Genomic DNA, 57,671 nt, shown 5'->3' on the forward strand with positions numbered 1-57,671 from the left:
GTTTCCCACCTACGTAAGGATCCAATGACCTCCTCTTCTTCCTTTTCCCAGGACACCAAGCGCTTCGCGCACAGCCACCCCGAGGGTCTTCGGGCCGATGCCCTGATGGAAGAGGACGTCGCCTGGAGCCACGAGATCGACGGAGAGCGGGACGGCGACCAGTTCGACCGCTCCGAGCGCGCGGCCCTGCGCCGCGTCGTGGGCCTCTCCACCGAGCTCGAGGACGTCACCGAGGTCGAGTACCGCCAGCTCCGCCTGGAGCGGGTCGTCCTCGTCGGCGTCTGGACCTCGGGAACCGTCCAGGACGCCGACAACTCCCTCGCGGAGCTCGCCGCCCTCGCGGAGACGGCCGGCGCGCTCGTGCTCGACGGTGTCGTCCAGCGCCGCGACAAGCCCGACGCGGCCACGTACATCGGCTCCGGCAAGGCCGAGGAGCTGCGCGACATCGTCCTCGAGACGGGCGCGGACACCGTCATCTGCGACGGTGAGCTCAGCCCGGGCCAGCTCATCCACCTCGAGGACGTCGTCAAGGTCAAAGTCATCGACCGTACGGCCCTGATCCTGGACATCTTCGCCCAGCACGCCAAGTCCCGGGAGGGCAAGGCGCAGGTCGCGCTCGCGCAGATGCAGTACATGCTGCCGAGGCTGCGAGGCTGGGGTCAGTCGCTGTCCCGGCAGATGGGCGGCGGCAAGGGCGGCGGCCTCGCCACCCGTGGTCCCGGTGAGACCAAGATCGAGACGGACCGGCGGCGGATCCGCGAGAAGATGGCGAAGATGCGCCGTGAGATCGCGGAGATGAAGACCGGCCGCGAGATCAAGCGCCAGGAGCGCAAGCGCAACAAGGTGCCCTCGGTCGCCATCGCCGGCTACACCAACGCGGGCAAGTCCTCGCTGCTCAACCGCCTCACGGGCGCGGGCGTGCTCGTCGAGAACGCCCTGTTCGCGACCCTCGACCCGACCGTGCGCCGGGCCGAGACCCCGAGCGGACGGCTGTACACGCTGGCCGACACGGTCGGCTTCGTCCGCCACCTGCCCCACCACCTGGTCGAGGCGTTCCGCTCCACGATGGAGGAGGTCGGCGAGTCCGACCTGATCCTCCACGTGGTCGACGGTTCGCACCCGACGCCGGAGGAGCAGCTGGCCGCCGTGCGCGAGGTGATCAGGGACGTCGGCGCCACCGGCGTGCCCGAGATCGTCGTGATCAACAAGGCCGACGCGGCCGACCCGCTGACCCTGCAGCGGCTGCTGCGCGTCGAGAAGCGGTCCATCGCCGTCTCGGCCCGCACCGGCCAGGGCATGGACGAACTGCTCGCACTGATCGACAGCGAGCTGCCGCGTCCGTCGGTCGAGATCGAGGCGCTCGTGCCGTACACGCACGGCAAGCTGGTCGCCCGTGCGCACGACGAGGGCGAGGTCCTCTCCGAGGAGCACACCGCGGAGGGCACCCTGCTCAAGCTGCGGGTGCACGAGGAACTGGCGGCGGAACTCGCGCCGTACGTCCCGGCGCCGCTCGCCTGACCTTCCCGGTCATCGCGCAGGCCCGCCCCCGAGGTCACTCGGGGGCGGGCCTGCGTCGTACGGGACGGGCGTCCGCCCGCCCAGGCCGCGGTCCCGGATCAGCGACCGCCGTACGTCCTGCTCATGTTCTGGTAGAGCGCCTCGGCGTCGCGGCCCAGCTGCGGGCCGGCCAGCCAGGTGTTGTCGGCCGGGCCGATCGAGGTGTTGGAGACCAGCACGGACTTGCCGTTCAGCACGCGGAACCAGCCACCGCCGGATGAGCCGCCCGTCATGGTGCAGCCGATGCGGTACATCGTCGGCAGGGCCGGGGACAGGGAGAACCGGCCCGGGGCGTCGACGCACCGGAACATCTGCAGCCCGTTGTACGGCGGCGCAGCCGGGTAACCCCAGGCGCCGATCTTGGCCGCTTCGGCGGCGGACGGGGCGGAGAAGTCCACGTCCAGCGCGGCGCCGACCGTCTCCTCCAGGGACTTCGTGCCGCGCTCGGGCTTCACGTGCAGCACGGCGTAGTCGTGGGCGGCACCGTCACCGCCGGTCTCCGAACCGCCCTGGATCCACTGGTTCGAGGTCGAGGCCCAGTCCGCCCACCAGTTGCCGTAGGGCGCGATCTCCGCCGGATCCGCGTCGCGCAGCTCCGCCTCGGACTTGTCGAGGTCGTTGTAGGCGGGGACGAACACGAGGTTGCGGTACCAGCCGCCGTTGCCACCGGCGTGCACGCAGTGCCCCGCCGTCCACACCAGGTTCGACTTGCCCGGGTGGTTGACGTCCTTGATGACGGTGCCCGAGCAGACCGCGGGGCCGTCGGGGGAGTCGAAGAAGACCTTTCCGACGGGCGCCGCGTTGCGGTGGTACGGCGTCTTCTCGGCCTGGGCCCGCACCGGCGCCGGATCCGGGTCACTGACGCCCTGGCCGGCGACATCGTCCTTGGTCGTGATCGTCTTGTTGGCCTCTTCCGCCGACTGCATGCGCTCCGGCTTCCACAGGCCCTCGATCACCGGGTTGACGAAGTCCTTGGCGTCACTGAGCCACTTGTCCTTGTCCCAGTCCTTCCAGCCGCCGTCCTTCCAGCGGTCGACGTCGATCCCGTGCTCCTTGAGCCTGCCGGCGAGGTCGGCCGGGATGCCGACCTCGCCACCGCCGTCGCCGGCCGTCCGCGAGCTCGTGGCGCCGGGCTTGCCGCTCGCCGAGTCCGCCGAACCGCCGCAGGCGGTGACGGTGAACGCCAGCGCGGTGACGAGACCGGTCGCGGCCAGGACGGAGCGCCGCTTGTGCCTGAGCGCGGACGTGGATATGGAACGCATGCTGACCCCCGTTGTTGTTGCAGATGCTGCGCGCTGGTGCTGGTGCTGGTGCTGGTGCTGGTGCTGAGGTGTAGGTGATGGTGCGTGTGGTGCTCGTGTATGCGGTTCGTTCGAGGAGCCGGGGCGGGTGAGCCCGGTTGCCGGCGCCGGCGCTCACGGACGCGCCGACGTCCGGGCGCACCACCGGGCGAGACGCAGCAGTGCCGGCTCGCCCGGTGATCCCCTGTGCGATCAGCCGAGTCTCACATGTCTCACTGACCCGCGAACTTCTTGCTCACCGAGTCGTACACGCCCTTGGCGACGTCGCCCAGGCGCGGCCCGGCGAGCCAACCCGACGTCACCGGCCCGATCGACGTGTTGGACACCAGCGCCGGCTTGCCGTCCGAGCGCGTCGCGACCCAGCCGCCGCCCGACGAACCACCGGTCATGGTGCAGCCGATGCGGTACATCGTCGGGTCCGACTCGGTGAGGGACAGCCGTCCGGGACGGTCCTGGCAGCGGTACAGCTTCTGCCCGTCGTACGGCGGCGCGGCCGGGTAACCGATCGCCGTGACGCTCTGGACGTCGGGCACGGCGGGCGCCTTGAAGTCGACCGGCAGTGCCGAACCCACCGTCTCCTCCAGCGACTTGCCGCCGCTGCCCTTCTCCGGTGTCACATGGATCACCGCGAAGTCGTACGGAGCGCCGTCCCCTCCGGTCGAACCGCCCCGCTCGATCCACTGGTCCGAGGTCTGCGCCCAGTCACCCCACCAGACGCCGTACGGGGCCACTTCCTCGCGGGTCGCGTTCTCCAGCTCCTCGACCGGCTTGCCTGCGTCGTTGTACGAGGGCACGAACGCGATGTTGCGGTACCAGCCGCCCTTCTTGCCCGCGTGCACACAGTGCCCCGCCGTCCACACCAGGTTGGACTTGCCCGGGTGAGCCGGGTCCTGCACCACCGTCGCCGAGCAGACCGCCGAGCCCTCGGGGGAGTCGAAGAACACCTTCCCCGCGGTGGGCTCGTTGGCGTGGTACGACGACGAGACCCCCTCTGCCCTGATCGGCTTGGGCGTCGGGTCCGTGACTCCCTGGTCACCGGTGACATCGCTCTCGCCGACGCCCTGCTCGGGCTCGTCGGCGTCCCGCATGCGGTCCGGGTTCCACAGGCCCTCGATGATCGGGTTGATGTACTCGTTGGCCTCGCGCAGCCAGTCGTCCCGGTCCCAGTTCTTCCAGGCGCCGTCTTTCCACTTGTCGATGTCGATCCCGTGCTCGCGCAGCCGGTCCCGGATGTCGTCCGGCAGCTTGAACTTGCCGTCGTCGGAAGCCGTCGCGGAGGCCGAGGCCTCACCGCCGGCCTTGGCGTCGCCCGAGTCACAGGCGGTGGCGGTCAGCGCGAGGGCCGAGGCCAGAGCCACGGCGGCCAGGACGGGGGAGTTCCTGCGGCGCGCCCTCCCCCCTCGGCCGGTGCTGGACGACTGCCGTATGGATCGCATGATCTGACTCCCCCTGAGGTGAACGAACTAGGACGAACCGTCGCCCAGGGCATGATCTCCGGCCCACTCGCGGGGAGTTCGGGCCGGCCTCACGGCGTCCGGGACGGCATCACACACTATGCGGTGCCTGTGGGGGAGGTCCGACGGAACCGCAACAGTTCCGTCACGGAGAGGATCTTGAAGCAACCCGTAACCCCGAACGCTGTCGGGGGTTGGTAGCGGTGGGGGTCCTGCTGTCCGTCTGCGATCCCTCGTGCCCGTGCGCCGTGGGAGGTCAGTAGAGCCGTGCCGGAATCCACTCGTGGGGGTCATGCGTCCGAGGAGGCCGCCGTGGGGCGTGCGCAGGTGGCGCCGACACCCGGCGGGGTGTCTGGCGCGGCAAGCCCGGGAGGTGCTCACCCTGCGGAGGGGGTCCGGCGCCGCCAGTCCGCCCGCGACGCCGCCGCCCGCACCTACGCCCGCGCCCTGCCCCTGGTGCCGGTGCGGGCGCGAGGGCTGACCATCGAGGGGGCGGACGGCCGGCGCTACCTGGACTGCACCTCCGGCGCCGGGGCGCTCGCGCTCGGGCACAACCACCCGGTCGTCCTGGAGGCCATCCGCAGGGTCCTCGACTCCGGCGTCCCCCTGAACACCCCCGACCTCGCGACTCCCGTCATGGACGCCTTCCTCGCGGAACTCCACCGCACCCTGCCGCCAGGGCTCGCACATCGGGCACGTGTGCGGTTCTGCGACCCGTCCGCCGATGACGCACTGGAGACCGCCTGCCGATGGGCGCGGGCCGCGACCGGACGGCCCGGTCTCCTGACGTTCACCGACGCCCACCGCCGCGCGGCCTCCCGGTCGCTGGACCCCTGCGTGGCGCACAGGCGAGCCGTCTCCCTTGCCGATGCACCCGGCCACCACTGCCCTCACGGCCTCCACGGTGAGCGCGGACCCGACCTCGCCGCCGACTGGGTCGCGTCCGTGCTCGACGGTCCGGGCTCTGCATCCGGTCTGCCCGCAGGGGTGATCGTCGAGCCCGTCCAGGGAGAGGGCGGGGTATTTCCCGCGCCGGACGCCTGGCTGCGGCGTATGCGCCGGCTCACTTCCGACCGCTCCGTCGCCCTCGTCGTCGACGAGACGCAGACCGGCCTCGGGCGGACCGGCGCCTTGTGGGCGGTCGACCACAGCGGCGTGACCCCTGACGTGATGGTCCTGCCTCCTGACATCGGCGGCAGCCTGCCCCTCGCCGTGGTCGTCCACCGCGAGGACCTCGACGGCGACCATCCGGTGGCCGGCACCGCTCCCTTCCGCGGCAACCAACTCGCCATGGCCGCCGGCACGGCGACTCTGGCCCACATTCGCCGGAACGGCCTGGCCGAGCGGGCCGCGCACTTGGGCACCCGCATGCTCGACCAACTCCGCGCGCTGGCGGAGGAGTTCCCGATCGTGCGTCGAGTGCGGGGGAAAGGGCTGCTGATCGGTGTGGAGTTGGTGGATGCCGAGGGCGTGGGGGAGCTGAGGGAGGCATCCACGGACGTCGAGGCACAGGGACACAACGGCGTGGACGGGCGGACGGCTCGGCGCAACTCCGAGCTCGTGGTCGCGCTCCAGCGTGAGTGCCTGACACGCGGCCTCATCGTCGGCCCCGGCGGCCGGCACGGGAGGGGAGTACGGCTGGCCCCGCCTCTGACGATCACCGACGAACAGGCGGCCGCCGTGCTGGACCGCCTCGCCGGTGCGATCGAGGCGGTGGCCCAGTCCCACGGGCCGGTAGGGCAGCAGCACGGACGCCGGGTCCGTCGATGATGCGCCCGGGCGTGACACGTCGGGCAGAGGGCGCTCCTCCCGCCGCGTCTGCGCGCACCCGCTTCCCCGCCGCGTCTCCGCACACCTTGTCCGCGGTTCCGTGCTGCCCGGGCTTACGGATCGCCGCTGACCGACCCGGCACGGCCGTCTCCCAGTAGCTCCACTCCTGCTTCCGCTCGGCCCGATCCGCCGCATGCCCTGCACCCCCTCACGAGGTATCTGCCTTGAACGCCATTCCTGAGCCTGAGCCCGACGGTCGTCCCACGACGCCGGACCAGGACGTCACCCACCCCGGAAGCTGGCGGACGTCGGCTGTGCCGACCTCTCCCGTGGTTCCTCGCCAGGGGTCGGCGAGGCGATCGGCCAGAGGGGCGACGGGCCACAGCCCGGGCACCGACCCGCTGGACGCGCCGGACCCGCGCACCGTCGCCGAGGCCGCCGCCGTCGAGAACCTCCTCCGATGCTGGGCGCGCGAGACCGATCAGCCGGCCCCTGTCGACGACATCCTGCGCATCCCCCTCCCGTCGAGCGGCACGTCTCTTCTCGCTCCTGTCCGCTACTGGTCCCCGACAGGCTGGCACCGCTTCGGTCCGCCGTGCCTCGCTGACGCCCCCGACCATGCGCCACCGGCCGACGCCGTCACGATCGCCGCGCTTCTCGCCCGGGAGTCCTCGGCGGGCGAACTCGGCCACGAGTCCTCGGTGGGTGACCTCGGCCACGAGTCCTCGGCGGGTGAACTCGGCCGAGCCCGCGGGGGCGACCTGGGTCCTGGCTCGGGCCTCCGTCCCGACCGCAGACCGAACGCGGAGACCGGCCCAGACATCGACGGTCATGCCGGCCGCCCAGCCTCAGGCTCTCGGGGAACTTCGAACCCCGCGGGTGACGCACCTGCCCCTGACAGTGTCGAGTTCGTCGCGACTGTCGCCGACTCGGCCCGTCGCATCGCCGTCTTCGTTCGCGAACGCCGGCAGCACCCGGCCGACGGCCCCGACCTCTTCCTCTCCGCGGAGCAGGCACTCCTTCTCGGGCATCCTCTGCACCCCGCTCCGAAGAGCCGCGAAGAACTCCCCGAAGCCGAAAGCCGGCTCTGCTCACCGGAATTGCGTGGCTCCTTCTCACTGCACTGGATGGCTGTCGCTCCCTCCCTCCTCGCAACCGACACCTCCTGGACAGAACGCGGCCGTCCTGTCGCCGCGACCACACTCGCCGCGCGCCTGGCCGGGCCCGGCCTCGCGCCGCCCGATGGGTACGCCCTGCTGCCCCTCCACCCCTGGCAGGCCCGCGCCGTCCGTCACCGGCCCGGCATCGCCGCCTTGCTGAGCAGCGGACTGCTGCGTGACTTGGGCACCCACGGAGCGCCTTGGCACCCCACCTCCTCCGTTCGCACGGTCTACCGCTCGGGCGCGCCGGCGATGCTCAAGCTGTCGCTCGGCCTGCGCATCACCAACTCCCGCCGTGAGAACCTGCGCAAGGAACTTCACCGCGGCGTAGAAGTCCACCGGCTGCTCCGCGCCGGCCTCGCCCGGCAGTGGCAGGCCGTCCACCCGGACTTCGACATCGTGCGCGACCCCGCATGGCTGGCGGTCGACGCCCCGGACGGCACCCCGCAGCCCGGGCTCGACGTCGTGATCCGCCACAACCCGTTCAGTCCCTCCGACGACGTCTCCTGCGTCGCCGGCCTCGTCTCCCTGCGGCCATGCTCACCTGCCGCGTCTTCGCCGGTGCCGGTGTCACCGGTACCGCCGGAGGCGGGAGCAGGAGGACGGCGGATCCTGGCGGCTGCGCCGCTCATGCAGTCCCGCCTGGGTCAGGTCGTCACGAACCTCGCCCGCCGGACGGGCCGTCCCCGAGGAGCCGTCGCCGCCGAGTGGCTGCTCCGCTACCTCGAGCATGTGGTGCGACCGGTCCTCTGGCTCGACGGTGAGGCGGGCGTCGCCCTGGAGGCTCACCAGCAGAACACCCTGCTTCTGCTGGACTCCGCCGGCTGGCCCACGGGCGGCCGCTACCGGGACAACCAGGGCTACTACTACCGCGAGTCCCGGCGCGCGCACCTCGAAGCCCGGCTGCCCGGCATCGGTGAGCGGAGCGACACGTTCGTGACCGACGACATCGCGGACGAGCGTCTCGCCTATTACCTGGCGATCAACAATGTGCTCGGACTCATCGGCGCGTTCGGCTCCCAGCGACTCGCCGATGAGCGGCTGCTGCTCGCTGCCTTTCGCCGTTTCCTCCAGCGCGCGGCCTCCGGCCCGGACCGGTTGCGTTCCTCGCTGCCCGCCCGGTTGCTCGACTCGCCGGTCCTGCGCTGCAAGGCCAACCTGCTGACGCGCTTGCACGGCATGGACGAACTCGTCGGACCGGTCGACACCCAGTCCGTCTACGTCACCATCACCAACCCCCTTCTCTGTTGATCACTTCAGCCGCTCGTGAAGGCCACTGGCTGCCGCTCGACCGCCTACCTTTCTCCCTTCCGACCCTGAGGTCCTGTCTCACCCCCTTGTCCGAGAGGAGCCCTCGGTGCTTCCCGCTGAGCCGACCGCCGAGACTCACGTCGCCGTCAGCCCGCCGACTGTCGGCGAGCACGACAGCAGAGGGCCAGCCGACCTAGAGCCTCACCCTGCGGCCCACCGCTCCGACGTCGGCCCTGGCGTCGGCGCCGGGGACGACACGGGCGCCGTCGCAGGTGAGGACGATCGGGAAGAGCCAAGCGTCGAGAAGCAGGGTGAGGACACCTTGGACCTGCACCTCCCCGACGCATTTCTCGCGTGGGCCGAAGGAGAGGCGCCGGAGTTCACCCGAACAACTTCAGGCGACAGGCAGGGGACAGCGCCTCACTGGCCTTCCCCTTCCGAGGACACGCCCTCCCGCCCGGCGTTCGACGACCTCCTGGACGGGATCGCCGGCTGGGGACCGGTCCGGACACCCGCGGGCACCTTCCATCTGGTCCCCGCACGCCTGGAGCGCGACCTTCGGCTGATCAGCCGCTGGATGAACGACCCCGCAGCGGCAGCCTTCTGGGAGCTGTCCGGTCCCCCGAGCGTGACCGAGGACCACATCCGTGCCCAGCTCGCCGCTGACGGGCGCAGCCTGCCGTGCGTCGGCGTACTGGACGGGAGACCGATGAGCTACTGGGAGGTCTACCGTGCCGATCTGGATCCGCTGGCCCGGTTCTACCCGGCACGGCCGCACGACACGGGGCTGCACCTGCTTCTCGGCGAGGTCCCCGACCGTGGACGCGGTCTGGGCGGCCTGCTGCTCCGCGCCGTGGCCGATCTCGTTCTCGCGCGGCGACCCTCCTGCGCACGCGTCATCGCGGAACCCGACATTCGCAACACCCCCTCCATCGCCGCTTTCCTCACTGCCGGCTTTCGGTTCGCCGCCGAGGTCGACCTGCCCGGTAAGACAGGGGCCCTCATGGTCCGGGAACGGTCGCTCCTGCATGTGTTGTAGCGCTGTGTCACCCGGTCATCACTCATTGAACGCGGTGCCGGCCGCCGTGGTTCCCGCTCGCGGACGGAAAATCCGGTACGCCGACGATCGATCCCGAGGCACCTCCCTGACCCTGCCCCCGGCCGCTCGGGCCTCACGGCCCAGCGGGGAGTGGCTGGCCACCGGTCACCCAGCGACCAACCTCCCTCCGCGACCAGCCCCGCCCCGCCCTGCCCCGTCATGGAGCCGCACCTTGAACCCGCCGCCCTCCACCCCTGCCGCGCCTCCACCGCGTATCCTGGCTCCGCTCCCGTCCCCCTTCCTCGCCGTGACCACCCGTTTGTCAGTGCCGGGTCGTAGGGTGGTCGGGCTATGACGAAGCCCTCTCTCCCCGAACTCCTGCATGCTGCCGTCGCTGCCGTCGGCGGTACGGAGCGCCCCGGTCAGGTAGCCATGGCCGAAGCCGTCGAGGAAGCGATCGACGACGGCTCCCATCTGCTGGTCCAGGCCGGCACCGGCACCGGCAAGTCGCTGGGTTACCTGGTGCCCGCGCTCGCGCACGGGGAGCGTGTGGTAGTCGCGACCGCCACGCTTGCCCTGCAGCGTCAGTTGGTCGAGCGAGACCTGCCCAGAACGGTCGAGTCGCTGCACCCCTTGCTGCGCCGTCGCCCCGAGTTCGCGATGCTCAAGGGCCGGTCGAACTACCTGTGCCTGCACCGGCTGCACGAAGGTGTCCCGCAGGACGAGGAGGACGGGCTCTTCGACCAGTTCGAAGCGGCGGCACCCACCAGCAAGCTGGGCCAGGACCTCCTGCGGGTGCGGGACTGGGCCGACGAGACGGAGACCGGAGACCGCGACGACCTGACGCCGGGCATCTCCGACCGGGCCTGGGCCCAGGTGTCGGTCTCGTCGCGGGAGTGCCTCGGCGCGTCGAAGTGCGCGTACGGCGCGGAGTGCTTCGCCGAGATGGCGCGGGAGCGGGCGAAGCTCGCCGAGGTCGTCGTCACCAACCACGCGCTCCTCGCGATCGACGCCATCGAAGGCGCCCCGGTGCTCCCGCAGCACGAGGTGCTGATCGTCGACGAGGCGCACGAGCTGGTCTCACGGGTCACCGGGGTCGCTACCGGTGAGCTCACGCCCGGCCAGGTCAACCGCGCGGTGCGCCGGGCCGCCAAGCTCGTCAACGAGAAGGCCGCCGATCAGCTGCAGACCGCCGCCGAGGGCTTCGAGCGGCTGATGGAGCTGGCGCTTCCCGGCCGTCTCGAGGAGATCCCGGAGGACCTCGGGTACGCCCTCATGGCCCTGCGTGACGCGTGCCGCACGGTCATCTCCGCCATCGGCACGACCCGTGACAAGTCCGTCCAGGACGAGGACGCGGTCCGCAAGCAGGCTCTCGCCTCCGTGGAGAACGTGCACGACGTGGCGGAGCGGATCACCAACGGCTCCGAATGGGACGTCGTCTGGTACGAGCGGCACGACCGTTTCGGTGCCTCCCTGCGGGTCGCCCCCATGTCGGTCTCGGGCCTGCTGCGGGAGAAGCTCTTCGCCGACCGCTCGGTGATCCTGACGTCCGCGACCCTGAAACTGGGCGGCGACTTCAACGGTGTCGGAGCCTCCCTGGGCCTCGCCCCCGAGGGCACCGAAGGGGACGACGTCCCGCAGTGGAAGGGCATCGACGTCGGCTCGCCCTTCGACTACCGCAAGCAGGGCATCCTGTACGTCGCCAAGCACCTGGCGCGACCCGCGCGGGACGGCGACCGCGCCGACATGCTGGACGAGTTGACGGAGCTGATCCAGGCGGCCGGCGGCCGCACTCTGGGCCTCTTCTCCTCGATGCGCGGAGCGCAGCTGGCCGCCGAGGAGCTGCGCTCGCGCATCCCAGAGTTCCCGATCCTCCTCCAGGGCGAGGAGACGCTCGGTGAGCTCATCAAGAACTTCGCGGCCGACCCCAGGACCTGCCTGTTCGGCACGTTGTCGCTGTGGCAGGGCGTGGACGTCCCGGGCCCCAGCTGCCAGCTGGTCGTCATGGACAAGATCCCCTTCCCGCGGCCGGACGACCCGCTGATGAGTGCCCGCCAGAAGGCCGTCGAGGACGCGGGCGGCAACGGCTTCATGGCTGTCGCCGCGACCCACGCCGCGCTGCTGATGGCTCAGGGCGCCGGCCGTCTGGTGCGGGCGTCCGGCGACCGCGGCGTGGTCGCCGTGCTGGACCAGCGTCTGGCGACCGCGCGCTACGGCAGCTACCTCAAGGCGTCGCTGCCTGACTTCTGGTTCACGACGGACCGGAACCAGGTGCGCAAGTCACTGTCGGCGATCGACGCGGCGGCGAAGCAGGCGGAGGGGGGCACGGAACAGGCGGAAGACGTCTGACCCTCATGTCGCGGTCTCCGGTACCGCCCGAGGGGGCGAACCAGGCCGCGACGCGTGCGGCGGAGCGTCTGGGCGGGAGAGAGCCGCGATGGGCACGCTCGAGGGGAGCCCGTCCCCGCCTCCTGCCAAGCGCAGAGCAGGGTGCTCGCCGGTGCGGTCGTCCTGCCGCCCCCGGACAGCGCAGGACCCCGGAACCGGCGCAGGGGTTCCGGGGCCCGGTCTGAGGGCGGGCCGGCCGGGCCCGTCCGATGCCGTGCGCTGGGTCAGACGCGGCGCAGTACGGCCACGACCTTGCCGAGGATGGTCGCGTCGTCGCCGGGGATCGGCTCGTAGGCCGCGTTGTGCGGCAGGAGCCAGACGTGGCCGTCCTCGCGCTTGAAGCGCTTGACGGTGGCTTCGCCGTCGAGCATGGCGGCCACGATGTCACCGTTCTCGGCGACGGGCTGGCGGCGCACCGTGACCCAGTCGCCGTCGCAGATCGCAGCCTCGATCATCGAGTCGCCGACGACCTTGAGGACGAACAGCTCACCGTCGCCGACGAGCTGCCGGGGCAGGGGGAAGACGTCCTCGACGGACTCCTCCGCGAGAATCGGACCACCCGCGGCGATACGGCCGACCAGTGGGACGTAGGAGGCGGCCGGCTTGCCCGCCGTGTCCGTGGGCTGCACGGTGGCGGCCTGGTCCGACCCGCGCACCTCGTAGGCGCGGGGGCGGTGCGGGTCGCGGCGCAGGAAGCCCTTGCGCTCCAGGGCCATCAGCTGGTGCGCCACGGAGGAGGTGCTGGAGAGGCCGACGGCCTGGCCGATCTCCCGCATCGACGGCGGGTACCCGCGCCGCTGCACCGAGTCCCGGATGACTTCGATGACGCGGCGCTGGCGGTCGGTGAGTCCGGAGCTGTCCGCCCGGATGCCCGGAGGTCGGCCCGGCAGGGAGCGCTTGTGCCCCTCAGGGTTCGTGGCTTCGTTCATCGCATGCACCGGCTCCAGTCGGCCCTGGGAGCGGTCCTGGGCAGTAATGGCGGCACTGTCTGCGGTGGTGGTCACGTCGGCCCCTCTCGATGGTCTCCCTGCTGGACAACGGTAGTTGCTTTCGAAAGGTTGCGCCAAACACACGTTCGAGTGAAAAAACGTGGATTGGTGGGCGCAATGGCGTGTCCGGGTGTATTGGAGGCCGCGCTGCCCGGCGGGCAAAAGGGCCCATTGCTGTACTCTTCACCGCCGGGGTGATCGCCTCGTGGACTGCTGCCCCAGTCTGCCATCCGGCATTCCCCAGCCTCGGGACCAGCCCTCATCTGTGCGGGAGTCCCACGCCCCCTCCCCGCGGCGCCCACGGTATCTCCGCATGTGCCGCAGCGATACGGCTGTGCAAGAAGTGCGCCCGCAGGGGCACGCTCATGGCGGCAGGGGTGTGCGGCCCGAGCGGCCGACGGGACCGGCGTGGGCCGCAGCGGCGGCCGTCACCAGGGGACACGCGTGCGACACGCGCGTGCGACCTCGATGTATGAGCCAATCCCCACATCTAGTGGTTGGATTGCTACAGCAGCCCAGAAGTTGTGGTCCCCCGGGTCTTCGCGCTCATGGTCATCGCCTATGCTTGGGGCTGCTTCGTGGGGCGCAAGAGGTCCCGCGAGGTTCTTGAGTCTGCTGTGAGGAGGGTTCGGAGTTCATGCACTGCCCCTTCTGCAGGCACCCCGACAGTCGCGTGGTCGACAGCCGGACGACCGACGACGGCACGTCGATCCGCAGGCGCCGCCAGTGCCCTGACTGCTCCCGTCGATTCACGACCGTGGAGACGTGCTCGCTCATGGTGGTCAAGCGGTCGGGGGTCACCGAACCCTTCAGCCGTACGAAGATCATCAACGGTGTGCGCAAGGCGTGTCAGGGGCGGCCCGTCACCGAGGACGCGCTGGCCCAGCTCGGCCAGCGGGTCGAGGAGGCGGTGCGGGCCACCGGAAGCGCCGAGCTGACCACCCACGATGTGGGGCTGGCCATACTCGGCCCGTTGCAGGAGCTGGACCTCGTCGCCTACCTCAGGTTCGCGTCCGTCTACCGGGCCTTCGACTCGCTCGACGACTTCGAGACGGCGATCGCGGAACTCAGGGCCCAGACGGGGCACCCCGAAGCGGGCGACGAAGACCGCGGCGACGCGGGGAGCCAGGAAGACGACCGCGGGTCCGGAGGGGCGAAACAGGTCCCCGAGCCCGCAGGCGCCGCCGACTGAGTGGCGGGCCGGCCTTGGAAGGCAGCTCCGGGCCGGCCGGACGGCGGCGATGTGAAGACCTGTTGCGGGCAGCGTGAGTGGGCGCCCGCAACATCAGACAGAACACCGTGCATCGGGAACATCGGTGCACTTCAGGGCGTTTTCGCCCGTACAGGGAGGCGGCATGACAGAGACGGCGAGCGGTCCGGCACGGAGTTCCCGCGCCAAGAGCCCCAAGGCGAGCAAGGGCCTGCGTATCGAGCGCATCCACACCACCCCCGGGGTCCACCCCTATGACGAGGTGGCCTGGGAGCGCCGTGACGTCGTCATGACCAACTGGCGCGACGGCTCGGTCAACTTCGAGCAGCGCGGCGTGGAGTTCCCCGACTTCTGGTCGGTGAACGCGGTCAACATCGTCACCAGCAAGTACTTCCGCGGTGCCGTGGGCACCCCCCAGCGCGAGACCAGCCTCAGGCAGCTGATCGACCGCATCGTGAAGACGTACCGGAAGGCCGGAGAGGACTACAAGTACTTCTCCTCCCCGGCGGACGCCGAGATCTTCGAGCACGAGCTGGCCTACGCCCTCCTGCACCAGATCTTCAGCTTCAACAGCCCCGTGTGGTTCAACGTGGGCACGCCGCAGCCCCAGCAGGTCTCCGCCTGCTTCATCCTGTCCGTCGACGACTCCATGGAGTCGATCCTCGACTGGTACAAGGAAGAGGGCATGATCTTCAAGGGCGGCTCCGGCGCCGGCCTGAACCTCTCCCGCATCCGCTCCTCCAAGGAGCTGCTGTCCTCCGGTGGCAACGCCTCCGGCCCCGTCTCCTTCATGCGCGGTGCCGACGCCTCCGCCGGCACGATCAAGTCGGGCGGCGCCACCCGCCGTGCCGCCAAGATGGTCGTCCTCGACGTGGACCACCCCGACATCGAGGACTTCATCGAGACCAAGGTGAAGGAAGAGGAGAAGATCCGCGTCCTGCGCGACGCCGGCTTCGACATGGACCTGGGCGGCGACGACATCACGTCCGTCCAGTACCAGAACGCCAACAACTCGGTCCGCGTCAACGACGAGTTCATGACGGCGGTCGAGCAGGGCGGTCAGTTCGGGCTGCGCGGCCGGATGACCGGCGAGGTCATCGAGGAGGTCGACGCGAAGGCGCTCTTCCGCAAGATCGCCCAGGCCGCCTGGGCCTGCGCCGACCCCGGCATCCAGTACGACGACACGATCAACAACTGGCACACCTGCCCCGAGTCCGGCCGGATCACCGCGTCGAACCCGTGCAGCGAGTACATGCACCTGGACAACACGTCCTGCAACCTGGCCTCGCTGAACCTGATGAAGTTCCTCAAGGACGACGGCAAGGGCAACCAGTCGTTCGAGGCCGAGCGCTTCCAGAAGGTCGTCGAGCTGGTCATCACCGCGATGGACATCTCGATCTGCTTCGCGGACTTCCCGACCCAGAAGATCGGCGAGAACACCCGCGCCTTCCGCCAGCTGGGCATCGGCTACGCCAACCTCGGCGCCCTGCTGATGGCCACCGGCCACGCCTACGACTCCGACGGCGGCCGCGCCCTCGCCGGTGCCATCACCTCCCTGATGACCGGCACGGCCTACCGCCGCTCCGCCGAGCTCGCCTCGGTGGTCGGCCCGTACGACGGCTACGCCCGCAACGCCGACGCCCACAAGCGCGTCATGAAGCAGCACTCCGACGCCAACGACACGGCCGTCCGCATGGACGATCTGGACACCCCGGTGTGGGCCGCCGCCAGCGAGGCCTGGGGCGACGTCCTGCGCCTGGGCGAGAAGAACGGTTTCCGTAACTCGCAGGCGTCCGTGCTCGCCCCGACCGGCACCATCGGTCTCGCGATGTCCTGCGACACCACCGGCGTCGAGCCCGACCTGGCCCTGGTCAAGTTCAAGAAGCTCGTCGGCGGCGGCTCGATGCAGATCGTCAACGGCACCGTCCCGCAGGCCCTGCGCCGCCTGGGCTACCTCGAGGAGCAGATCGAGGCGATCGTCGCCCACATCGCCGAGAACGGCAACGTGATCGACGCCCCCGGTCTCAAGCCGGAGCACTACGAGGTGTTCGACTGCGCCATGGGCGAGCGGGCCATCTCCCCGATGGGCCACGTCCGCATGATGGCCGCGATCCAGCCGTGGATCTCGGGCGCCATCTCCAAGACGGTCAACATGCCGGAGACGGCGACCGTCGAGGAGGTCGAGGAGATCTACTTCGAGGCCTGGAAGCTCGGCGTCAAGGCCCTCGCGATCTACCGCGACAACTGCAAGGTCGGCCAGCCCCTCTCCGCCAAGACCAAGGAGAAGGAGAAGGCGGAGATCACCGAGAAGGCCGAGGATACGATCCGTACCGCGGTCGAGAAGGTCGTCGAGTACCGCCCGGTCCGCAAGCGCCTGCCGAAGGGACGCCCCGGCATCACCACGTCCTTCACCGTCGGCGGCGCCGAGGGCTACATGACGGCCAACTCCTACCCGGACGACGGTCTCGGTGAGGTCTTCCTGAAGATGTCCAAGCAGGGCTCGACCCTCGCGGGCATGATGGACGCCTTCTCCATCGCGGTCTCCGTCGGTCTGCAGTACGGCGTGCCGCTGGAGACGTACGTCTCGAAGTTCACCAACATGCGCTTCGAGCCGGCCGGCATGACCGACGACCCGGACGTGCGGATGGCGCAGTCGATCGTCGACTACATCTTCCGCCGCCTGGCGCTGGACTTCCTGCCCTTCGAGACGCGCTCCGCGCTCGGCATCCACTCCGCCGAGGAGCGTCAGCGTCACCTGGAGACCGGTTCCTACGAGCCGACCGAGGACGAGGTCGACGTCGAGGGTCTGGCGCAGTCGGCGCCGCGCGCCCAGGAGCTGAAGGCCGTCACCGCGCCGAAGGCGGAAGAGGCGGTCAAGCCCGTCCCGCAGCAGGCCCACACCAGCGCCGAACTGGTCGAGATGCAGCTGGGCATCCAGGCCGACGCCCCGCTGTGCTTCTCCTGCGGCACGAAGATGCAGCGGGCCGGTTCCTGCTACATCTGCGAGGGCTGCGGCTCCACCAGCGGCTGCAGCTGACGCCGAGCGTCTGAGCCCATGAGAGAGGGGCACCGCCTTCGGGCGGTGCCCCTCTCGTCCGCACAGGCCGGACGCCGGCGGGCCGTGAGCGGCCGGAACGGCGTTCCGGCCTGACCCGAGCCCGCTGTTCCCGCAGTCCGGTACACCGGCTTCAAGGCCGGTGCGCCGCTCCCATCGTCCGGGTGAACTCGACCGGGTCGCCCTCGAAGCCGCGCAGACCGGGGCGGAACTCCCACGGGCCGGAGCCTTCCCGCACGAACTCGGCGACCGTGGTCGCCGTCGCCCCGAGGACACCACCGAAGTCGTCCTCCGCCAGGACGGTGTAGCCCTCGCGGATCCGCAGGCCGGGATTGATCACACTGACGAAGGTGCGCTCCGCCGGCCGCTGCTGGATGACGACTCCGACCACCACGCGCGCGTAGCGGACGTCCAGCCGGTCGAGCTCCAGCGTCATGACCTCGTCGTAGCCGAAGCCCTGCCCGTCCTGGCTGTCCCGGTTGAGGTAGATGGTGCCGTCGGGCGAGCGGCTGTCGAAGTGCACGACGTAGGCCGGGTCGCCGTGCGGATCGTCCGCCGGATAGGTCGCCGCGACCAGGTCCAGGTCCGTGGACGGCTGTCCCGCCGGACTGGGGTCCCACCGCATCGCGATCTCGATCTTGCGAAGCCCCTTGTTCAGCCCGTCCACCCAAGTCCCCTTCCCCGTACCGACCGCATGTTCGCCCCAACTGCCGGTCCATGACGACTGCTTGTCCATCCTGCCACGCGCGCGGGGACCTGCGTGGGGGAGTGGTCCGGCAGAGAGTGACCGACGCCACGCCCGGGGCCTTACCATGGCGCGGTGCTGGTCAAGTGGATTCGCTGCACCGTGGTGGACCGCCGCGGTTTCGAGCGGGGGCAGCGGAAGTGGGCGGGGCTTCTGGGGGAGCCGGGATTTCGGGGGCAGGGGGGTGGCTGGAGCCGGAGGCGGCCCGACGTGGCGCACATCTTCGCCTTCTGGGAGAGCCGTGCCTTCTACGACTCCTTCATGGCGCGCTCGCACGACCGGCTCGCGGCGGCGCAGTCGGGCACGTTCAAGGACGCCCGGGTCAGGCTCTTCGACTACCGCTTCGACGTGAAGACCGGCTTCGAACCGCGCTTCGCGGACGCCGACCTGCTGCGGGTCGCGCTGTGCCGTGTCCACGCGGAGCGGGCGGAGCACTTCGTCCTGATGCAGGAGAAGGTCTGGAACCCCGCGATGGCCGGTTCCCCGGGCATGGTGCGCGGCCTCTTCGGCGAGGCGCCCGGGCACGAGTATCTGGTGCTGTCGATGTGGCGGTCGGCCGCCGAGCACGGCAAGTACCGCACCGAACGGGTGGAGCGGCTCGCCCTGCGGGCCCAGACGGAGGCCGACGTGGCGGCGCTCACCGGGGCCGTCGTCGACATGGAGCCCAGCTGGACCGTGTGAACCGTGGAGGAGGCGAAATCGGGGACCGGCGGACGGCAGCCGAACCGTGGGAGGTGCGGCGGATGTGACCTGAGGTGCGCGAAGGGTGTGACCTACGCTGTAACCGTGCGGCATGTGTGCTCGACGGGCCGCCACTCGATCTAGGGTTTCGGCATGGCACGACCACGGCGCATCGTCCTTGTCCGGCACGGCGAGTCAACGGGCAATGTTGATGACTCCGTGTACGAGCGTGAACCCGACCACGCCCTGGCTCTGACCGAGCGGGGCAGGCAGCAGGCCGAGGCCACCGGCGAGCACCTGCGCGAGATCTTCGGCGACGAGCGCGTCAGCGTGTACGTCTCCCCCTACCGCCGCACACACGAGACGCTGCGCGCCTTCCACCTCGACCCCGGTCTCATACGGGTCCGTGAGGAGCCCCGGCTGCGCGAGCAGGACTGGGGCAACTGGCAGGACCGGGACGACGTGCGCCTGCAGAAGGCCTACCGCGACGCCTACGGCCACTTCTTCTACCGCTTCGCCCAGGGGGAGTCGGGGGCCGACGTCTACGACCGGGTCGGCGGGTTCCTCGAGAGCCTCTTCCGTAGCTTCGAGGACCCCGACCATCCGCCGAACGTGCTGATCGTCACCCACGGCCTGGCCATGCGGCTGTTCTGCATGCGGTGGTTCCACTGGACGGTGGCGGAGTTCGAGTCGCTGTCCAACCCGGGGAACGGCGAGGTGCGGATGCTCGTTCTGGGGGACGACGGCAAGTACACGCTCGACCGGCCGTTCGACCGCTGGCGAGATCCCGAACCGTACGGGGTCACCGGATAGAGTGGCAGGGCGATGACCGCTGATTCCTCCCTCGATGTGCGCCTGGACCGCGCCCTGGCCGGCCTGCGCGGGCTGTGCGTCGGGGACGCACTGGGCTCCCAGTACTTCGTGCCGGTGAACTACCCGCTCCTCAAACGCCGCGAGGTGCCGGACGGGCCCTGGCAGTGGACGGACGACACGGAGATGGCCTGTTCCGTCGTCGCCGTGCTGGCCGCCCACCACCGCATCGACCAGGACGCCCTCGCCCGGTCCTTCGCCGAGCACCATGACGCCGACCGGGGCTACGGCCCCGCGGTCGGCCGCCTGCTGCAACGCGTCAGGGAGGGCGGCGACTGGCGCGAACTCGCCGCAGCGCTGTTCAACGGGCAGGGCTCCTGGGGCAACGGAGCCGCGATGCGCATCGCGCCGCTGGGCGCCTGGTACGCGGACGACCCGGAACAGGCGACCCACCAGGCGGAGATTTCCGCGTACACCACCCACCAGCACCGGGAGGCGGTCGTCGGTGCCATGGCCGTCGCCGCGGCCGCTGCCTTCGCCGCGTCCCCCGGCGGGCCGCCCGGCGCCGAGGCCCTGCTCGACGGGGTCATCGACCTGGTGCCCAAGAGCGCCGTGGGTGCGGGGCTGCGCCGGGCCCGGGACATGCTCGACTACGGGGACGCGGCCACGGTCGCGGCGGTGCTGGGATGCGGGCGGCGCAAGACCGCCCACGACACCGTGCCCTTCGCGCTCTGGTCCGCCGCGCGCAGCCTCGGTGACTTCGAGCAGGGTTTCTGGACGACAGCCCGGGCCGGGGGTGATGTCGACACCACCTGCGCCATCGTCGGCGGCGTCATCGGCTCCGGGAAGGCCGGGGCACCGCCTTCCGAGTGGGTCAGCCGTACGGAAGCGCTCCCGGACTGGGTGCCCACGACCGCCTAGTCCGCCGCCTTCGGAAACTCTCCGTACACTCCGGGAACTCTCCGTGACCGGCCGTGCGTTGTCGTGACATCGGCTGCCTGGCTCTTGGGGTCCGGGAAGCCGGACGTCGGATGCCGGGCACGGGGTGGTGCACGAGCGCAAGGGGAGGTCATGAGGGTTCTGGTGCTGGCGCTTCTGCTGTCCTGCCGGGCCGCCTGCCGTCTTCGTGTGTGTCGTGCCCCGGTCGCCGGGAGCGGCTGGTCGCCGGTGTCGCGTGTCCCGCGAGTGCGTGGCGGTCATCCGCTCGCGCGAGCGGACCGGCCCGGCAGCCGCCGGCGGGTCTGTGTCAGACCTGCCGGCGAGCCGCGCAAGCCGGCCCGCGGTGGGTGCCGCTCAGCCGATGCCCGGTCCGGCGGAGCCGGCGAGGGCGTCCAGGTCGCTCTTGCGGACCCGGATCACCACCGCCGCGGTGATCAGAGCGAGGACGGCCATCGCGGCCGCCGGTATGAAGGCCGCGGAGATGCCCTGGGCCAGTACCTCGTGACCCCATGGCGCGGGCAGCTGGTGGGTCGCGGCGAACTCCGCCTTCTGCTCCGCGGAGCCCTCGGCCATGAAGTTCGGGAGCTGCTCCTCCGCCTCGTTCCTCGTGGCCGTGCCGAAGACGGTCGTGAGGATGGACAGCCCCAGCGAACCGCCCACCTGCTGCATGGTGTTGAGCAGGCCGGAGGCCGCCCCGGCCTCGTGCTGGGCGACGCCGGACACCGCGGTGAGCGTCAGGGTCACGAAGTTCAGGCCCATGCCGAAGCCGAACACCAGCATCGGTCCGAGCACCCCGCCGACGTACGAGCTGTCCGAGGTGATCAGCGCCTGCCAGGCGAGGCCGATCGCCGCGAGCGCGGTGCCCACCAGCATGAACGGCTTGGGACCGAGGACGGGCAGGAAGCGCTGGGACAGACCCGCACCGAGCGCGATCACGACCGTCACCGGGAGGAAGGCCAGGCCGGCCTCGATCGGGGTGTATCCGAGCACGTTCTGCACGAACAGCACGATGTAGAAGAACATGCCGAACATCGCAGCGGCCAGGCTCAGCATGATCACGTAGGTTCCCGAGCGGTTGCGGTCGGCGAACATCCGCAGCGGGGTGATCGGTTCCTTGGCCCGGGACTCGATGAGCACGAAGGCCGCCAGCAGCACCACGGCGGCGACGAAGGAACCGATGGTGAGGCTGTCCCGCCATCCCTCGTCCGCGGCCCGGATGAAGCCGTAGACCAAGGAGGCCATACCGGCGGTGGAGGTCACCGCACCCGCGATGTCGAACCGGCCGGAGTGCCGTTCGCTCTCACTGATGTACAGCGGTGTGAGCACGGCGATGAGGATGCCGATCGGCACGTTGACGAAGAGGACCCAGCGCCAGTCGAGCCACTCGGTGAGCATGCCGCCGGCGAGCAGGCCGATGGCGCCGCCGCCCGCCGAGACCGCGGCGAAGACTCCGAAGGCCCGGTTGCGTTCCGGCCCCTCGGGGAACGTGGTGGTGATGAGGGCCAGCGACGTGGGCGACGCGATCGCGCCTCCCACCCCCTGCAGGACCCGAGCCGCCAGCAGTTGCCAGGGCTCCTGGGCGAGCCCGCCGAGCAGGGAGGCCAGGGTGAACAGCAGGATGCCGGTCATGAACACCCGGCGCCGGCCCAGGATGTCCCCGGCGCGGCCGCCGAGGAGCAGCAGACCGCCGAAGGTGAGTGTGTAGGAGCTGACGACCCAGGTGAGGTCGGTGGTGCTGAACTGGAGCGCGTCTTGAATGTGCGGGAGCGCGATGTTCACAATCGTCGCGTCGAGTACCACCATGAGTTGGCAGGCCGCGATGACCGTGAGTGCGATGCCGGGGCGTCCCTCCCGGCGGGCCGCGCCCGGCTTTTGGCTGCTGAGCAAAGGAGAGGTTGTCACTATGGGTCCCCCACGAGTGCCTTAGTGAACGCTCGCGTTCACTGTCGCGTCAACCGTAGTGAGTCCCCGACAGTGAACGCAAGCGTTCACTCGCTGGGTCGTCGTCCGGCGCGTCCCCCGCTGAGGCCGCACGACGCCTTCCCCCGTCCCCGGAATCCCCGCTTCCCCTGTTCGTTGGAGAGAGTCAGATGGTCACCCCCAGCTGGGCGGACGCTCCCGCTCAGACGACCGCCCGCCGACGCGGCGCCGTACTGGAGCGCGCGATCCTCGACGCCGCTCTGGAGCAGCTGAGCACGGTCGGCTGGAACGGCCTGACGATGGAGGGCGTCGCCGCCGGCGCGCAGACCGGCAAGGCCGCGGTCTACCGGCGCTGGCCGTCCAAGGAGGACCTGGTCGCCGACGCCCTGCGCGCCGGACTGCCCCGGTTCGACGAGACCCCGGACGAAGGGGGTGTGCGTGAGGACCTCCTGGTGCTGTGCCTGCGAGCTCGCGACGCGATGTTCTCCCGGCCCGGTTTCGCACTGCGTTCGGTCATTCACGAATGCGACACCGCGCAGGCCGAGCGCTTCCATGCCGTGATCTTCGACGGGGTGGTCGAGCCCACCCTGAGGATGTTGCGGGCGGTCATCGACCGTGGCATCGAGCGGGGAGAGGTGCGCCCCGACGCCGCCAACGGCTACGTCTTCGACGCCATTCCGGCGATGATGATGTATCGCTCCAAGATGTGCGGCTGCGAATGGAAGGATCATGAAGTCGAGGAGATGATCGACCAGTTGATGGTTCCGCTCCTGCGGCCGGCCGGCGGCTGACGCGACGCCGACGAGGCGGGGGCCGGGCCGAGGCCGACCGGGGTGTCGCGTGTCGATCAGGGCGGCGTAATGTAGGGGCGCCATGCCGTACGAACCGCCTACTCACACCGTCGAGCGCTCCCTCAGGGCTACGACCGGAGCGAAGATCGTTGCAGGTGTCGACGAGGTGGGGCGCGGCGCGTGGGCCGGTCCCGTCACCGTCTGCGCGGCGATCACCGGACTGCGCCGCCCGCCCGAGGGCCTCACGGACTCGAAGCTGCTCACCCTCAAGCGGCGGACCAAGCTCGCCGAGGAACTGCGTACCTGGGTGACGTCCTTCGCCCTCGGGCATGCCTCCCCCGAGGAGATAGACGCCCTCGGCATGACGGCCGCGCTGCGGCTCGCCGCGGGGCGTGCTCTGGACGCCCTGCCGGTGCGTCCCGACGCGGTCATCCTCGACGGCAAGCACGACTACCTCGGCGCGCCCTGGCGGGTCCGTACGGTGATCAAGGGTGACCAGTCCTGCGTGGCGGTCGCGGCGGCCTCGGTGATCGCCAAGGTCCAGCGCGACAAAATGATGGCCGAACTGGGTATCGACCATGCAGACTTCGGTTTTGCGGACAACGCCGGGTATCCCTCACCCGTGCACAAGGCCGCACTGGCGGAGCGGGGTCCCACTCCCCACCACCGGTTGTCGTGGGCGTATCTTGATGCGCTGCCCCAGTGGCGGCACCTCAAGAAGGTCCGCAGCTGGGCGGACGGAAGCGTTCCGGAGATCGAGGGTCAGCTCGGCTTCGACTTCTGACCGTTTCGTTCGTGTGCACGCACCACCCGCCGACGCGGGTCGCACCAACGTTTGATAAATATCAACCCATGCCTCTCATTCCCGAGGAGCCTCAGATTCACGAGAGTGCCCAGGGTCCCCGCGCCACTCCGGCCAGTGGCCGCATCGCGCCGACCCCCCGTCCCGTACCCGGCCCCCGTCCCGCGGCACCGCCGCGTCCCGGTCGTCCAGGGCCTCTCCGGCCCGCGCCGCCGGCGCAGCGCACACCGCGTGATGTGGCCGCCAAGCCCGCTCCGGCGGGTCCCGTCCCCGGCACGGCGGCTCCCGCCGCACCGCAGATCCAGCTGATCCCCGCTTCCGCCGAAGGCGCGCTCGACGCTGCCGAGGAGGCCGTGGACCTGCTGCTGGACTCCGGTCGAGCCCCCGGCGAGGTGCTGGTCATCACGACCGGTGAACAGCATCCGTGGGCCGCTCACGAGCTGTCCTTCGGTGAAGCCTCCTACTGGGCCCAGCACGACGCCGGTGACGACGTCTTCTACACGGACGCGACCGTCGCCGCCCGTGCCGGGTCGCGCCCGGTCGTCGTGGTCGCCGTCAACGGCGGCGACGAGCCCGCCGCGGTCGGCGCCCTGTCGCTGGCGCACTCCCGGGCCAAGGCCCTGCTGATCGTGTGCGGGGACCCGCAGCGGATCAACTCCGTGCTCGGCGCCGGCGTCTGACCCGTAGTACGAGGTCCTTCCCGGGTGCCGGCGTCGACACAGAGCCGGTGCCGACGGCTTCGCACGGTGGGCGGTTCGGTGTGCCCGAACGCCGTTCACCAGGCTGGTGACGGTGCCGGGCAGGGGCCCTGAGGGCCCAGGGGCGGGACGTCCGGGCTGCAGCGCCCGGAGGGACGCCGCCGTCGCCCGGGTCAGGGCCTCCAGGTAGCCCTTCGGTCGAATCGAGGGGCCCGGCCCGGCCGCCGTGCTGTGAGCGGACCGCCGTTCCGTGCGGGCGCGCCGTGTGAGACGGGTGGCCCCGGTTCGAGCCGGGGCGGTCCGTCAGGCGGTCAGCGCGCGGCCGCGGCGCGGCGCAGTATCTCGGAGGCGGCGCCCCCGGCACGAGGTGCGGGCGGCGGTGCCTCGGACATGGCGAAGGGTTCCGGTTCCGAGGCCGAGTGGGGACGGCGCCCGCCACGTCCCTCGCCGAGAACCTGCCAGCCGTCACGGGTCAGGGTGATGTAGGCGCCGCAGCGCAGCCCGTGCAGGGTGCAGGCGTCACGCAGCCCCCACATCCACGCGCCGTCCTCCTCCGTCCAACGGGCGTCGCCCTCACGGCAGTAGAGCAGCACCGCGGTGCGTACCGGCGTACGGCGGCGCAGGTCGTGCGGAATGATCCGACGCAGTTGGGCGAGCAGCACGTTGCGGAACATCCAGCCGTCGGCGGCTGCCGGGCGGCGGACGAACGAGGCGCTGGCGCGCAGTCGTTCGTCCGGGTCGAGCACGGCGACGACCGCGGTCGCCGGCTGGGGATGGTGCCGCGCATGCAGTCCGCTGACGACCTCACGCGGGTCGCGCAGCAAAGGGATACCGGCGGCGGCCCATTCCGCGGGCTCGAGCAAGCGATTGGCGGCGGCGGGCGTCGGTGCCGCTGCCGAGGCCGGAGCGAATCCGAAGGTCACGGTCCTCCCTTCGGCTACGCGCCCACACTGCGGGCGGGGTCGGATTCCTGGGAGCGCGCACCGCGGCGAAGCCCTGCCTGAGCGGCGGACGAGCCGTGCGGGGAGCGGACCTCAATTGTTCCTGTCGAACTTGGATGCGGCAACGAGCAATTGAGGCAGCCGACCGTTATCAGATGATGCGCGGCTAATATCCCTGTCGCGTGGTGCACCGGTCCGCCCATGGGGCGTTCGAGCCCGATACGTTCGTACGCCACGGACCTGCGCGGCGTCCAGAGGTGTGCGGGTCCTGCCATGCCAAGCCGTGCGTCCTGGCGTGTCCGGTCGTGCGTCCCGCCGTTGTCGGGCCGCGCGTCCTGGCGAGCCACCCGGTGACGGCCGGGCGGCCCCGGCCGTCAGGGCGCACACCGGTACTTCCGGGCACGGCGCCGCTGGACCCTCGTCATCCCTGCACCGCCAGGACCAGGGGCAACACCGCCTGCGCGCCCGCGCGTCGGAGCAGGCGGGCCGCGACGGCGAGGGTCCAGCCGGTCTCCGTGTAGTCGTCCACCAGAAGGACCGGGCCGTGGGCCTCCGCCAGCGCGGACGCGAGGGCGGGCGACACGGTGAGAGCGCCGTCGAGTGCCTTCAGGCGCTGAGCGCTGTTGCTGCGGGAAACCGAGTGGGCGTCGCCCGTGTGCTCGACGGTGCCCAGCAACGGCAGCCGTCCGACCTCCGCGATGCGCGATCCCAGGGAGCGGATCAGCTCGGGCCGGATGCGGGAGGCGACGGTGACGACGCCGACCGGGCGAGGCTGGGCGTCCGGTGCGCCCGGGGCCCAGCCGCCGGGGCCCCTCGCCCAGTCGGCCAGGACGCCCACGACGGCCTTCGCCACGTCGTCCGGCACGGGACCGTCAGCGGCCTGGGGCGCGAACATGGGACGCAGCCGGTTGCCCCAGCCGATGTCCGACAGGCGGCCCAGGGCGCGACCGGGCGCGGCCTGCTCACCGGCCGGAATGCGGCCCTTGAGGTCCACTCCGATGGCAGGGAGACCGGTGGGCCACATCCTGCGCGGCTCCACCTCGACACCCGCCCGGCCCAGGTCCACGCGCGCCGCGTCGAGTGCCTCCTCGGACATGTCCGCCGTGAAGCGCGGCCCCGCGCAGTTGTCGCAGCGTCCGCACGGCTTGGCCCCCTCGTCGTCCAGCTGGCGCTGCAGGAACTCCATGCGGCACTCCGTCGTGGACGCGTACGCGCGCATGGCCTGCTGCTCGGCCTCGCGCTGGCGCGCCACCCAGGCGTAGCGCTCTGCGTCGTACGTCCACGGCTGCCCGGTCGCGATCCAGCCGCCCTTGACCCGCTTCACGGCTCCGTCCACGTCGAGGACCTTGAGCATCGTCTCCAGGCGGGAGCGACGCAGCTCCACCAGGGGTTCGAGCGCGGGCAACGACAGGGGCTTCTCCGCCCGGGCGAGGAGATCGAGAGTGCGGCGCACCAGGTCCTCCGAGGGGAACGCCAGCGACGCGAAGTACTTCCAGATCGCCTCGTCCTCCGCGCCCGGCAGCAGGAGCACCTCCGCGTGTTCCACTCCGCGTCCCGCGCGCCCGACCTGCTGGTAGTAGGCGATGGGTGAGGACGGCGAGCCGAGGTGCACCACGAAACCGAGGTCGGGCTTGTCGAAGCCCATGCCGAGGGCGGACGTGGCGACCAGCGCCTTCACCTTGTTGGCGAGCAGGTCCTCCTCAGCCTGCTGGCGATCGGCGTTCTCCGTCTTACCGGTGTAGGACGCCACGGTGTGCCCGCGCTGCCGGAGGAAGGCGGTGACCTCCTCGGCCGCGGCCACGGTGAGCGTGTAGATGATGCCGGAGCCGGGCAGCTCGTCGAGATGCTCGGCCAGCCAGCCCATCCGGTGGGCCGCGTCGGGGAGTCGCAGCACACCGAGACTCAGGCTGTCCCGGTCCAGCGGGCCCCGCAGTACGAGGGCGTCCGAGGCACCTCCGGTGCCGAGCTGCTCCGCCACATCGGCGGTCACACGGGCGTTGGCCGTGGCGGTGGTCGCGAGTACGGGGACACCGGGCGGGAGGTCGGCGAGCATCGTGCGCAGCCGGCGGTAGTCCGGCCGGAAGTCGTGCCCCCAGTCGGAGATGCAGTGGGCCTCGTCCACCACGAGCAGGCCGGTGGCGGCGGCGAGCCGGGGCAGCACCTGGTCCCGGAAGTCCGGGTTGTTCAGCCGCTCGGGACTCACGAGCAGGACGTCCACCTCGCCCGCCGCGATCTCGTCCTGGACGGAGTCCCACTCCTCGGTGTTGGCCGAGTTGATCGTCCGGGCGTGGATGCCGGCCCGGGCCGCGGCCTCCACCTGGTTCCGCATGAGGGCGAGCAGAGGGGAGACGATGACTGTCGGGCCGCTGCCCTGTGCCCGCAGCAGCGAGGTCGCCACGAAGTACACCGCGGACTTGCCCCAGCCGGTCCGCTGCACGACGAGGGCACGGCGTCTGTCGGCGACCAGCGCCTCGATCGCCCGCCACTGGTCCTCGCGCAGCCGGGCCTCTCCGGACGGGTCGCCGACGAGACGGGCGAGGACCGTGTCGGCCGCCGCCCGGAGTTCCGCGTTGCTCGTGTGCTCCATGCGTCCCATACAACAGGACCGCACTGACAGCGCGAGCCGGTGATGGGGGTGATTGAGACGTCGGATGTCCATACGCCGGGACCAGCGCGAGTCGGTGACGTGTACCTGCCCGCACTTATCCACAGGCTCAAGCGAAGGGTCGCATTCCGCGAGATCGTCTTCGCATGACGAACCACGGCGAAGCGACCGGATCCTCCGAAAACGGCGATATCACTGAAGACGCCCAGCACATCGGGCCCGCCGCGCACCCGAGCGGCGGACGAGAGAGGCGACAGAAGGACGGGCCCGACCTGCCCGCAGCGGACGCCCCGCACGACGTGCGCAGCGTGCCGGCGGCGGACACCGCATACGACGGCCCGGGCGAGCACCAGGTCACCCTGCGCACCCCGGCCGAGCTCGCCGACGCCCTGCCCTACCTGCTCGGATATCGCCCCGAGGACAGCATCGTCCTGGTCGCCCTGCACGACAGGGACGGACGCGGGCGGTTCGGCGGGCGGGCGCGGCTCGGGATTCCGGCGAACGCGGACGACTGGCCGTCCGCAGCCCGGCAACTGGCCCACGGCTTGGTCCGCGGCAGCGAGCGCCGGGGCAGGCGGCCCGAGTCGATGGTCGCCTTCCTGTGCCAGGAACCGGGCAGGGGTGAGACCGGTCGGCAAGTCATGGAGCGGCTGAGGCCGCTCGCGCAACGGCTGCGGACCGAGTGCGGCTCCCTCGATGCCGTCGTGGTCGAGGCTCTGTGCATCTCGGAGGGACGCTACTGGTCCTACTGCTGTGACAACGCGGCCTGCTGCTCGCCCGAGGGCGCCCGCATGGGCCTCCCCGGCACCTCCGTCCTGGCGGCCGCCGCCACTTATGCCGGCATTCAGGTGCGCGGCACCCTCCGGGAACTGCGGGCGCGGCTGCTGCCCTGGGAGAGCGCGGCCGCTCTGGAGCAGGAAGCCGCACTCGACAAGGCCAGCATGGAGCTGGTTCCGAGGATCCTGGACGACGCGGGCAGGGCCGCTGTGGCAGAGGACACCCTGGAACTGGCAGCCGCCGTTCTGGACCGCTTCGCCGAGGCCCGACCCGTGTCCGGGACACTGTTGGCGGACCTCCGCGACGACGAACTGCTGGGCTGCGACGAGGCCGCGAAGCTGCTGCTGGGACTGCAGGACCGCTCCACCCGCGACCGTGCGGCCGAGTGGATGGAGGGCGACGAGGCCGGCTCCGCCCTGCGCCTGTGGCGTTCATTGGCCCGCCGGTGCGTAGGGCCCTACGGCGAGCACGCCGCGGCGCCGCTCACCCTCGCCGGCTGGGTCGCCTGGTCCACCGGCGACGAACTGGAGGCCCGGGAGGCCCTCGCCATGGCTCTGGGCGCGGACCCCGACTATCTCTTCGCCCGCCTGCTGCACCAGGCCTGCAACGAAGGGCTCGACCCCGAATCCATCCGCAGGTGCCTGCGATCGGAGCGGACGGGTCGCGCGCCGGCCGGTGCCACCGGCATGTCACAGAAGTCGGGCGATCAGATCCAGGCGGGTGATCAGCCGCGCGGAAGCGGCCGAGCCCAGGCGAACGGCCAGGCATCGATCAACTCCGACACGATCGCAGCCGAGCCGGCACCCGCTCAGCCACCCGCTCGGCGCCGCCGACGTGCACGTACCGCTCTCGGAAGCACTGTCGGCCGCACCGTCCCGGCTGCTCGTGACCAGGGAGCTCGGCGTCCCGGCCGCACACCGGCAGAGAGCACGCGGCCCGGCCGCCGTCGCCCGACGGCGGCGGACACGGCTCGAATCCTCGGCGCGAACGCAGCCCCGCGTGCGGACATCGCGCCCCCCTCTTTGCTCAAGAGCTCGCCCGCGCCCTGCCGCGCAAGCAACGGAGAGGGCGTGGAGCCCGGCCCCGCAGCCGAGGAGAAGGAGTGACCACCAGCCGGGCGACAACCCCGTGCAGCAAGCGGCAGCCATGTGGGCGTGACTCCGAGGGCCCCCTCACCGTTCACCTGAGTGGTGGAACACCTGGACGAGGTGGGACGCCGCATCGCCCCTGCTCCGTTCGAGCCCTCCAGCGTGGATCCCGATCCAGGCGCACAGAGCGCAGAGGAAGCCTTTCGATGCACCAGCGGACTCCGTCCTCCTCGGCCCCTGACGACTCCTCTCTGCATCGGCCCGCACGCTCAACGGCGCGGTCGGTCCGGCCGGAACCCCCACGGCAGATGCATCAGGCCCCCGCCGCTCCACCCCGGGGCGGCGCGACGGCGGGGCAGCGTCGCACGGGAGACCTGCCTCCGGTCCACTCGCTCATGATCTGCGTGGCGCTGCCCGGACTGGCCATCTCGACGGAAGCAGGCCAGTTGACCGGCCGAGGGCTGGAAGGTTTCTACCGTGCCGGCCGCCGGGTGCTCTCCCGCTGCGAGGTCCGCGTGGCCGGGCAGGAACCCCTCCCGGTGCAGGCCCTTCTGGCCACGGCCGATCGCGCCCGGTTCGTCGGCACGCTCCGTACCCCCGCGCAGACGGGCCCGGACCCGGACATCTGCGTCGAGCGGAACCGCTTCGCCGACGGCACGGAGCGGATCACCCTGCACAGTTCCGCACCCCGTCCGCTGCGGGTGCCGGTCGAGGTGGCACTGGGCACGGACCTCGCCGACCTGCGGGCCATCGCCTCCGGCGAGACGGGGCCGGAACTCCCGGCCGGCGTCCACGGCTCGGGCCTGCGCTGGTCCTGCGCGGCCGGCACCGCCACCGTGACCGCCGAGCCACCGCCCGCGGACGCCCTGGCCTCGACGGGATTGCTGCGGTGGGAACTGCTCCTGCCACCTGGCGGCAGCACGAGTCTCGAACTGCGCGTGCGCCCGGACGGAGCGGGCCCGATGCGCACCGCGGGCCGTGTGGCGACAAGCCCTCTCGCCCCCGCACGTGCGGAGGGCGACGACCCCAGAGCCGCCACCCTTCTCCGGACGAGCATCGAGGACCTCCAAGCGCTCCTGCTGCGTGACGCCGCCCACCCCGGCGACGTCCACCTCGCCGCCGGCGTCCCCTGGCGATGCGGCCCGGCTCCCGCGGACGCGCTCGTGGCAGCGCGAATGGTGCTGCCGCTCGGCACCGGTCTGGCCGGGGGCACGCTGCGCGCCCTCGCCCGGACGCAACTCGCCGGCCCGGGACCGACGGCGGGGATGATCCCGGGGCCGCGACGGGACGCGGGTCCGCACCTCCCCCCGCAGTGCACGGGCACTGAGGCCACCCTGCTGTTCCCCGTGCTGCTCGCCGAGGCGCGCCGCTGGGGACTGCCCGAACAGGAGGCGGAGGAGTTGCTCCCTGCCGCCGAGCGGTGCCTGAACTGGCTGCGGAGATTTGTGGGCGACGGCCTCTACCTGCGGGACGCCCACCCGGGGGGCCTCGTCCGCTGCGAAACCCAGGCGCATGCTCACCGGGCGGCGCTGCTCGGCGCCGACCTCCTCGATGCCGGTGGCCGGCCGGGAGGGGAGGGCCTGCGGCAGTGGGCACAGTCCCTGCGGCATGCGTTCCGCGCGGACTTCTGGGTCGACGATCGAGGGGGAGGCCGGCCTGCTGCTGCCCGCACCCAGGACGGCAGGCCCGTGTCCCCCCTGGGTGCCTGTGCCGTCCACCTCCTCGACACCGGGTTGCTGGGACGCGGGGAGCCGGCCCCTGGCCTGCTCGACAAGGTGCAGACGGAGCACCTCGCCCGGCTGCTCGGAGGCCCCCTCATGGACTCCGGGTGGGGCCTGCGCGGCCTGGGAGCCAAGGAGCCCGGCCACAACCCGTTCGGCCACCGCGCCGGTGCCGTGCGGATACAGGAGACGGCACTCGCTGTGGCCGGGCTGGCCGCCGCGAACTACGAGAAGGAGGCGGTAGCACTCCTGCGCGGTGTCCTCGCCGCCGCGGAAACCTTCGCCTACCGGCTGCCCGAGATGTACGCGGGGGAGCAGCGCACCGAGGGCAGCGCGCCGCTGCCGCACCCGGCGGCCTGTCGCCCCGCCGCGATCCCGGCGGCGGCAGGAGTACTGCTGCTGACCACGCTCGCCGGCATCCGCCCGGACGCTCCGGCCGGCACGGTGACCCTCCGCCCCATGCGCAGTGCCCCTCTGGGAGAGATCGGATTCACCGGATTACGGGTGGCCGGAGCACCCTTTTCCGTACGGGTCAGTCGACTCGGTCTCGCCATGGTCGAAGAAGCGGCCGACGGACTCCAACTGGGGGTGTGACCAGCCAAGACCTGTCATCGTCGGACAACGGTCACCACGCGGCGACGCCCATACCGATCCGAAGCGGATCAATGATCGGCGGAACCGGCGAAGGGAGTGTTTATCGTCAGGCAGACGACTATGATCGCGGCATGCCCTACGACCCGTCAGCGTTCCCGCCCTTCGCCGTCACCGTGGACCTGGTCGTGCTGACCGTGCGCCGCCACGCCCTGTGTGCGCTGGCGGTACGCAGGGGCGAACCGCCGTTCCAGGGCCGGTGGGCGCTGCCCGGCGGTTTCGTACGGGCCGACGAGGACCTGGCGCAGGCCGCGGCGCGCGAACTCGCGGAGGAGACCGGGCTGCGTGTCCACGACCCCTCCGTCCCCACCCAGGACAACGGCGCGCACCTGGAGCAGCTCGCCACCTACGGCGATCCCAAGCGGGACCCCAGAATGCGGGTCGTGAGCGTCGCACATCTCGCCCTGGCACCCGATCTGCCCGCGCCCCGGGCAGGAGGCGACGCCAGCAACGCACGGTGGGCGCCGGTGGAGGAGCTGTTGCAGCAGGGCGGTATCGGACGCGACGCGGAACTGGTCGACCCTCTCGCCTTCGACCACGCGCAGATCCTCGCGGACGGTGTGGAGCGGGCCCGTTCCAAGATCGAGTACTCGTCGCTGGCAACAGCCTTCTGCCCGCCGGAGTTCACGGTGGGGGAGCTGCGCCGGGTGTACGAGGCGGTGTGGGGCGTGGCACTGGACCCTCGCAACTTCCACCGCAAGGTCACGGGCACCCCGGGTTTCCTCGTCCCCACCGGTGGGACGACCACGCGCCAGGGCGGGCGCCCCGCGCAGCTCTTCCGGGCGGGTGGCGCGACCCTTCTCAACCCCCCGATGCTGCGCCCCGAAGTCTGACCGCAGGCACGCGTACGGGCGACAGCGGGAGACGCAGCCTGCACACACGGGCCGGCAGCCACGTTGCACCATGCCCTGCGCGCATCGGTGCTGCCCGAAAAACCGGACATAGCGCGCTATCTTGCTGCGGGTGATCGAGGCCTTCGGACTGACCAGCAAGCCCCGCAAAGAGCTCCCGCCCGCAGCCGACGACGTCTCCTTCGAGGCGCGAGCAGGCCGCGTCACCGTGCTGCTCGGAGCACCGGGTGCCGGCAAGACGACGGTGCTCAGACTCATGCTCGGACTCCAACACGGCCGTGGCATCACGCACTTCCGCGGCCGCCCGCTGCACCGCATCGCCCACCCCTCACGCGAGGTCGGAGTGCTGCTGGGCGATGTGCCGGGGCACCCGGCCCGCACGGTCCGCGGTCATCTGCGCATGCTGTGCGCGGCTGTGGGTGTTCCGGTCCGGCGCTCGGACGAAGTCCTGGAGGCCGTCGGCCTGGTGAGTCTGCGCGACGAGCGTCTCGGCACGCTCTCCCGTGGCATGGACCGCCGACTGGGCGTCGCGTGCGCCCTCCTGGCCGACCCGCACACTCTCGTCCTCGACGGCCCGACCGCAGGGCTGTCGGTCCGCGAGAGCGCCTGGATGCACGACACGCTGCGCGCGCACGCCGACCAGGGCGGCACGGTCCTGTTCAGCACGGCCGACCCCAAGGAGGCCGCTCGCGCCGCAGATCACGTCGTCACCCTCGAACGGGGCCGGCTCGTGACCGACCAGGAAGCCGCGGAGTTCGCACGCACCCGACTGCGACCCCGGGTCGCCGTACGCAGTCCGCACGCGGTCCGTCTGGCGACACTCCTGGCCAAGCAGGCGCGCACCGCGCAGCGTTCCGTCGAGGTCGTGCGTGAGGGCGGCAACCGCCTTTCCGTCTACGGCAGCAACTGTGCCGACATCGGCGAGATCGCCTTCCGCCATGGCATCGTCGTGCACCAACTCGCCGACGAGGTGGGCGATATGGGGCCAGGTGCGGGCGGCGGCCTTCCCGGCGGCGCGCCGCCGACGCCTGATGACCTCACGGCCGACAGGCCTGTCACCGCAGAGGTCTTGGAACCAGAGTTGGCCGAGCCGCAGCCGGCGGTCGAGGCACAGCCGACCGCGCAGCAGCAGCCGGCCACCGAAACGCGGTCGGCCGCGAACCAGATGCCGACCTCAGAGGTGCGCCCGGCCACTGATCAGCAGCCGCTTCCCGCGCCGCAACCAGCCTCGGAACAACCGTCGGGCCCAGCAGCTCAGCCACCCACTGAATCGCCCCAGACCAGGACAGTCCTGCAGGCGGGCCACCTCTCACCCACTGGCTCCGTGCATGGGGAGCAGCCCCCGTCCACCGCCGCCACCCCCGCCCCCGAGCCCCACGCCGCTCGCACCCCCCGACCCCGGATGCAACTGCCCCCTCTACCGCCGCCCATCTCCGTCCGCCCCGCGCCCAGCCCTCTCCGCCCGCTCCGCTACGAGATCCGTCGAGCCGCCGGAGTGGGGACCGGCTTCCTCACCGGGGCCGTCGTGCTCGTCGTGTCCGCCGTGACCACCGTCGTACTGGCCCGGATCGGGCACACGCCGCAGTCGCGTCTGCTCGCCGCGTGGCCGCGGGAGCTGCCCCTGCCGCCCGCCGCGCTCGGCGCGGGACTGCTCGGCGCCCTGGCCTTCGGCGACGAGTTCCGCCATCCCGCCCTCGCGGCGGACCGCGGCACCGTGCCCCGCCGCCTGGGGCTGCTGGCCGCCAAACTGGCCGTCTCCTCGGCCACCGCGCTGATCCTGGCCGTGCTGACCGTCGGCTGCGACGCCGAAGTGCTCTACCTCGTCTACGGACCGGAGCTCGCCCGGGTGCCCGAGGACTGGCTCGCGCTCGCTGCGGGCTGGATCGGCCTCGTGGTCGGCTGCGCCTGGGCGGGCGTGCTGGCGGCGGGGATCTTCCGGTCCACTTCGGCCGGGCTCGCCGCCGTAGCCGCAGTTCCCCTCCTCGTGGTGCCGGTCGTGCACAAGCTCGTGACCGGACCGTCCGTGCGAACCGCGGCCGGACTTCCCGCCCGGCTGCGCGAAGCTCTCCTTCCGCGATGGCCCTTCGGGGGAGAGAGGTACCTGGAGGCCGCGCTCGGTCTGGTGTCCCAACCGGTCGGCGGCGCCCTGACGTTGTCGCTGGCCACCCTGCTCTGCGCGTACCTGTTCACCTCGTTGCGGAGCAGGCTCAGGTGACGACTGTCCGTAACCCTTAGTTCGGCCGTGCGCACAACTCCCCGCAGAACGCCCATTTCTTTCCGATAAGGCGTCAATTGCGACGGGGTGAGCGATCACCCTTTCGTGTGCTTTTCACCAAAGACCTCAAGGGAGTTGGGGACGACGCCGACAAAGGAAGCGTGAGTACCCTTGCGCACACCATGATGACCGCCGCCCGCTCCGCCGACTCCGGCCTCGCGAACCCGGGCGAACTCGACCGCTACCCCTACGCGGAGGCGCCCGGCGTCGACCGCGTCGGGGTTCCTGCCTGGGACGGAGCGGACCACGAGCTGGGCCGCGTGGGCCGGCGCGCCGCGGGCAGCCGCGGGCGCGGACTGCACGGCCAACTCGTCCAGCAGCTGGGTCAGATGATCGTCTCCGGTGACCTGGGGGCCGACCGTCCCCTGGTCCCCGAGGAGATCGGCCAGCGTTTCGAGGTCTCCCGCACCGTCGTGCGCGAGTCCCTCCGCGTCCTGGAGGCCAAGGGCCTGGTGAGCGCCCGCCCGAACGTGGGTACGCGTGTGCGCCCCGTGAGCGACTGGAATCTGCTCGACCCGGACATCATCGAATGGCGTGCCTTCGGGCCGCAGCGCGACGACCAGCGCCGCGAGCTGAGCGAGCTGCGCTGGACGATCGAACCGCTGGCCGCCCGCCTCGCCGCCGGCCACGGGCGCGAGGACGTCCAGCAGCGCCTGGCGGACATGGTCGAGATCATGGGACACGCGATGGCCCAGGGTGACGCGCTCACCTTCTCCCGTGCCGACGCGGAGTTCCACTCGATGCTCATCCAGGTCGCGGGCAACCGCATGCTCGAGCACCTCTCGGGCATCGTGTCCGCCGCCCTGCAGGTCTCCGGCGGCCCCGTCACCGGCTGTGACCGCCCCAACGAGACGTCTCTCGCCCACCACGGCCGCATCTGCGACGCCCTCGCCACCGGCGACGGGGCGGGCGCCGAAGCGGCGATGCGCCAACTTCTCATGGTCCACCCCGAGGTGGAACGGGTGGTGCCCGCCCCGCGCGAGCACTGACCTCGTTCCGCGGGCGGCGCGGCCGGGTGTGCCACCCCCTCCTGTGGCAGTGCCCAGTCGGTGATCCGCCCCCGGTCGGACCCCGCCGGATCCCCACGATCCGGCGGGGTCCGACGGCGCTCTGGGCTTCGCCGCGAGCGCTGCAGCCCTTCCCTACGAGCGCTGCAGCCCTTCCCTGCGAGTGCCGCGGGCCTTGCTCCCGGCGTCGCGAGACCCCCTTCGGGCGATGCGGGACCCCCTCCCGGGCGATGCGGGGCCCCCAGCAGTGCGCCGGACAGGCGGTCTCTCCCCGGGCGCCAGGCAGTCGCGCTCAGGTGCGCCAGGCAGCCGCTCCGGGCCCGATGCGGCCTTGGCTCCCCGTGCCGCAGGCCCTGCTCCGGGCTCTGTGGAGCCTTCGCTCCGCCGATCCGGCCGGGCCAGTACCCTGGATGACCTCCTGTGCCCACATCCGACCGTTTTTGTTCGCTTACGGGGTGTGACTCGGGCCACGGAGATTAGGCGTAACGCTCGCGGGAAGAACGCGATGACCTAAGAGGTGACAGCCGCGGAGGGAATACGGACGTCGTTCACGGCGCTGTGCATCTCCCCGGCCCCCGCCCGCACCGTCGGCCCATCCCCAAGCCGGCGGTCGGCTCCTGTCCCCCGTGGATGGGGCCGGAAGCCGTTTTCCAACGTTCCGAGAGGTTGTTCGTGTCGGCCAGCACATCCCGTACGCTCCCGCCGGAGATCGCCGAGTCCGTCTCTGTCATGGCGCTCATTGAGCGGGGAAAGGCTGAGGGGCAGATCGCCGGCGATGACGTGCGTCGGGCCTTCGAAGCTGACCAGATTCCGGCCACTCAGTGGAAGAACGTACTGCGCAGCCTCAACCAGATCCTCGAGGAAGAGGGTGTGACGCTGATGGTCAGTGCCGCAGAGCCCAAGCGCACCCGAAAGAGCGTCGCAGCGAAGAGCCCCGCCAAGCGCACCGCCACCAAGACGGTCGCGGCCAAGGCGGTGACCACCCGGAAGGCCACTGCCACCGCCACGCCGGCGGCGCCCGCCGAGGAGCCCGCCGTCGAGGAAGAGGCCCCCGCCGCGAAGAAGGCGGCTGCCAAGAAGACCACCGCCAAGAAGACGGTCGCGAAGAAGGCGACCGCCAAGAAGACGGCGGCGAAGAAGACCACCGCCAAGAAGGACGACGCCGAGCTCCTCGAAGAGGAGGTGCTCGAGGAAGCAGCCCCCGGCAAGGCCGGCGAGGAGCCCGAGGGCACCGAGGCCGCGGGCTTCGTGCTGTCCGACGAGGACGAGGACGACGCGCCCGCGCAGCAGGTCGCGGCCGCCGGCGCCACCGCCGACCCGGTCAAGGACTACCTCAAGCAGATCGGCAAGGTCCCCCTGCTCAACGCCGAGCAGGAGGTCGAGCTCGCCAAGCGCATCGAGGCCGGTCTGTTCGCCGAGGACAAGCTGGCCAACGCCGACAAGCTCGCGCCGAAGCTCAAGCGTGAGCTGGAGATCATCGCCGAGGACGGCCGCCGCGCCAAGAACCACCTCCTGGAGGCCAACCTCCGCCTGGTGGTCTCCCTGGCCAAGCGCTACACCGGCCGCGGCATGCTGTTCCTGGACCTCATCCAGGAGGGCAACCTCGGTCTGATCCGCGCGGTCGAGAAGTTCGACTACACCAAGGGCTACAAGTTCTCCACGTACGCCACCTGGTGGATCCGTCAGGCGATCACCCGCGCCATGGCCGACCAGGCCCGCACCATCCGTATCCCGGTGCACATGGTCGAGGTCATCAACAAGCTCGCGCGCGTCCAGCGCCAGATGCTCCAGGACCTGGGCCGCGAGCCCACCCCGGAGGAGCTGGCCAAGGAGCTCGACATGACCCCCGAGAAGGTCATCGAGGTCCAGAAGTACGGCCGTGAGCCCATCTCGCTGCACACCCCGCTGGGCGAGGACGGCGACAGCGAGTTCGGTGACCTCATCGAGGATTCCGAGGCGGTCGTCCCGGCCGACGCGGTCAGCTTCACGCTCCTGCAGGAGCAGCTGCACTCCGTCCTCGACACGCTCTCCGAGCGCGAGGCGGGCGTCGTCTCGATGCGGTTCGGTCTCACCGACGGTCAGCCGAAGACCCTCGACGAGATCGGCAAGGTATACGGCGTCACGCGTGAGCGGATCCGCCAGATCGAGTCCAAGACGATGTCGAAGCTGCGCCACCCGTCGCGCTCCCAGGTGCTGCGCGACTACCTGGACTGATCACCGGCACACGGCGCGAGGCCCGGTTCCCTGCGGGGGGCCGGGCCTTTCCCGTGCCGCCCGCGCGGGTGCGAGGGGCGACGCGGTGGACCACTCTGGGTGTCTCATCGACCCCACGGAGTGAGGAGTGCGTATGCGCCGTCGCCTTGCCCGAGCTGTGGCCCTGGCAGCCGCGTTGACCGTCATACCCATGGGTGCCGGCGCCGCCGAAGCCTCCGACCGTGTCGTCATAGGCGGCTTCCCCGTGGACGTCGCACAGAGCCCCTGGACGGTGGCTCTGGCGAGCCGTGACCGGTTCGGGGGTACGCGGGCCGGGCAGTTCTGCGGAGGCGCTGTCGTGGGCCCCACCACGGTGCTCACCGCCGCCCACTGTCTCGGCCGGGAGGCGCTCGGGGGACCGCCGGAGCGCGTGCGGGACCTCAAGGTCATAGCGGGGCGCACGGATCTGGCCGACCGGTCCGGCCGGGAGATCGCCGTGCAGCGCGCCTGGGTCAACCCGGCGTACGACGGTGCGAGCAAGTCCGGTGACTTCGCCGTACTCACCCTGGCGGAACCGCTGCCCGACGAGTCGGTCATCGGGATGGCCCCGGACGGTGACCCCGCCTACACGGCGGGTGGCACGGCGACGGTGTACGGCTGGGGCGACATCACGGGCGCCGGCGAGTATCCCAGCAGTCTGCGGGCGGCACCCGTGCGTGTCCTCTCCGACGCCGCCTGCGCGGAGGCGTATCCCGGGGGAGGGAACGGCAGCTTCGACGCCCGGACCATGCTCTGCGCCGGGGAGGTGGACGGCGGCCGCGACGCCTGCCAGGGGGACAGCGGGGGGCCGCTGGTGGCCCAGGGCCGACTGATCGGGCTGGTGTCCTGGGGGATCGGCTGCGGCCGGGCAGGCAATCCCGGGGTCTACACGCGCGTGTCGGAGATCATCCGCACCCTCGGCTGGAACCAGGCATGAAAAGGCCTGCGGGGGCGTCCGGCGGAGCCTGAAGCGCCGGGCGGTGACGAGGACGGGCGGCTGCCTCTGGATGCAGAGGCAGCCGCCCGTTCACCGGCCTGTGCCGTGCTGGCTCGTCGTCGGACGCGAGGTGTCAGCGCTCTTCTTCGGAGGCAACCGCGGGAACGGCCGTGAGCCGCTCCGTCTCGTCCTGTATCTCAGCGGCGATCTTCTTGAGTTCCGGCTCGAACTTGCGCCCGTGGTGGGCGCAGAAGAGCAGCTCTCCGCCGCTGAGCAGGACGACGCGCAGGTACGCCTGGGCGCCGCAGCGGTCGCAGCGATCAGCGGCCGTCAACTGGCTCGCAGGGGTCAGAACAGTAGTCACGTCGCCTCTTCTCTAGCTCGACGAGCTGTCGTACCAGGGTCAACATCCAACCAGCCCCAAAACGTTCCCGCTCGTGGCTTTTCCTCGAAAAAATCTTGCGAGGCGGCTGTCTGCTGCCGGTTGGCGGCGAATGTGCCGTATTGCGTGTCTATGTGTCTTACGGGGCTTCGCGTGGATCGGTGGTCGGTCCTCCCGGCTGGGTTGCCGGTTGTTCATGAGGACGTGCCCGGAGCCTAAATGGTTCATGCCTCGAAGGGAACGTGATGTGTGCTTCACTCCATCGAGGGATCGAACAAGCTTACGAGTGTGGACTAGTCTGAGTTTTCGGCGAGGGTGGCGTTACAGGGCCTCTACCAGGGCTCGGTACCCTCTCACCGGTGACAGACGCCGCGCCCTTACCCACAAGGGCCCCATCTGAAATTCAGCGAGGAGCGAACCGCGTGACCGCCGATACGTCCGTGCCGTCCACAGCTCTGCTGGCAGGAGCAGACCGGGACGGTTCCAACTACACCGCGCGGCACCTGCTCGTCCTCGAGGGGCTCGAGGCCGTGCGCAAGCGCCCCGGTATGTACATCGGCTCGACCGACAGCCGTGGCCTGATGCACTGCCTCTGGGAGATCATCGACAACTCCGTCGACGAGGCCCTCGGCGGCTTCTGCGACCACATCGAGGTGATCCTCCACGACGACGGCTCGGTCGAGGTCCGGGACAACGGCCGGGGCATCCCGGTCGACGTCGAGCCCAAGACCGGCCTGTCCGGCGTCGAGGTCGTCATGACCAAGCTGCACGCCGGCGGCAAGTTCGGCGGCGGCTCCTACGCCGCCTCCGGCGGTCTGCACGGCGTCGGCGCCTCCGTGGTGAACGCCCTGTCCGCCCGCCTGGACGTCGAGGTGGACCGCGGGGGGCACGCCCACGCGATCAGCTTCCGGCGCGGTGTCCCCGGCGCCTTCTCCGGCAACGGCCCGGACGCCAAGTTCGAGGCCGGGAGCGGACTGCGCAAGGCCAAGAAGATCCCCAAGTCCCGGACCGGCACGCGCGTGCGCTACTGGGCCGACCGCCAGATCTTCCTCAAGGACGCCAAGCTCTCCCTGGAGAACCTGCACCAGCGCGCCCGCCAGACGGCCTTCCTGGTGCCCGGCCTGACCATCGTCGTACGCGACGAGTACGGGCTCGGTGAGGGCGGCAGCAAGGGCGAGGAGTCCTTCCGCTTCGACGGCGGCATCAGCGAGTTCTGCGAGTACCTGGCCACCGACAAGCCCATCTGCGACGTCCTGCGCTTCTCCGGCCAGGGCACCTTCCGGGAGACCGTCCCCGTCCTCGACGAGCACGGCCAGATGACCCCCACCCAGGTCACCCGGGAGCTCGACGTCGACGTCGCGCTCCGCTGGGGCACCGGCTACGACACGACACTGAAGTCGTTCGTGAACATCATCGCCACCCCCAAGGGCGGCACCCACGTCGCGGGCTTCGAGCAGGCCGTCGCCACGACGATGAACGAGGTGCTGCGGGCGAAGAAGCTGCTGCGTGTCGCCGAGGACGACATCGTCAAGGACGACGCCCTGGAGGGCCTCACCGCGGTCGTCACCGTGCGCCTCGCGGAGCCCCAGTTCGAGGGGCAGACCAAGGAGGTCCTCGGGACCTCGGCGGCCCGCCGCATCGTGAGCAACGTGATCAGCAAGGAACTGAAGGCGTTCCTGACCTCCACGAAGCGGGACGCGGCCCAGCAGGCCCGTGTCGTGATGGAGAAGGCCGTCGCCGCGGCCCGTACGCGCATCGCCGCCCGGCAGCACAAGGACGCCCAGCGCCGCAAGACGGCCCTGGAGTCCTCGTCCCTGCCGGCCAAGCTGGCCGACTGCCGCAGCGACGACGTGGACCGCAGCGAGCTGTTCATCGTCGAGGGGGACTCCGCGCTCGGCACGGCCAAGCTCGCGCGGAACTCCGAATTCCAGGCGCTGCTGCCGATCCGGGGCAAGATCCTCAACGTCCAGAAGTCGTCCGTGACGGACATGCTCAAGAACGCCGAGTGCGGAGCGATCATCCAGGTCATAGGAGCCGGCTCGGGCCGCACCTTCGACATCGACACCGCCCGCTACGGCAAGATCATCATGATGACCGACGCCGACGTCGACGGGTCCCACATCCGCACGCTGCTGCTGACCCTCTTCCACCGCTACATGCGGCCGATGGTCGAGGCGGGCCGGGTCTTCGCCGCGGTGCCGCCGCTGCACCGGATCGAGATCGTCCAGCCGAAGAAGGGCCAGGACAAGTACGTCTACACGTACTCGGACCGGGAACTGCGCGACAAGCTGATGGAGTTGCAGACCAAGGGCATCCGCTACAAGGACTCGATCCAGCGCTACAAGGGCCTCGGCGAGATGGACGCCGACCAGCTGGCCGAGACGACCATGGACCCGCGCCACCGCACCTTGCGCCGGATCAACCTCTCCGACCTGGAAGCCGCGGAGCAGGTCTTCGACCTGCTGATGGGCAACGACGTGGCGCCGCGCAAGGAGTTCATCTCCAACTCGGCGGCGACGCTGGACCGGTCGCGGATCGACGCGTAGGCGCGCCGTCCGGCGGGGCGGGCACCCCGGGAACGTACACCGGTGGGCACGGCGGCGGCCGTGCCCACCGGCGTATCCCCTCCCGCATTCCTCGGGATCCCGAGGGGCCCGGCACGGCCACCGGCAGGACGAGTCACCTGATGGGGTGAAGAGCACGGGGAAGAAGAGTCGGGGATCTTCCCGTTCTGTCCATCCTTGGACATGCAGTCAAGCAAGGACCGCCACCGCGGAGTCGGGGGCGGTCAGGAGAGTCCGGTCGAGCAGCTCGACGGTCATGACCCCGAACCGGCCGAGGCGGCCGGACAGCCGAGGTACGACGACCCCTGGTACGACGCACTCGCCAGCGGGTGGGGAGAGTCGGCCGACGTCCCGGTGCAGGGGATCGTCCCGGCGGCGCGGGAGGGGCAGGCCGGCGTCGCCGCCGCGGACATCTACCTGGAGGTCCAGCGCAGCCCGGCCTTCCAGGAGGTACGGCGGCGCTACCGGCGGTTCGTGGTGCCGGCCTTCGCGGCCTTCTTCGCCTGGTACGTGGGATACGTCGTGGCCGCCACCACGGCGCCGCGGCTCATGGCGCGGCCCGTGGCCGGAGCGGTGAACGTCGGGATGGCCGCGGGGCTCGGGCAGTTCCTCACCACCTTCCTGCTGACCTGGGCCTACGCCCGGCACGCCCGGCTGCGCCGGGACCGGGCCGCGCTCGAACTGCGGTGGGACACACAGGAACTGACCCGCGAGGCGAACGGGGGTGCCTCGTGACCGGTGAGCACCAGACCTTGGCGCTGCTGCTGTTCAGCGTGTTCGTCGCGGTCACCCTGGGGATCACCACATGGGTGAGCCGCAACCGGCGTGGTTCGGCCGAGGAGTTCTACGCGGGCGGGCGGCTCTTCTCCCCCATGGAGAACGGTTTTGCCATCGCGGGCGACTACATGTCGGCCGCGAGCTTCCTGGGGGTCGCCGGACTCATCGCCCTGTTCGGCTACGACGGACTGCTGTACGTGGTCGGCTTCCTGGTCGCCTGGCTGGTGGTCCTGTTCCTGGTCGCCGAACTCGTCCGCAACTGCGGGCGGTTCACCCTCGCCGACGTGGTGGCGGCGCGGATGAGGGAGCGGCCGGTGCGGATCGCGGCGGGGACGTCGTCGGTGACCGTCTCCGTGCTGTACCTGGTGGCGCAGATGGTCGGCGCGGGCAGCCTGGTGGCGCTGCTCCTCGGCGGCACGAGCGAGGCGGCCAGGTCCTGGACCGTCGTCGGGGTCGGCGTGCTCATGGTGATCTACGTGTCCCTGGGCGGCATGCGGGCCACCACGTGGATCCAGATCGTCAAGACGGTCCTGCTGCTCGGCGGCAGCGCCGCGCTGACCGTGCTCGTGTTGCTGCGCTTCCACGGCGACCTCGACCGGCTGCTGCTCACGGCGGCCGAACGCAGCGGACACGGACTGGCGTTCCTGGCACCCGGACTGAAGTACGGCGGGGACTGGACGGCCCGGTTCGACTTCATCAGCCTCGGACTGGCCCTGGTGCTGGGGACCGCGGGGCTGCCGCACATCCTGTCCCGCTTCTACACCGTGCCCACGGCCCGGGCCGCACGCCGTTCCGTGGTCTGGGCCATCGGCCTCATCGGCGGCTTCTACCTGATGACGATCGTGCTCGGATTCGGTGCGGCGGCCGTCCTGGGACCGGACGCGGTGCGCGGCTCCAGCGCGTCCGGGAACACCGCGGTTCCGCTGCTGGCGCTCGACCTCGGCGGCGGCGCCGGGTCCACGGGCGGCACGGTGCTGTTCGCGATCGTCGCCGCGGTCGCCTTCGCGACGATCCTGGCCGTGGTCGCCGGCATCACGCTCGCCTCCTCCGCGTCCGTGGCCCACGACCTGTACGCGTGCCTGCGGCGCGAGGGCGGCAAGCCGCGCAGCGAGGTGGCGGTGGCCCGGATCGCGGCCGTCGGGGTCGGGGCCGTGGCGATCGCCCTCGGACTGCTCGCCAGGGACCTCAACGTGGCGTTCCTGGTCGGCCTGGCCTTCGCCGTCGCCGCCTCGGCGAACCTCCCCGTGCTGCTCTACTCCCTGTTCTGGCGCGGCTTCACCACCCGGGGCGCGGTGTGGGCGGTCTACGGGGGGCTGATCCCCGCCGTGGTGCTCGTGGTGCTGTCCCCGGTGGTGTCGGGCAGCCCGGACGCGTTGTTCCCGGACGCCGACTTCCAGTTCTTCCCGTTGCAGAACCCGGGCCTGGTCTCGATACCGCTGGGCTTCCTCGCGGGCTGGCTCGGCACCGTCACCTCGGCGGAGGTGCCGGACGAGGCCAAGCAGGCGGAGACCGAAGTGCGGGCGCTGACCGGGGCGGGTGCGGCGTAGCAGCATCACACGTGCGCAGCCGCCCCTACGGGTGGCTCCGCCGGAACCGCCCGGGCCGGTCGACGGGGGCGGAGCCGTCAGCCGCGGGTCGCCCACACGTAACGGTGTTCCGGGCGGCCCGCGTCGCCGTACTTCAGGGTCAGTTTGGCTCTCCCGGTGCGTTCCAGGAGCTTCAGATAGCGCTGGGCGGTCTGGCGGCTCACCCCGGTCCGTTCGGCGATCTCCTGGGCGGACAGGGGGCCGTCGGCGCTCAACAGGGACTGGCGGACGAGTTCCGCGGTGGTGGGGGAGTGCCCCTTGGGCAGGGACGGCTCCGAACCGGCCGACAGCGCCCCGAAGATGCGGTCGACCTCGGCCTGCTCCGCCTCGCCGCCGCCGTCGAGTGTGCGGCGCAGCTCGGCGTACGCCTCCAGCTTGGCGCGCAGTCCGGCGAAGGCGAACGGCTTGACCAGGTACTGCAGCGCCCCGTGCCGCATGGCCGCCTGGACGGTCGACACGTCCCGGGCCGCCGTCACCATGATCACGTCGGTGTGCAGGCCGCGCCGGCGCATCTCCCGCACCACGGCCAGCCCCGTCTCGTCGGGGAGGTAGTGGTCGAGCAGCACCAGGTCCAGCCGGGGCAAGGTCTCCAGCTGGTGCAGCGCGTCCGCCGCGTTGTGCGCCTCCCCGGCGACGTGGAAGCCGGGCACCTTCTCCACGTAGGCGGCGTTCACCCGGGCCACCCTGGTGTCGTCGTCCACGACCAGGACCTCGATCATCACGACTCCTCCTCCGGGGCCGGCCGGGACGGCGGCCCGGTCAGGGCCGGCGCGGGGCCGGCCTCGGTCAGCGCGTCGGGCAGGACGACCGTGAACTCGGCGCCGCCGCCGTGCGCCTCGCCGACCGTGGCACGGCCGCCCTGCCGCTCGGCCAGTCTGCGCACCAGGGAGAGTCCGATGCCCCGCTCGCGGTGGGCCGGCGGCTGCTTCGTGGACCACCCCTCGGTGAAGATCGACTCGCGGTGTTCGGGCGGGATTCCCGGACCCGTGTCCCGCACGCGGAGGATCGCGGTGCGGCCCTCGGCCCGCAGCTCGACCTCCACGCGCGCGTGGGGCTTGCCCGCCACGGCGTCCAGGGCGTTGTCCACCAGGTTCCCGACGACGGTGACGAGGCCCTGCGGATCGACCAGCCGGTCGGGCAGCCGGGTCCGGTCGGAGATCCCGAGGGCGACACCCCGCTCGGCCGCGACGGTCGCCTTGCCCACCAGCAGGGCGGCGACCAGGGGATCCTCGATCCGCCCGGTCACCTGCTCGGCGGTCGCCCGGTGGTCCCCGACGACCTCGCCGACGAACGCGACGGCGTCGTCGTACATCTCCAGCTCCAGCAGGCCGAGCAGCGTGTGCATCCGGTTGGCGTGTTCGTGGTCCTGGGCGCGCAGGGCGTCGATCAGGCCGCGTGTGGAGTCGAGCTCGCGGCCCAGCTGCTCCAGTTCGGTGCGGTCGCGCAGGGTGGCCACCGCGCCGCCGTCGTCCGTGGGCATGCGGTTGGCCACCAGCACCCGCTGGCCGCGCACGGTCAGCAGATCGGTGCCCGTGACCCGGCCGGCCAGCACGTCGGCGGTACGGCCGGTGCCGAGCGCCTCGTCGGGGGTGCGGCCGACCACGGTGTCCCCGACGCCGAGCAGACGCTGCGCCTCGTCGTTGACCAGCCGGACGCGGCCGGTGCGGTCCAGGGCGACGACGCCCTCCCGGATGCCGTGCAGCATCGCCTCACGCTCCGACAGCAGCGCCGCGATGTCGGAGAAGGCCAGGTCCCTGGTCTGCCGGTGCACCCGCCGGGAGATGAACCAGGCGGCCAGCGCGCCGACGGCCAGGGCACCGCCGGCGTAGGCCAGCAGTCCCGGGATGGCGTGGATCAGCCGGGCCCGGACACTGTCGTAGGCGATCCCGACGGAGACGGCGCCGACGACGGTGCCGTCACTGTCGCGCAAGGGCACCTTGCCGCGGGCGGAGCGGCCCAGGGTGCCGTCGTCGATCTCCATGACCTCCCGGCCGGCCAGGGCCTGGCCGGGGTCGGTGGAGACGATGCCGCCGATCTGCTCCGGATCGGTGTGGGACCAGCGCACGCCCCGCCAGTCCATCACTACGACGTACTCGGCCTCGGTGGCCTTGCGGATCCGCTCCGCTTCCTTCTGCACCGGGCCGTTCACCGTGGGCGGTGTCGTACGCACCTCCTGCGCGAGCCCCGGCTGCTGCGCGGTCGTCTGCGCGATCGCCAGCGCGCGGCGCATCGCCTGGTCGTCGAGCTGGTCGCCGAGGGGCGCGAGGAACAGCCCGGTGGCCAGGACGGCGACTCCCGCCGCGATCGCCACCTGCATCAGCAGCACCTGCGAGAACACCCGCCGGGGCAGGCCCAGGCGCAGGCGGCGAGCGGGGGGAGTGGGGCTCATACCCCAGACGGTACGTGCGGGCGCCGACCTGCCGTAACGGGTGTGGCATGGATCTCTTGATCAATACCGGCACCGGCTCGAGGCGGGCCGCACGCGGCAGGGCGCGGCCGCAGCGGCCGGCCCCTCCGGCCGAGCCGGTGTCGCTCCACGCCCCACGGCCGGTTCACAGACGCCGTCGTCGTCCACGCGCGCCCGAGGGCCGCCGATCACCCCGACTCGACGGTCAGCTCGCCAGCGCCGCCGTCAGTCTCTCCTCGCGCACCGCCACCACGTCCATCCGCGCGGGCGAGCCGAGGACGGCCGCCCCGCAGCTCTCCGGACGCGGCGGCAGTCCGGCGCTCTGGGCGATGTCGACCCGCCAGCGGCGGCCGTCGACGTGGGCGACCGTCACCTCCCAGCGCGGCGCCGCGCCCGCCGTCCGTACCACGCTCAGTGCCTCCGCCGCGTCCTCGCCGGTCCGGCGGCGCACGGCAAGTTCGGCCGCCTGGCCCGGGCGTTCCCAGGCCGACCTGCCCCGGCAGCCCGCCACGACGATCCGCCCCTCGCGGGCACGGTGCAGGACTTCCTTGAGGGTGTGGGCCTCCGCCCGGCCGTAGGCGTAGCCGTACGGCAGGACCAGCGCGGTCGGGGAGAAGCGGTGACCACCCAGATGGGTGACCTCCCAGACGCCCTGGACTCCGGAGGAGACGAGCTCGGTGGCCAGGGGGCGGCCGAGGAGGGCGCAGCAGCGGTCGCGCTTGCCGTTGGTGCAGACGAGGGCGAGGGGATCCCCCTGATGGGCCCGGCCGCCGAGCACGGCGTCGAAGCCGGCGTGCTCCCCCCGGCCGAGGGCGGCGAAGTCGAGGTCGAGCAGCCGGGCGGGATCGGAGGTCGTGGCGCTGTGCAGCCAGACGTTCCCCGGAACGGTGTGGGCCGCGAACACCCGGCGTGTGGCGGGCATCCTGCTGTCCGCGTGCCGTCCGGGACGGCGGATCAGGACGATCCGTACGCCCGTGTCCTCGGCGGCGGCCTCCAGGGCACGCCCCACCGCGGGGTCCAGGTGGCTCGAGGTGAGCGCCTTGGCACCCCACGGACCGGGCTGTTCCAGCAACAGCCAGGTCCTCGCGGTGGCCGCGGTTCCCGAAACGGGTTCGTCGGAGTCCCGGGAGACGCTTGAGCACGTACTCACAGAGGTGAGCCTAACCTGAGTTGCGCGTGAGCTCATGTCGGCCCCGTCTCCAGGTACTCCGGCGGTGTCCTGGTCCTACAGAGTGACCCGGGCGGGGGCCTTTACTCCGGCAGCTGCTGCGGCGGTTTCGGTCCCGTGTAGAGGCCGCTCGGGCGCATGCGCAGGGGACGCTCGCCGTACTCCTCCAGGGCATGGGCGATCCAGCCCGCCGTCCGGGCCACGGCGAAGATCGTCTCGCCCGCGCCGGCGGGCATGCCGCACGAGGTGGTGAGCACGGCCAGCGCCAGGTCCACATTGGCGTGCAGCGGCGTGTGGCGGGCGGTCGTCTCGACGATGTCCCGGGCGGCGAGCAGGGCGGGTTCGGCGCGCGGGACGTCCTCCAGGAGGGCGAACAGGGCACGCGCGCGCGGGTCCTCGCCCGGGTAGAGGCGGTGACCGAGCCCGGGGATGCGGCGCCCGGCGCGGAGTTCGTCCGCGATGACCGGCGCCGCGTCGCCCCGGTCGAGCACGTCGTGCAGCAGCCGGTGGGCCAGACCGCTGGCCGCGCCGTGCAGCGGGCCCTCGATCACGCCGAGCCCGGCGGAGACGGCCGCGTAGGCGTGGGCCCGGGCCGAGGCCGCGACGCGCACCGCGAGCGTGGAGGCGGCCAGGTCGTGGTCGGCGAGGAGGGCGAGCGCGGTGTCCAGGGCCCGCAGGGACGCCTCGTCGGGGTCCTCGCGGTGCGACAGCCGGGTCCACAGGCGGTGGGCCAGGGGGCCGTCGTCGTGTCGCTCCGGCCACACCGGGGGGAGGGCGGAGACGAGGGTGGGGACGAGGGTGCGCGCGGTGCCGAGCACGGCGTCCTCGGACAGGTCGAAGCGCAGCGGGTCGGCCGTGGCGGCGGCGATCGTCGCGACGCGCAACCGGTCGGCGGGGGAGGCGTGTTCGGGCAGGGCCTCGACGGCTCGGCGCGCGACGGCGACGGCGGCTCCGGGCGCCTCGAACGTCGCACCGCGGCGCATCCGGCCGGTCCACAGCCACTCGGCGACCTCTTCGTAGCTGTGCCGGGCGGCCAGGTCGACGGCGTCGACGCCGCGGAAGTAGTACCGGTCGCCCTCGATCAGCGTGATGCGTGTGCGAACGCCCAGTTCGCCGCCGGGACCCGGACCGGCCGCGTTCTCCCGCCGGTTGCGCCGGGCCAGCGCTTCGACCTCGGCGGTGTCGAAGGTGCTGCCCCGGCCGCCGGGAACGCGCCGGCTGCTGAGCTGCCCGCGGCTCACATAGGCGTACAGGGTCTCCGGTTTCACCCCGAGCAGCTCGGCGGCCTCCTTGGTGCTCAGCCGCCGTGCCGTGTCCGGGGAGACGGGCTCTTGATCGCGCATGGGGGTCACCGTATCCGTGCGACGTTTCATTGACTGTTGCATTGATTCAATCAATATTGACAGCCATCTAGTCAAGCATGGACAGTCGAATCAAGTGCAAGGAGGCAGGCATGTCCGTCAACAGGTCCGCGAACGCTCTTCTCGACGCACCACGAGGGCTCGCCGGTGTCGTGGTCACCGACACCCGCATCGGCGACGTCCGGGGGCGCGAGGGCTTCTACCACTACCGGCAGTACTCGGCGGTCGACCTCGCCCGGAGCCGCGGGTTCGAGGACGTCTGGTACCTGCTGGTCCACGGCGAACTGCCGGACCCGGCGCAGCGCGCGGCCTTCACGGCCGAGACGGCGGCGCTGCGGGCGCTGCCCGGCGAGGTGCGTGCCGTGCTTCCCGCCGTCGCTGCGGCGGGCGGACGCTCCGGCCCGCTCGCCGGAATGCGGACGGCGCTGTCGCTGCTGGGCGCGGCGAAGGGCTTCCGCCCCGTCTACGACATCGACGTGGAGGAACGCCGGCGGAACGCCCTCGAAGCGGCGGCCGCCGTCCCCACCCTGCTCACCGCGCTGCACCGGCTGGGGCGCGGGCTGGAGCCGGTCGAGCCCCGCCAGGACCTGTCCTACGCGGCGAACTACCTGTACATGTTGACCGGATCTCTACCCGACGAGCGGCACGCCAGGGCCGTCGAGCAGTACCTGATCTCCACCGTCGACCATGGATTCAACGCGTCCACCTTCACCGCCCGGGTCATCGCGTCGACCGGGGCGGACGTGGCGGCGTGCCTCGCCGGAGCGGTGGCGGCGCTGTCGGGGCCGCTGCACGGTGGGGCACCCAGCCGCGCCCTGGACATCCTGGACGCGATCGGCAGCCCGGACCGCATCGACTCCTGGGTGCGCGAGCGGGTGCTCGCCGGGGACCGCATCATGGGTTTCGGTCACGCGGTCTACCGCACGGAGGACCCCCGGTCGCGGATGCTGCGGGAGGTCGCCCGGTCGTTCGGCGGTCCGCGGGTCGATTTCGCGGTGGAGGTGGAGCGGCACGTCGAGGCGATCCTGGCCGAGCTGAAGCCCGGCCGCGAACTGCACACCAACGTCGAGTTCTACGCGGGTGTGGTGATGGAACTCTGCGGTCTGCCCCGCGAGATGTTCACTCCCACCTTCGCCGCGGCGCGGGTGGTGGGCTGGAGCGCGAACATCCTGGAGCAGGCGGAGGACACGAAGATCATCCGCCCGGCGGCCCGGTACGTGGGGCCGGAGGCGCCCCAGCCGGTTCCAGGTCGGATTTCCTCTGCTGATATCGGTGGATGACGGATTCTGTTCGTCCTTCTATCACTCTTCGGGATGTATGCGTGAGTCCTGTGTGGCGCCACCCTCACAGGTGATAGAAGGGACTCTGAGAGGCGCATTTATGCCCCGGAGGCGCGGGGGATGGCGGATGGCGGTGGTGTCCAGTGGGACCATGCCGCTATGCGCGCGGTAGCGGGCGCACGTCCATGCCTCGAGAGCAGAGCAGAGGGAATTCAACAGTGAGTCAGATCATCCGTCGCCTTGGTGTCGCTCCGCGCCTCAGAGGCAGCACTGGCGGTGGGACTTGTCCCGACATCTTTGAACTGTCCGATGGAAACTTCGCAGTCATCGGCACGGATGCCACCGACTCATTGGACTCGCAACTCCCCGCCGACGCCGCGCGCGCCGACTACGAACGCATCGTGGTGATCACTCGCGAAACCCTCGTGGCGGCCAAGCGGGACATCCCTGACGAGTAGAGCGGGGTGACAGGCGGCGCTGAATGCCGGGTCGGGGGTGCAGTCCGACCCTGCGTGCGCCGTCGACCCCTCCGGCCGTCCTGAGACCTTGGGCGGCGTGGGCCGTGCTGGTCCCGGACGTTGGTCGAAGTGGCCACCCGGCCCGGCCTCGTGACCCCGCAGGTCGTGGCGGTCACTCCTCTCAGTCGGGCGGCGGCGGTTCCCCGACCACCCACCACTCGTCGGTGTCGTTCTCCTCGAGTTGCAGCAGCAAGTCATCCACGAGTTGACCGAGTTCGGCCTCCTCGGTACCCGTCAGGCTCGCGCGCTGCTGCTGTGTGGCGTACCAGTACTCCTGCATGATCGGATTCTGGAACAGGCCACGGACGTGCTTGAAGAACTCGTCCCGGCCCATGTTGCCGATGCGGTAATAGCAGAGCAGGTTCGTGTACAGCGCGTTGGCGAAGAGGTACTGACGTCGCCGCTGAGGCGTGACCGGCCGCTCGAAGATGTCCAGGACCTCCGCGAGCTCGGGATTGTCTATCGCTTTGCTCAACATCTCCCAGTGCTGGCGTTGCTGTTGCAGCAGATTGGCGCTCTGCTGCTTCCGGCAGCGTTCCTCCAGTTCCTCCACGCGAGCGTGAAGGGCGTTCACCGTCCGTCGCTGCGCCGCCATGGCGGTCAGGGCGCCGGCCGCCATGCCCAGTCCGGCGGTGGCAGCGGCGCGCAGTCCCCGTACTCCGTATTTCTGTGTGGCCATGTCAATCCCCGATTCAGGCGGCCGTCCGCCGGTCGTCGGGGTGCGGGTCGACGGGAGGGGACCGGCGAGCGGTGGGCGGCGCTTGCCGTCTCCCAGGGTGCCGAGCGGCTCTGATCGGCAGGGAGGCGGAGAGGAGGCGCACGGAGGAGCGAGGGTACAAACCGGCGCCATGCCCAACGTCTGCCCAGCACGCGCTGCTAACAATCGTTCACCTCGGGGCGACTTGCGCGGCTCGTATCCTGGTGCGGCATCCCATCCTCCTGCGTGTGCCGCCAACGCGAGCCGGTGCGCGCGTCGGCGTGAAAGAGGTCGCACGGTGAGCCAGCCGAGCCCGCAACCGCAGCAGATCCCGGTCGTGGTCCTGGCCGGATTCCTCGGCTCGGGCAAGACCACCCTGCTCAACCACCTCCTGCACCGCAGCGGCGGCAGCCGCATCGGCGCGATCGTCAACGACTTCGGGGCCGTCGAGATCGACGCGATGGCCGTGGCCGGGGCGCTCGGCGACTCGACGGTCTCCCTGGGCAACGGGTGCCTGTGCTGTGCCGTCGACGCCGGCGAGCTCGACGACTACCTGGAGCGGCTCGCGAAACCCTCCCTCGGCATCGACGTCATCGTCATCGAGGCCAGCGGTCTGGCCGAACCGCAGGAGCTGGTGCGGATGCTGCTGGCCAGTGAGCACCCCGGGATCGTCTACGGCGGACTGGTCGAGGTCGTCGACGCCGCCGAGTTCGACGCGACCCGCGCCCGCCACCCCGAGATCGACCGGCACCTCGCGCTGGCCGACCTCGCCGTGGTCAACAAACTCGACCGGGCGGCGGACGGCGAACGCGTCCTCGCGCTGGTCCGGTCCCTCGCCGACGGAGCCGCGGTCGTCCCGGCCACCTACGGCCGCATCGACCCCGAGTTCCTCTTCGACTGCCGGCCGAGCGAGGAGCGCATCGGACAGCTGTCCTTCGACGACCTGCACGACCTCGGCGGGCCCGTCGGGGACGACCGGTCGGAGCAGGACCCGCACGACCACCGCGAACGCGGCCCCGTCCGCCCCGCCCAGGACGAGCACGACGAGCACCAGAAGCACGGCCGAACCCATGAGCACGCCGCGCACCTGCACGCCGCCTACGACAGCGTCTCCTTCGTGTCGCCCGTGCCCCTCGACCCCCGCCGGCTGATGGCGTTCCTCGACAGCCGCCCCCACGGGCTGTACCGGATCAAGGGCTATGTCGACTTCGGGCCGTACGACGTGCGCAACCGGTACGCCGTGCACGCCGTGGGACGGTTCCTGCGCTTCTACCCCGAGCCCTGGCCGGCCGGGGACGAGCGCCTCACCCAGCTCGTCCTCATCGGCTCCGGCATCGACGCCCCCGCTCTGGCCAAGGAACTGGAGGCGTGCAAGGACGACGCCCCACAGGCCGACGAGCACGGCATGTGGGGCGTCCTGCGGTACGTGCGCGACCCCGAGGAGGACGCTGCCGGACCGGCCTAGACCGGCCCGGCCACCACGGCCACCGTCTTGGCCAGGGACACGCCCGATCCGTCGCGGCGCGGGTCGATGTCCGGCAGTGCGGCCGGCATGCCGTTCTTCTGCGCGGCACGCGCCGGAGCCGGGCCCGCCCAGGCCAGGGACAGGCAGTCCTCGCCCTTCAGGAACCGCTGGCAGCGGACACCGCCCGTCGCCCGGCCCTTGCGCGGGTACTGGTCGAACGGGGTCAGCTTGGCCGTCGTCTGCACCGAGTCGTCCAGCGTGCCCCGCGAACCCGCGACCGTGAAGACGACCGCGTCGGCGGCCGGGTCCACCGCCGTGAAGGAGATGACCTTCACGCCCTCGGCGAGCTTGATGCCGGCCACACCGCCGGCCGGACGCCCCTGCGGGCGGACCTGGGACGCCTGGAAGCGCAGCAACTGGGCGTCGTCGGTGATGAACACCAGATCCTCGTCCCCGGTGCGCAGCTCCACGGCACCGACGATCCGGTCACCCTCCTTGAGGGTGATCACCTCCAGCTCCTCCTTGTTGGACGGGTAGTCCGGCACCACGCGCTTGACGACGCCCTGCTGCGTGCCGAGCGCCAGGCCCGGGGACGACTCGTCGAGCGTGGTCAGGCAGACCACCGTCTCGTCGACCTCCAGGGACACGAACTCCGCCAGCGGGGCCCCGCCCGCCAGGTTGGGCGTCGGGAGGGGCTCCGGGAGCTGGGGCAGGTCGACCACGTTCAGCCGCAGCAGCCGGCCCGAGGAGGTCACCACGCCGATCTCGCCGCGGGCCGTCGCCGGCACCGCCGAGACGATCACGTCGTGCTTGGCGCGCTTGGCGCCGGCCTCCTGCGCGAACGGCTCGGCGCCGGCCGTGCGGGCCAGCAGCCCCGTCGAGGACAGCAGCACCCGGCACGGGTCGTCGGCCACCTGCAGCGGCACGGCCGCGACCGGGGCACCGCCCGACTCCAGCAGGACCGTGCGCCGGTCGGTGCCGAACTTCTTGGAGACCGCGGCCAGTTCCGAGGAGACCAGCTTGCGCAGCTCCGTGTCCGAGTCGAGGATCCGGGTCAGCTCCTCGATCTCCGCGTTGAGCCGGTCCTTCTCCGTCTCCAGCTCGATGCGGTCGTACTTGGTGAGCCGGCGCAGCGGCGTGTCGAGGATGTACTGCGTCTGCACCTCGCTCAGCGAGAACTGCTCCATGAGGCGCTGCTTGGCCTGCGCGGAGTTCTCGCTGGAGCGGATCAGGCGGATGACCTCGTCGATGTCGAGCAGGGCCGTCAGCAGGCCCTCGACCAGGTGCAGGCGGTCGCGCTTCTTGGTGCGGCGGAACTCGGAGCGCCGCCGCACCACGGTGAAGCGGTGGTCGAGGTAGACCTCCAGCAGCTCCTTCAGGCCCAGTGTGAGCGGCTGGCCGTCGACCAGCGCGACGTTGTTGATGCCGAAGGACTCCTCCATCGGCGTCAGCTTGTACAGCTGCTCCAGGACCGCCTCCGGCACGAAGCCGTTCTTGATCTCGATGACCAGGCGCAGGCCGTGCTCGCGGTCGGTGAGGTCCTTGACGTCGGCGATGCCCTGCAGCTTCTTCGAGCCGACCAGGTCCTTGATCTTGGCGATGACCTTCTCCGGGCCGACCGCGAACGGCAGCTCGGTGACGACCAGGCCCTTGCGGCGGGCCGTCACCGGCTCCACCGAGACGGTCGCGCGGATCTTGAACGTGCCCCGGCCGGTCTCGTAGGCGTCGCGGATGCCGGACAGGCCGACGATGCGGCCGCCGGTGGGCAGGTCCGGGCCCGGGACGTGCTTCATCAGCGCGTCCAGGTCCGCGTTCGGGTGCCTGATCAGGTGGCGGGCCGCGGCGACGACCTCGCGCAGATTGTGCGGCGGCATGTTCGTCGCCATGCCGACCGCGATGCCCGAGGCGCCGTTGACCAGCAGGTTCGGGAAGGCGGCGGGCAGCGCGGCCGGTTCCTGCTCCTGGCCGTCGTAGTTGGGGTTGAAGTCGACGGTGTCCTCGTCGATCGACTCCGTCATCAGGCTCGTCGCCTCGGCCATGCGGCACTCGGTGTACCGCATGGCGGCCGGCGGGTCGTCGTTGCCCAGCGAGCCGAAGTTGCCGTGGCCGTCGACCAGGGGGACGCGCATGGAGAACGGCTGGGCCATGCGCACCAGGGCGTCGTAGATCGACGCGTCGCCGTGCGGGTGGAGCTTGCCCATCACCTCGCCGACGACACGGGCGCACTTGACGTACCCGCGCTCGGGGCGCAGGCCCATCTCGCTCATCTGGTACACGATGCGCCGGTGCACCGGCTTGAGACCGTCGCGGGCGTCCGGCAGGGCGCGGGAGTAGATGACCGAGTACGCGTACTCGAGGAAGGAGCCCTGCATCTCGTCGACGACGTCGATGTCGAGGATCCGCTCCTCGTACGAGTCGTCGGGCGGCGGGGTCTTCGTGCTGCGGCGGGCCATCGCTGCCGGCTCCTTGCTGCTGCGATCCAGATCTGACGCGGACCATTGTGGACCGCCGCACTGACAAGCGGGACCAGGACCCGGGCCAAGCGGCACCCTGGCCCGCGGACCGAGGCCGGCGCCGGGAACTTCACCAGGGCTTCGCGCGCTTGCATACAGTGGCAGGACCGGCACGAATCCGCGGTTGTGAAGACCGCTCCGCGATCGAAGGGACGTACATGCCCATGGGTCACACGGCCACAGCCCAGGCAGGCTCCGGGGGCCTGACAGCGACCGAGCACCGCCTGGCCAACGGCTTGCGCGTGGTGCTCTCCGAGGACCACCTGACCCCGGTCGCGGCGGTGTGCCTCTGGTACGACGTCGGCTCGCGCCACGAAGTCAAGGGGCGCACAGGTCTGGCTCACCTTTTCGAGCACTTGATGTTCCAGGGATCCGCCCAGGTCAAGGGCAACGGCCACTTCGAGCTCGTCCAGGGCGCGGGCGGCTCGCTGAACGGCACCACCAGCTTCGAGCGGACCAACTACTTCGAGACCATGCCCGCCCACCAGCTGGAGCTCGCCCTCTGGCTGGAGGCCGACCGCATGGGCTCCCTGCTGGCCGCCCTCGACGATGAGTCGATGGAGAACCAGCGCGACGTCGTCAAGAACGAGCGGCGCCAGCGCTACGACAACGTCCCCTACGGCACCGCCTTCGAGAAGCTCACCGCCCTCGCCTACCCGGAGGGCCACCCCTACCACCACACGCCGATCGGCTCGATGGCCGACCTGGACGCGGCGACCCTGGAGGACGCGCGCGCCTTCTTCCGCACCTACTACGCGCCGAACAACGCGGTGCTCTCCGTGGTCGGCGACATCGACCCCGAGCAGACGCTGGCCTGGGTGGAGAAGTACTTCGGCTCCATCCCCGGCCACGACGGCAAGCCCGCCCCGCGCGACGGCTCCCTGCCGGAGACCATCGGCGAGCAGCTGCGCGAGGTCGTCGAGGAGGAGGTCCCGGCCCGCGCCCTGATGGCCGCCTACCGGCTGCCGCACGACGGCACGCGCGCGTGCGACGCGGCCGACCTGGCCCTCACCGTCCTCGGCGGCGGCGAGTCCTCCCGCCTGTACAACCGCCTCGTGCGGCGCGACCGCACGGCCGTGGCGGCCGGGTTCGGGCTGCTGCGGCTGGCCGGGGCGCCCTCCCTGGGCTGGCTGGACGTGAAGACCTCCGGTGACGTGGAGGTGCCGGTCATCGAGGCCGCCATCGACGAGGAGCTCGCCCGGTTCGCCGAGGAGGGCCCCACCGCCGAGGAGATGGAGCGCGCCCAGGCCCAGCTGGAGCGCGAGTGGCTGGACCGCCTCGGCACGGTCGCGGGCCGCGCCGACGAAC

Annotated in this window: 42 protein-coding genes (1 of these 42 only partly in view); 27 read left to right on the plus strand and 15 right to left on the minus strand. The window is 71.2% G+C overall.

The window, feature by feature from the left end; genetic code table 11:
• Positions 1-24 precede the first annotated feature (24 nt).
• A complete protein-coding gene (hflX, locus tag ACFYWG_RS21310) occupies positions 25-1,518 on the plus strand; it encodes a GTPase HflX (protein WP_376327589.1) in 1,494 nt (497 codons plus the stop codon).
• A 98-nt stretch (positions 1,519-1,616) separates the two neighbouring features.
• On the opposite strand, the gene ACFYWG_RS21315 is transcribed toward hflX, so the two are convergent.
• The gene (locus tag ACFYWG_RS21315; RefSeq protein ID WP_385417871.1) at positions 1,617-2,819 is read right to left on the minus strand and encodes a trypsin-like serine peptidase; all 1,203 of its coding nucleotides are present in this window, start codon (positions 2,817-2,819) and stop codon (positions 1,617-1,619) included.
• Positions 2,820-3,070: 251 nt separating this feature from the next.
• On the minus strand, positions 3,071-4,294 hold the full coding sequence (locus tag ACFYWG_RS21320) for a trypsin-like serine peptidase (RefSeq protein WP_383510568.1): 1,224 nt from the start codon (positions 4,292-4,294) through the stop codon (positions 3,071-3,073).
• A 366-nt stretch (positions 4,295-4,660) separates the two neighbouring features.
• On the opposite strand from ACFYWG_RS21320, the gene ACFYWG_RS21325 reads away from it, so the two are divergent.
• The gene (locus tag ACFYWG_RS21325) at positions 4,661-6,082 is read left to right on the plus strand and encodes an aminotransferase class III-fold pyridoxal phosphate-dependent enzyme (RefSeq protein WP_389202851.1); all 1,422 of its coding nucleotides are present in this window, start codon (positions 4,661-4,663) and stop codon (positions 6,080-6,082) included.
• Positions 6,083-6,306: 224 nt separating this feature from the next.
• Positions 6,307-8,493 (plus strand): IucA/IucC family protein, encoded by a 2,187-nt coding sequence (locus tag ACFYWG_RS21330; RefSeq protein WP_389202853.1) that lies wholly within the window; start codon positions 6,307-6,309, stop codon positions 8,491-8,493.
• Between the two features lie 193 nt (positions 8,494-8,686).
• On the opposite strand, the gene ACFYWG_RS21335 is transcribed toward ACFYWG_RS21330, so the two are convergent.
• The gene (locus ACFYWG_RS21335; RefSeq protein ID WP_389202855.1) at positions 8,687-8,827 is read right to left on the minus strand and encodes a hypothetical protein; all 141 of its coding nucleotides are present in this window, start codon (positions 8,825-8,827) and stop codon (positions 8,687-8,689) included.
• Here ACFYWG_RS21335 and ACFYWG_RS21340 point away from each other — a divergent pair.
• Both ACFYWG_RS21340 and ACFYWG_RS21345 read left to right on the plus strand, forming a co-directional pair.
• On the plus strand, positions 8,816-9,532 hold the full coding sequence (locus ACFYWG_RS21340; protein WP_389202857.1) for a GNAT family N-acetyltransferase: 717 nt from the start codon (positions 8,816-8,818) through the stop codon (positions 9,530-9,532). The two genes, ACFYWG_RS21335 and ACFYWG_RS21340, sit on opposite strands and share 12 nt — an antisense overlap.
• Positions 9,533-9,883: 351 nt before the next feature.
• Positions 9,884-11,881 (plus strand): ATP-dependent DNA helicase, encoded by a 1,998-nt coding sequence (locus ACFYWG_RS21345; RefSeq protein WP_389202859.1) that lies wholly within the window; start codon positions 9,884-9,886, stop codon positions 11,879-11,881.
• A gap of 263 nt (positions 11,882-12,144) precedes the next feature.
• On the opposite strand, the gene lexA is transcribed toward ACFYWG_RS21345, so the two are convergent.
• Positions 12,145-12,924: a transcriptional repressor LexA gene (lexA, locus tag ACFYWG_RS21350; protein ID WP_333935681.1), complete on the minus strand. Its 780-nt coding sequence runs from the start codon at positions 12,922-12,924 to the stop codon at positions 12,145-12,147.
• Between the two features lie 622 nt (positions 12,925-13,546).
• Here lexA and nrdR point away from each other — a divergent pair.
• Together nrdR and ACFYWG_RS21360 are read left to right on the plus strand one after the other, a co-directional pair.
• Positions 13,547-14,101 (plus strand): transcriptional regulator NrdR, encoded by a 555-nt coding sequence (nrdR, locus tag ACFYWG_RS21355; RefSeq protein ID WP_383510558.1) that lies wholly within the window; start codon positions 13,547-13,549, stop codon positions 14,099-14,101.
• 163 nt (positions 14,102-14,264) lie between these two features.
• A complete protein-coding gene (locus ACFYWG_RS21360; protein ID WP_389202863.1) occupies positions 14,265-17,156 on the plus strand; it encodes a vitamin B12-dependent ribonucleotide reductase in 2,892 nt (963 codons plus the stop codon).
• 151 nt (positions 17,157-17,307) lie between these two features.
• On the opposite strand, the gene ACFYWG_RS21365 is transcribed toward ACFYWG_RS21360, so the two are convergent.
• Entirely contained in the window at positions 17,308-17,841 is a 534-nt protein-coding gene (locus tag ACFYWG_RS21365) for a TerD family protein (RefSeq protein ID WP_376327575.1), read from the minus strand.
• A gap of 153 nt (positions 17,842-17,994) precedes the next feature.
• Between ACFYWG_RS21365 and ACFYWG_RS21370 the strand changes: the two genes are divergently transcribed.
• From ACFYWG_RS21370 to ACFYWG_RS21380, 3 genes are all read left to right on the plus strand, one after another.
• The gene (locus ACFYWG_RS21370) at positions 17,995-18,600 is read left to right on the plus strand and encodes a YdbC family protein (protein ID WP_376327573.1); all 606 of its coding nucleotides are present in this window, start codon (positions 17,995-17,997) and stop codon (positions 18,598-18,600) included.
• Between the two features lie 153 nt (positions 18,601-18,753).
• A complete protein-coding gene (locus ACFYWG_RS21375; RefSeq protein ID WP_383509132.1) occupies positions 18,754-19,413 on the plus strand; it encodes a histidine phosphatase family protein in 660 nt (219 codons plus the stop codon).
• 12 nt (positions 19,414-19,425) lie between these two features.
• Positions 19,426-20,331, plus strand: coding sequence for an ADP-ribosylglycohydrolase family protein (locus tag ACFYWG_RS21380; RefSeq protein WP_383509135.1), 906 nt, complete (start codon positions 19,426-19,428; stop codon positions 20,329-20,331).
• A 372-nt stretch (positions 20,332-20,703) separates the two neighbouring features.
• Here ACFYWG_RS21380 and ACFYWG_RS21385 read toward each other — a convergent pair whose 3' ends face one another.
• On the minus strand, positions 20,704-22,251 hold the full coding sequence (locus tag ACFYWG_RS21385; RefSeq protein ID WP_383509138.1) for an MFS transporter: 1,548 nt from the start codon (positions 22,249-22,251) through the stop codon (positions 20,704-20,706).
• A 188-nt stretch (positions 22,252-22,439) separates the two neighbouring features.
• On the opposite strand from ACFYWG_RS21385, the gene ACFYWG_RS21390 reads away from it, so the two are divergent.
• The 3 genes from ACFYWG_RS21390 to ACFYWG_RS21400 all read left to right on the plus strand — a co-directional run bounded on the left by ACFYWG_RS21390 (position 22,440) and on the right by ACFYWG_RS21400 (position 24,542).
• Positions 22,440-23,060: a TetR/AcrR family transcriptional regulator gene (locus tag ACFYWG_RS21390; protein WP_376327567.1), complete on the plus strand. Its 621-nt coding sequence runs from the start codon at positions 22,440-22,442 to the stop codon at positions 23,058-23,060.
• Positions 23,061-23,142: 82 nt separating this feature from the next.
• Positions 23,143-23,844 (plus strand): ribonuclease HII, encoded by a 702-nt coding sequence (locus ACFYWG_RS21395; RefSeq protein WP_383509141.1) that lies wholly within the window; start codon positions 23,143-23,145, stop codon positions 23,842-23,844.
• 68 nt (positions 23,845-23,912) lie between these two features.
• Positions 23,913-24,542, plus strand: a complete 630-nt coding sequence (locus tag ACFYWG_RS21400) for a hypothetical protein (RefSeq protein WP_383509144.1) — start codon at positions 23,913-23,915, stop codon at positions 24,540-24,542.
• Positions 24,543-24,871: 329 nt separating this feature from the next.
• Here the strand turns inward: ACFYWG_RS21400 and ACFYWG_RS21405 are convergent, their stop codons facing one another.
• Together ACFYWG_RS21405 and ACFYWG_RS21410 are read right to left on the minus strand one after the other, a co-directional pair.
• Positions 24,872-25,483: a hypothetical protein gene (locus tag ACFYWG_RS21405; RefSeq protein WP_383509147.1), complete on the minus strand. Its 612-nt coding sequence runs from the start codon at positions 25,481-25,483 to the stop codon at positions 24,872-24,874.
• A gap of 439 nt (positions 25,484-25,922) precedes the next feature.
• Positions 25,923-28,088 (minus strand): RecQ family ATP-dependent DNA helicase, encoded by a 2,166-nt coding sequence (locus ACFYWG_RS21410; protein ID WP_389202868.1) that lies wholly within the window; start codon positions 28,086-28,088, stop codon positions 25,923-25,925.
• 164 nt (positions 28,089-28,252) lie between these two features.
• Between ACFYWG_RS21410 and ACFYWG_RS21415 the strand changes: the two genes are divergently transcribed.
• From ACFYWG_RS21415 to ACFYWG_RS21445, 7 genes are all read left to right on the plus strand, one after another.
• A complete protein-coding gene (locus ACFYWG_RS21415; protein WP_389202871.1) occupies positions 28,253-29,989 on the plus strand; it encodes a DUF4192 domain-containing protein in 1,737 nt (578 codons plus the stop codon).
• A gap of 377 nt (positions 29,990-30,366) precedes the next feature.
• Entirely contained in the window at positions 30,367-32,286 is a 1,920-nt protein-coding gene (locus tag ACFYWG_RS21420) for a glycogen debranching N-terminal domain-containing protein (protein WP_389202873.1), read from the plus strand.
• A gap of 131 nt (positions 32,287-32,417) precedes the next feature.
• On the plus strand, positions 32,418-33,176 hold the full coding sequence (locus ACFYWG_RS21425) for an NUDIX domain-containing protein (RefSeq protein ID WP_376327556.1): 759 nt from the start codon (positions 32,418-32,420) through the stop codon (positions 33,174-33,176).
• A gap of 130 nt (positions 33,177-33,306) precedes the next feature.
• Complete coding sequence (locus ACFYWG_RS21430) at positions 33,307-35,409, plus strand: ATP-binding cassette domain-containing protein (RefSeq protein WP_389202876.1); 2,103 nt, start codon at positions 33,307-33,309, stop codon at positions 35,407-35,409.
• Between the two features lie 161 nt (positions 35,410-35,570).
• Complete coding sequence (locus tag ACFYWG_RS21435) at positions 35,571-36,458, plus strand: FadR/GntR family transcriptional regulator (protein WP_376327553.1); 888 nt, start codon at positions 35,571-35,573, stop codon at positions 36,456-36,458.
• Between the two features lie 690 nt (positions 36,459-37,148).
• A complete protein-coding gene (locus ACFYWG_RS21440; RefSeq protein WP_383509163.1) occupies positions 37,149-38,690 on the plus strand; it encodes an RNA polymerase sigma factor in 1,542 nt (513 codons plus the stop codon).
• Positions 38,691-38,823: 133 nt separating this feature from the next.
• Positions 38,824-39,645, plus strand: a complete 822-nt coding sequence (locus ACFYWG_RS21445) for a S1 family peptidase (protein ID WP_389202878.1) — start codon at positions 38,824-38,826, stop codon at positions 39,643-39,645.
• A gap of 133 nt (positions 39,646-39,778) precedes the next feature.
• On the opposite strand, the gene ACFYWG_RS21450 is transcribed toward ACFYWG_RS21445, so the two are convergent.
• Positions 39,779-40,009 carry a hypothetical protein gene (locus ACFYWG_RS21450; protein ID WP_376327548.1) on the minus strand — a complete coding sequence of 77 codons (231 nt, stop codon included), beginning with the start codon at positions 40,007-40,009 and terminating at the stop codon, positions 39,779-39,781.
• Positions 40,010-40,449: 440 nt separating this feature from the next.
• Here ACFYWG_RS21450 and ACFYWG_RS21455 point away from each other — a divergent pair, with 440 nt between their 5' ends.
• The 3 genes from ACFYWG_RS21455 (at position 40,450) to ACFYWG_RS21465 (ending at position 44,915) form a co-directional block, all read left to right on the plus strand.
• Complete coding sequence (locus tag ACFYWG_RS21455) at positions 40,450-42,573, plus strand: type IIA DNA topoisomerase subunit B (RefSeq protein ID WP_383506437.1); 2,124 nt, start codon at positions 40,450-40,452, stop codon at positions 42,571-42,573.
• 201 nt (positions 42,574-42,774) lie between these two features.
• Positions 42,775-43,326 carry a DUF485 domain-containing protein gene (locus ACFYWG_RS21460; RefSeq protein WP_383506434.1) on the plus strand — a complete coding sequence of 184 codons (552 nt, stop codon included), beginning with the start codon at positions 42,775-42,777 and terminating at the stop codon, positions 43,324-43,326.
• Positions 43,323-44,915: a cation acetate symporter gene (locus ACFYWG_RS21465; RefSeq protein WP_389202881.1), complete on the plus strand. Its 1,593-nt coding sequence runs from the start codon at positions 43,323-43,325 to the stop codon at positions 44,913-44,915. The genes ACFYWG_RS21460 and ACFYWG_RS21465 overlap by 4 nt, the downstream gene beginning before the upstream one ends.
• Positions 44,916-44,992: 77 nt before the next feature.
• On the opposite strand, the gene ACFYWG_RS21470 is transcribed toward ACFYWG_RS21465, so the two are convergent.
• The 4 genes from ACFYWG_RS21470 to ACFYWG_RS21485 form a co-directional block, all read right to left on the minus strand.
• A complete protein-coding gene (locus ACFYWG_RS21470) occupies positions 44,993-45,673 on the minus strand; it encodes a response regulator (protein ID WP_376327674.1) in 681 nt (226 codons plus the stop codon).
• Positions 45,673-47,343: an ATP-binding protein gene (locus tag ACFYWG_RS21475; RefSeq protein WP_389202883.1), complete on the minus strand. Its 1,671-nt coding sequence runs from the start codon at positions 47,341-47,343 to the stop codon at positions 45,673-45,675. Before ACFYWG_RS21475 ends, ACFYWG_RS21470 begins: the two co-directional genes overlap by 1 nt.
• A 223-nt stretch (positions 47,344-47,566) precedes the next feature.
• On the minus strand, positions 47,567-48,511 hold the full coding sequence (locus tag ACFYWG_RS21480; RefSeq protein ID WP_385417827.1) for a sucrase ferredoxin: 945 nt from the start codon (positions 48,509-48,511) through the stop codon (positions 47,567-47,569).
• A gap of 101 nt (positions 48,512-48,612) precedes the next feature.
• Complete coding sequence (locus tag ACFYWG_RS21485; protein ID WP_389202886.1) at positions 48,613-49,872, minus strand: citrate synthase; 1,260 nt, start codon at positions 49,870-49,872, stop codon at positions 48,613-48,615.
• A gap of 110 nt (positions 49,873-49,982) precedes the next feature.
• Between ACFYWG_RS21485 and ACFYWG_RS21490 the strand changes: the two genes are divergently transcribed.
• Positions 49,983-51,170 (plus strand): citrate synthase/methylcitrate synthase, encoded by a 1,188-nt coding sequence (locus tag ACFYWG_RS21490; protein WP_389202888.1) that lies wholly within the window; start codon positions 49,983-49,985, stop codon positions 51,168-51,170.
• Positions 51,171-51,355: 185 nt separating this feature from the next.
• Positions 51,356-51,628: a hypothetical protein gene (locus ACFYWG_RS21495; RefSeq protein ID WP_389202890.1), complete on the plus strand. Its 273-nt coding sequence runs from the start codon at positions 51,356-51,358 to the stop codon at positions 51,626-51,628.
• Positions 51,629-51,809: 181 nt separating this feature from the next.
• Here the strand turns inward: ACFYWG_RS21495 and ACFYWG_RS21500 are convergent, their stop codons facing one another.
• Positions 51,810-52,367 (minus strand): DUF6082 family protein, encoded by a 558-nt coding sequence (locus ACFYWG_RS21500; RefSeq protein ID WP_385417818.1) that lies wholly within the window; start codon positions 52,365-52,367, stop codon positions 51,810-51,812.
• Positions 52,368-52,683: 316 nt separating this feature from the next.
• Here ACFYWG_RS21500 and ACFYWG_RS21505 point away from each other — a divergent pair, with 316 nt between their 5' ends.
• Positions 52,684-53,850, plus strand: coding sequence for a CobW family GTP-binding protein (locus ACFYWG_RS21505; protein WP_389202893.1), 1,167 nt, complete (start codon positions 52,684-52,686; stop codon positions 53,848-53,850).
• On the opposite strand, the gene ACFYWG_RS21510 is transcribed toward ACFYWG_RS21505, so the two are convergent.
• Positions 53,847-56,303: a DNA topoisomerase (ATP-hydrolyzing) subunit A gene (locus ACFYWG_RS21510; protein WP_385417812.1), complete on the minus strand. Its 2,457-nt coding sequence runs from the start codon at positions 56,301-56,303 to the stop codon at positions 53,847-53,849. The genes ACFYWG_RS21505 and ACFYWG_RS21510 overlap by 4 nt on opposite strands.
• Positions 56,304-56,521: 218 nt before the next feature.
• Between ACFYWG_RS21510 and ACFYWG_RS21515 the strand changes: the two genes are divergently transcribed.
• On the plus strand, positions 56,522-57,671 hold the 5' portion of the coding sequence (locus ACFYWG_RS21515; protein WP_376327528.1) for a M16 family metallopeptidase. 221 nt of this gene lie beyond the right edge of the window; only the first 1,150 of its 1,371 coding nucleotides appear in the window; the start codon lies at positions 56,522-56,524; the stop codon falls past the right edge of the window.

Source organism: Streptomyces sp. NPDC003456, assembly GCF_042878735.1.
In the GTDB taxonomy this organism is placed as follows: domain Bacteria; phylum Actinomycetota; class Actinomycetes; order Streptomycetales; family Streptomycetaceae; genus Streptomyces.

What these genes read in the sequence shown, in the direction of transcription:
- ACFYWG_RS21500 (WP_385417818.1), bottom strand. Translation starts at nt 52,367, where the DNA reads ATGGCCACACAGAAATACGGAGTACGGGGACTGCGCGCCGCTGCCACC.
- hflX (WP_376327589.1), top strand. Translation starts at nt 25, where the DNA reads ATGACCTCCTCTTCTTCCTTTTCCCAGGACACCAAGCGCTTCGCGCAC.
- ACFYWG_RS21510 (WP_385417812.1), bottom strand. Translation starts at nt 56,303, where the DNA reads ATGGCCCGCCGCAGCACGAAGACCCCGCCGCCCGACGACTCGTACGAG.
- ACFYWG_RS21390 (WP_376327567.1), top strand. Translation starts at nt 22,440, where the DNA reads ATGGTCACCCCCAGCTGGGCGGACGCTCCCGCTCAGACGACCGCCCGC.
- ACFYWG_RS21395 (WP_383509141.1), top strand. Translation starts at nt 23,143, where the DNA reads ATGCCGTACGAACCGCCTACTCACACCGTCGAGCGCTCCCTCAGGGCT.
- ACFYWG_RS21490 (WP_389202888.1), top strand. Translation starts at nt 49,983, where the DNA reads ATGTCCGTCAACAGGTCCGCGAACGCTCTTCTCGACGCACCACGAGGG.
- ACFYWG_RS21320 (WP_383510568.1), bottom strand. Translation starts at nt 4,294, where the DNA reads ATGCGATCCATACGGCAGTCGTCCAGCACCGGCCGAGGGGGGAGGGCG.
- ACFYWG_RS21475 (WP_389202883.1), bottom strand. Translation starts at nt 47,343, where the DNA reads ATGAGCCCCACTCCCCCCGCTCGCCGCCTGCGCCTGGGCCTGCCCCGG.
- ACFYWG_RS21410 (WP_389202868.1), bottom strand. Translation starts at nt 28,088, where the DNA reads ATGGAGCACACGAGCAACGCGGAACTCCGGGCGGCGGCCGACACGGTC.
- ACFYWG_RS21400 (WP_383509144.1), top strand. Translation starts at nt 23,913, where the DNA reads ATGCCTCTCATTCCCGAGGAGCCTCAGATTCACGAGAGTGCCCAGGGT.
- ACFYWG_RS21495 (WP_389202890.1), top strand. Translation starts at nt 51,356, where the DNA reads ATGCCTCGAGAGCAGAGCAGAGGGAATTCAACAGTGAGTCAGATCATC.
- ACFYWG_RS21485 (WP_389202886.1), bottom strand. Translation starts at nt 49,872, where the DNA reads ATGCGCGATCAAGAGCCCGTCTCCCCGGACACGGCACGGCGGCTGAGC.
- ACFYWG_RS21420 (WP_389202873.1), top strand. Translation starts at nt 30,367, where the DNA reads ATGATCTGCGTGGCGCTGCCCGGACTGGCCATCTCGACGGAAGCAGGC.
- ACFYWG_RS21375 (WP_383509132.1), top strand. Translation starts at nt 18,754, where the DNA reads ATGGCACGACCACGGCGCATCGTCCTTGTCCGGCACGGCGAGTCAACG.
- ACFYWG_RS21425 (WP_376327556.1), top strand. Translation starts at nt 32,418, where the DNA reads ATGCCCTACGACCCGTCAGCGTTCCCGCCCTTCGCCGTCACCGTGGAC.
- ACFYWG_RS21315 (WP_385417871.1), bottom strand. Translation starts at nt 2,819, where the DNA reads ATGCGTTCCATATCCACGTCCGCGCTCAGGCACAAGCGGCGCTCCGTC.
- nrdR (WP_383510558.1), top strand. Translation starts at nt 13,547, where the DNA reads ATGCACTGCCCCTTCTGCAGGCACCCCGACAGTCGCGTGGTCGACAGC.
- ACFYWG_RS21360 (WP_389202863.1), top strand. Translation starts at nt 14,265, where the DNA reads ATGACAGAGACGGCGAGCGGTCCGGCACGGAGTTCCCGCGCCAAGAGC.
- ACFYWG_RS21415 (WP_389202871.1), top strand. Translation starts at nt 28,253, where the DNA reads ATGACGAACCACGGCGAAGCGACCGGATCCTCCGAAAACGGCGATATC.
- ACFYWG_RS21380 (WP_383509135.1), top strand. Translation starts at nt 19,426, where the DNA reads ATGACCGCTGATTCCTCCCTCGATGTGCGCCTGGACCGCGCCCTGGCC.
- ACFYWG_RS21460 (WP_383506434.1), top strand. Translation starts at nt 42,775, where the DNA reads ATGCAGTCAAGCAAGGACCGCCACCGCGGAGTCGGGGGCGGTCAGGAG.
- ACFYWG_RS21470 (WP_376327674.1), bottom strand. Translation starts at nt 45,673, where the DNA reads ATGATCGAGGTCCTGGTCGTGGACGACGACACCAGGGTGGCCCGGGTG.
- ACFYWG_RS21445 (WP_389202878.1), top strand. Translation starts at nt 38,824, where the DNA reads ATGCGCCGTCGCCTTGCCCGAGCTGTGGCCCTGGCAGCCGCGTTGACC.
- ACFYWG_RS21345 (WP_389202859.1), top strand. Translation starts at nt 9,884, where the DNA reads ATGACGAAGCCCTCTCTCCCCGAACTCCTGCATGCTGCCGTCGCTGCC.